This window comes from Micromonospora sp. NPDC093277, from assembly GCF_044765245.1.
In the GTDB taxonomy this organism is placed as follows: Bacteria; Actinomycetota; Actinomycetes; order Mycobacteriales; family Micromonosporaceae; genus Micromonospora.
In genome coordinates, this window is sequence record NZ_JBIWJO010000006.1 from 112,535 (window position 1) to 168,567 (window position 56,033).

A 56,033-nucleotide genomic window follows, 5' to 3' on the forward strand; every position below is an offset into this window, starting at 1 on the left:
ACCGTGCGGGACAGCACCGCCGCCCCGGCCAGGACCGGCCGGTGACCGCCGCGACGGTCTGTTCCCGGCGAGGGGTCAGAGGTTGTCGGGCTGGGTGAGGGCCGGGTGGCGCTCGCCCGGGGCGGCGTACCAGGCGGCCCGGTCGTCGCGCAGCGCGGTGGAGATCCGCAGCCGGGACCAGTCGTCCAGCTCGGGCAGGTCGTCCGGGCCGAACCAGTCGACGGCGAGGGACTCGTCGCCGTCGGCGGTGGGCGTGCCGCCGACGGCCCGGCAGTGGAACCAGACGTTGAGGTACTCGCAGGCGTCGCCGTTGGGGTAGACGACCCGGTGGGTGGCGACCCCGCCGATCCGGTCGATCTCCACCGTGACGCCGGTCTCCTCGTACACCTCGCGCAGCAGCGCGTCGGCCGGCTGCTCGCCTGGGTCGATCATGCCGGCCGGGATGGCCCAGCGGCCGTTGTCGCTCCGGCGGGCCAGCAGCAGCCGCCCCGCGTCGTCGGTCACCACGCCGCTCACGCCGTAGAGCATGAGCAGGTCGGGTCCGATATGCCGGCGTATCCGGGCGACGTAGGGCGACAGCGGCATGCCGGCACCCTACCGGCCGGGCTCCCGGTGCCGACGTACCATGCCGGCGGCCAGCGACGCGTCGTCCAGGTCGCCGCCGACGGCACGGCGCACCAGGCCCTCGCCGTGCTGCCGCGGCGCCGCTACGCCGTGGCTCACGCCGACCCGGAGTCGGGCCACTAGACTTCGCCCCCGATGGACGCCCACCCCGCCCCCGAGACCCGCCCCTGCGCCCACTGTGGACGGGAGGTGGCGCAGCGCGTCGGCGCCGGCCGGCCCTTCCGCTACTGCCGGGACAACGATGGGGCCTGCCAGCGGGCCTCCCGCAACTCGCGGATGCGGCACCGCAACGCCCCCGGCCTGCCCGGCCAGGTGGCCCGCGCGTGGGAGGCGGTGGACCGGCTCGACCAGATCGTCGAGACGCTCACCGAGGCGCTGCACGCCGAACTGTCCCCCGCCGGCGTGGAGCGGCAGCTCGCGCAGGTCCGCGCCGAGGTGGCCACGCAGGCCGCGACCGCGCACACCGAACGGGACGAGGCCCGCCGCGACGCCGAGGACGCCGCCGCGACCGCCGCGCGGGCCCGGCAGGAGGCGCAGGCGGCGCTGGCCGAGCGGGACGCGGCCCGGGAACGCACCGGACGGGCCGAGGCCGAGGCCGCCCACGCCGCCGAACGGGCCGAGCGCGCCGAGGCGGCCCGGGACGAGGCACGCGGGGAGGCCAGCGCCGCGCAGGCGTTGCGGGTACAGGCCGAGCGGGACCGCGACGCCGCTCGCCAGGAGTTGCGTACCGTGCGCGCGGAAATCGACGCCGAGCGGCGGCGGGCGGCCGACCTGACCGCCGAGCGGGACGCCGCCCGCGGCGACGCGGCGCGGGCCGCCCAGTCGGCCGGCGAGGCGGTGGAGCGGGCCGAGCGGCTGCGGGCCGAGGCCGACCGGGCGCGGACCGAAGCCGAGGCGGCCCACACGCAGGCCCAACAGGCCCGCGTGGAGAGCGAGGCCGCCCAGGCGCGCACCGAGCGGGCCCGGGCGGAGGCCGCCGCCGCGCGGCGGGCCGGGCAGGAGGCGCGGGCCGCCGCCGAGCGGGCCGAGACGGCCCGGGCGGAGGCCGCCGCGGCGACCGCGGCGGCTCGGGACGAACTGGCGGCCCGGGCCGGCGAGCGGGACGCCGTCGCCGCCGACCTGGCGGCCGCGCGGGAGGCCGGCGGGGCCGCCGAGGCCCGGCTGGCCGAGCTGACCGCGCGGCTGGCCGCCGCCGAGGCCGACCGCGACGCGGCCCAGCGCCGCGCGGGGCAGCTCGCCGACCAGGTCAGCGACCTGGCCAGCGCACTGGCCCGGCTCGGCTCCCGCGGCACCTGACCGTCCCCGGGCCGCCCGACGCGGCCATGGGGGCTGGAAACCAACCGGAGCCGGCGGCGATGATGCAAGGTGTGGGAAAAACGTACCAGCGCATCGACGGTCGGCTCCGGGCGTTCATCGAGGCGCAGCCGATGTTCTTCACCGCCACCGCGCCACTCTCCGGCGACGGCACGGTCAACCTCTCCCCCAAGGGCCTGCGCGGCTCCTTCGCGGTGCTCGACGAGCACACGATCGCCTACCTCGACTTCGCCGGCAGCAACGCCGAGACCATCGCCCACCTGCGGGAGAACAGCCGCATCACGCTGATGTGGTGCGCGTTCTCCGGCCCGCCGAGCATCGTGCGGGTACACGGGCACGGCGAGCCGGTGTTCCGCGACGATCCCCGGTGGGCGGAGCTGCGGCGCCACTTCCCCGACATCGACGCCACCCGGCACGGGCTGCGGGCGATCATCGTGGTCCGCGCCGGGCTGATCCGTGACACCTGCGGGTACGGCGTGCCGCTGATGACCTACGACGCCGACCGTGACCTGCACGGCAGGCGGTTCGCCCGGGAGGACGACGCCTCGCTCAGCGCGTACTTCGCCGGCAAGGAACACGTGGCGACCAGCATCGACGGGCTGCCCGGCCTGCCGCTGCCGCTGCCGCCCAACCCGGCGACGTGACCCCGGCGCCGGTCAGTGGATGCCGGCCATCAGCGCCCGGATGTGTCGGGCGAACATCACCGCGCTCAGCCCCAGCACCACCGACGCCAACCCGAAGGTGAGGAAGTAGGTCGCCTCCGACCAGGTCCCGGCCAGCCGGGCCACCTGGCCGCCGATCGCGTCCCCGACGGCGGTGGCGAGGAACCACAGGCCCATCATCTGGCTGGCGTACTTGACCGGGGCCAGCTTCGTGGTGGCCGACAGGCCCACCGGGCTCAGCGACAGCTCGCCGGCGACCTGGATGGCGTACACCGCGACCAGCCACCACGGCGAGACCAGCCCGCCGCCGACGGCGGCCTGCGCGGCGGCGGCCATCAGCACGAACGACAGGCCGTTGAGGACCAGGCCGACGGCGAACTTCATCGGTGTGGACACCCGGTGACCGAGTTTCAGCCACACCACGGCGGCCAGCGGCGCCCCGACGATGATCAGGATCGGGTTGACCGACTGCAGCCAGGACGCCGGGAAGGTGAAGCCGAACACGGCCCGGTCGGTCTTGTCGGCGGCGAAGATGTTCAACACCGACCCGGCCTGGTCGTAGATCAGCCAGAACGCGGCGGCGAACACGAACAACCACAGGTACGCCTTCATCCGGCTGCGCTCGGTGGTGCTGATCTCCCGATCGGTGAGGATCCGGGCGAAGTACCCGACGGCGACCAGGACGGTGACCACGGTGAGCAGGTTGACCACCGTGTTGACGGTGAACAGCCCGGTCAGGGCGAGCGCGGCGAGGACCGCCAACGCCACCACGACGGCCACGCCGATGCGGGTCAGCGCCCGCCGCCGGTCCGCCCCGAGCAGCGGGTCGACGGGCCGCGCGCCGGCCTCGCCCAGGTTGCGCCGGCCGAGGACGTACTGGATCACACCGAAGGTCATGCCGATCGCGGCGGCGCCGAACCCCAGATGCCAGTTGATCTTTTCGCCGAGGAAGCCGGTGACCAGCGGGGCGATGAACCCGCCCAGGTTGATGCCCATGTAGAAGATCGAGAAGCCGGCGTCGCGGCGCGGGGAGTCCCGGTCGTACAGGTCACCGACCATGGTGGAGATGTTGGGTTTGAGCAGCCCGGTGCCGACCACGATCAGGGCCATGCCGGCGAACACGCTCCACCGCGCCGGCACCGCCATCACGTAGTGGCCGGCGGCGATGACCACACCGCCCCACAGCACGCTGCGCCGGGCGCCGAGCAGCCGGTCGGCGACCCATCCGCCGGGCAACGCCATCAGGTACACCATCGCGTTGTAGGTGCCGTAGACGGCGTTGGCGGTCGACTGCCCGATGGCCAACCCGTCGTCGGCGACCGCCGCGGTCAGATAGAGGACCAGGATGGCCCGCATGCCGTAGAAGCTGAACCGCTCCCACATCTCGGTGAGAAACAGGGTCGACAACGCCCGCGGATGACCGAAGAAGGTCCTCCCGCCAGCTGATCGGCCCCTGACCGGCATGTCACTGGTCATCGTCACCTCCGGCACGCCGTGGGCGGTTAACATCCCCAGTGACAGCCGAAACACTCCACCCACTCGACCCGGCCGGGGAAGACCCCGCCGGGCGGCTGGCATGGCCCGCTACCCTTGCAGGGTTCCGACCCGCGCGGATCCTGCCGGCATGGGCGGGAATGGCCCGGCGGGGACGGACCGTTACACCGAGAAGACCAGCACCACCAACGAGGGGAAGTCGATCATGGGCGAGCGCATGCTGCGCGGAAGCCGCCTGGGCGCGGTCAGCTACGAATCCGACCGCAACACGGAGCTCGCGCCGCGCCAGACCCGCGAGTACCTCTGCGCCAAGGGACACCAGTTCGAGGTGCCGTTCGCCGTCGACGCCGAGGTCCCGACGACCTGGGAGTGCAAGTTCGACGGCAGCGTCGCCCGGCTGGTCGACGGCAACGAGCCGGAGCAGAAGAAGGCCAAGCCGCCGCGTACCCACTGGGACATGCTGCTGGAGCGGCGCTCCATCGCCGAGCTGGAGGACATCCTCGCCGAGCGGCTCCAGGAGGTCCGCACCCGCCGCGGCCGCGCCTGAACACACCAAAAACGACCGAAGCGCCCCCGGGATCACCCCGGGGGCGCTTCGTCACGTTTCAGGGCCGCCGCGGTTCGACGATCTCGCCCTCGATGGCCTGGCCCGGCTCCCCGGCCGGCTGCGGAGCCGCTGGTGGCGGTGACGGCTGCTGCGGCGTCCCCCGGTACACCCTGACCTGGCGGGGCCCGAACAGGTCACCGGCGACCATCGACGACACCCGCCGCTCGGTGGCACGTTGCGCGCCGGCGCGGGCCAGCCGCCGCACGGGCGGCACCAGCAACAGCAGCCCCACCACGCCGGTGACCAGGCCGGGCAACGCCAGCAGCAGCGCACCCGCCAGCCCGACCAGGCCGTCGGTGACCTGCCGCCCCGGCGGCTGCCCGGACGCCGCGGCGGCGCGGAAGCCCCGCCACGCCCGCATCCCCTCGCGGCGCAGCAGCGCCAGGCCGAGCAGGGACGCCGCGAACACCAGCAGCAGGGCGACGCCGAATCCGACGCCCCGACCCACCAGGACGAAAACGGTCAGCTCCAGCACCGCGAGCAGCAGCAGAGCCGGCGGTACGTACCTCATTCCTCGGCGCATCTCACCTCATCAGCCACGGGCGTCATCACGCTCCTCCAGCATGACACGCCGGAGCTCACGGCCACCGGGCCAACTCGTCGGGCCGGCCCCGCCGGGCCGCCGCACGCCGGTCCCGCAGCCCCCAACTGGTGATCCGCCACAGCGCCTCGGCCACGATCAGCGGGCTCATCTTGCTGTCGCCGTGCTCCCGCTCGGCAAAGGTGATCGGCACCTCCACGATCCGCACCCCGGCCCGGTGCGCCAGCCGGGACAGCTCCACCTGGAACGCGTACCCCTGCGAGCGCACCGAGTCCAGATCGATGGCGTCCAACGCGGTCGACCGGTACACCCGGTAGCCGCCGGTGGCGTCGGAGACCGGCATGCCCAGCGCCAGCCGCGCGTACAGGTTGCCGCAGCGCGACAGCAGCAGCCGCCGCAGCGGCCAGTTCAGCACCCGCGCCCCGCTGGTCCACCGGGACCCGATCACCACGTCGGCGTCACGGGCGGCGGCCAGCAACGCCGGCAGGTCCTGCGGGGCGTGCGAGCCGTCGGCGTCCATCTCCACCACGGCGTCGTAGCCACGGTCCCGGGCCCACGCGAAACCGGCCAGGTAGGCCGCACCGAGGCCTTCCTTGCCCTTGCGGTGCAGCACGTGCACGCGCGGGTCGGTACGGGCCAGCGCGTCGGCGATCGCGCCGGTGCCGTCGGGGCTGTTGTCGTCGGCGACCAGGATGTCCACCGCCGGCGCGGCCTCGCGGACCCCCGCGACGGTCCGGCGGACGTTGTCGGCCTCGTTGTAGGTGGGGATCACCACGAGCACCCGTCCCACCCCGGGATGCCCGGATGTCCGCCGCTCGGCTGCCACGCGCACCGTCGTACCGCCCTCCCGCCGGCGTACCGGCGCTCGTCCTACCCGGGCGTACCTCCCCGGCGGCGACGCAGCACCGCCGCGCCGGCCAGGGCCGCGACGGCGAGCGCCGCGAGGGCCGCCTCCGGCCACACCCCCAACCGGGTGGCCGGGGTACGCCCGTCCCCGAGCTGCATCTGCCGGACCACTACCGCCGCGGTGTTGAACCCGGTGGCCCCGTCTACCCGCCCGTCGGGGGTAACGAACCCGGACACCCCGACCGTGGACGCCATCAGCGCCGCCCGGCCATGCTCGACGGCCCGCAGCCGCACCATGGCCAGCTGCTGACGGGCCTCCGCCACGTCGAAGGTGGCGTTGTTGGTCTGCACCACCAGCAGCTCCCCGCCGCCGGTGACGGTGTCCCGGACGAGGCCGTCGTAGGCGACCTCGAAGCAGATCACGTCGCCGACCGTGACCGCCCCGGCGTCGATCACCCCGGGCGCGGTGCCCGACACGAAGTCGGCGCGGACCCGGTCGACCTCGGCGCTGACCATCCGGGCGATCTTGCGCAGCGGCACGTACTCGGCGAACGGCACCGGGTGCCGCTTGACGTACATCTGGTCGAGGTCGACGCCGCTGCCGGGCCGCCACAGCAGGCCGGCGTTACGGACCTGCCCGGAGTCGGGGCCGAGCAGCACCGCGCCGACCAGGATCGGCGCGCCGATCGCCTCGACGGCCTGGGAGATCCGGTACCCGGCCTCCGGGTTGCGCAGCGGGTCGATGTCGCTGGAGTTCTCCGGCCACACCACCAGGTCGGGGCGGCGCTGCGCGTCGGCGGTGACCTGCTCGGCCAGTTTCAGGGTGGCGTCGACGTGGTTGTCGAGCACCGCCTCCCGTTGGGCGTTGAAGTCCAGCCCGAGGCGGGGCACGTTGCCCTGCACGATGGCGACGGTGACGGTGTCCCCGCCGCCGCGTACGCCCGCCGGAACGGCGCCCCCGGCGGCGAGCAGGGCGGCCAGCGCGGCCGCCAGCCCCGCCACCGGCCGCCAGTGCCCGGCGGGTCGACGCCAGTCCCGCCAGACGGCGGTGACCAGGATGCCGCCGGCCACCGCGACCGCGCAGGTGACCAGCGGGGCGCCGCCGAACGCGGCCAGCCGCAGCAGCGGGGAGGTGTCCTGGCTGAACGCCAGCCGACCCCACGGGAACCCACCGAACGGGGTCCGGTCGCGCAGCGCCTCCTGCCCCACCCACAGCACCCCGGTCACCAGCGGCCACGTCCACCGCCACCGGTCCACCAGCGGCGACACCCAGGCGGCGGCGGCGCCGAGCAGCGCGAGATACCCGGCCTGCAGCAGGGACAGCAGGATCCACGGCAGGACACCGGTGTGCAGGTTGGTCCACTCCAGCAGCGGCGCGAACAGCGTCACCCCGGTGAGGAAGCCCAGCCCGGCGCCGGCCCGTAGCCGCCGCCGGTGCGCCGCCGCGGCCAGCAGCGCCACCCCGACCGGGGCCAGCGGCCACCACCCGTACGGGGGGAACGCGCCCAGCAGCGCCAGCCCCGCCAGCACGGCCAGCGGCACGGCCACCCGCAGCGGCAACGGCCCCGCTTCCACCCCGTCGCGTGCCCCGTCGGTGGCACGCGCCTCTTCCTGGTCGAGCATCGTCACCGGCGCCTCATCACGATCACGCGCCGAAGGCTACCCGCCCGGGACGCCTGCCGGCCCGCGCCCCGGCTCACTCGGGCAGCGTAATCACCGGCAGGTCCCGTCACCGTGACGCGGCTGCCCGCCCGATGAACGGGACGACGTGTGTGCGGCACGCCAGCACGGTGGCGGCCAGGTCGCCGTGGCGGTGAACCCCCGCCCGGGCCGCCCCCCGCCGACGGCCAGCACCGCCGTCGGCGTTGCGGCCCACTCGCCTGCCGTGTTCTGCGGCTTTCCCGCTCGGCGGCAGGGCGGGCTGCCAGACTCGGCAGGGTGAGCGCTGACCGGTGGCGGAATCGGATCGTGCCCGCCGCGCCGGGGTCGCGCGTCACCCCCGTCGAACTCTTCTACGACCTGGTGTTCGTGCTCGCATTCCTCAGCGTCACCAGCCTGATCGCCGAGAACCTGAACGTGTTCGCGCTGCTGGCCGGGCTGGTGGTGCTGGCGTTGCTGTGGTGGTGCTGGGTCAGCTTCGTCGCCTTGGGCAACGTGGTGCGCGCCGACCAGGGGGTGGTGCCGCTGGTCGGCGCGGTGACGGTGGCCGCGCTGTTCGTGCTCACCTTGACCCTGCCGGAGGCGTTCACCGACCGTCCCGGCGGCCCGCACGGTCCGTTCGTCGTCGCCTTCTGCTATCTGGTCATCCGGGCGGTGCCGGTGCTGGTGCTGCTGACCCGAAGCGGCGAACCGCCCCGCCGGGCGGCGCTGCGGTTCGGCCTGCCGCGGCTGGCCAGCGTGGCGCTGCTCCTGGTCGCCGCGGCCGTACCCGACCCGCCCGGGGACCGGCAGCCGTGGCTGCGGCTGGCATTGTGGGCGGCCGCCGTGGGGATCGAGTTCACCGCCGGGGGCCGAGTCCGCAGCCTCGGCTTCACCGTCGTCTCCGCCGGCCACTGGGCGGAGCGATACTCGCTGATCCTGCTCATCGCCCTCGGCGAGTCCATCATCTCGCTGGGTCTCGGGCCGAGAACGATCCCCGGCCTGGCCGTCAGCTGGCCGGTGATCCTGGCGTCGGTGCTCGGCGTCGCCGTCATTGCGGCGCTGTGGTGGATGTACTTCGACACCCTGGCGCCCGGGCTGGAGCAGAAGCTGCACCGCACCCGCGACCCCGACCAACGGGCGGCCCTCGCCCGGGACCTCTACACCTACCTGCACCTGCCGCTGATCGCCGGGATCATCCTGTTCGCTCTCGGCCTCAAGAAGTACCTCAACGCCATCGCCGAGGCCGTCGGCGACCCGTGGCTGGTTCGCGCCCACGGACTGGACAACCGGGTGCTGTTCGCCGGAGTGGTCATCTACATGGTGGGCCTGCTGGCCCTGGGGGTGCGGGCCAGCCGCCGAGTCCGTCTGGCACCGACCGTGATCACGCTGGCACTGGCCATCGGGCTGCCCTTCGCCGGTCGGCTACCGGCCGTCGCCGGCCTGGCGGTGCTCGCCGTGGCCAGCGTCGCCCTCGTGCTGGCCGGACTGCGGGCCGGCGATCCGCTGCGCCGCCAGGTCCGGCAGACCGCGCTCAGGGAACATGTCGCCGCCGAGCAGGAACAGTCCGAGTGGCGTCGCCGCAACCTGTGAACGACCGGACCGGAGCCAGTCGGCAGGGGCAAACGAAAATCGGGGCGCGGCTCACGCCGCGCCCCGATGCTCCCAGGCCCTTCCCGGCCGGTGGGGCGGGAATGACCGACGCCGACCTTCGGACCGACCGGACGTGGACTGGCTGCCCCCGCCTGGCCGTTGTCTACTGGCCGTGCCTCTCACCCTGCCCGTACACCGGTAACCGCGGCCGGTTCGCGCCGCCCCGCCGACCCCCGCCCGCTGGACCTGGCCGCCGCAACCTCATCGGGTCGCTCGGCCAGCGGACGAAGGGACGAAGCGAACAACAGCCGCTTCCCGTGGTAGGACTCAAAGACGGTACGGTGCGCACCCCCGCCGTTGTCAACCCACCCCGGCCTGTCGTGTGTTGCGCCACGGCGTGTCGCGTCGGCGCGTCTCGATCCGTGCCGGCGCGGACCGCCCCAGCCGGGCGTTACCGGTCGAGCCGACGCAGCCGCCGTGTCAGTCCGCGCCGAGGTGACGGCGCAGCAGCCTCGCCGCCGCAGCCGGATGGTCGGCGGCGAGCAGCCCACCGGCCGCGAGGACGTAGTCGACGTCGACGACCGCACGGGCGGCCCGGGGCAGCGGCCACCCGCCGGCGTGGTCACCGAGCACCGCGGCGAGCACCCCGGCCGCGTCGGCGGCGGGCGCGTGCCGCAACACCCCGCCCGAGCCCACCAGCAGCCGCACGTCGCGCAGGTCCCGGCCGGCCCGTTCCCCGGTGGCCGCGCCACGGGCGTGCCGGCGCAACGCCACCGTCGCCGCGAGCGCGGCGATCCGCCGGTCGGCGGCCCGGTCCCCGTCACCGGCCGGCAGGAAACCCGGATCGGTCGCCCGCGCCGCCGCCGCGGCGGCCAACTCGTCGGACTCCCCGGGGGCGAGGAGACGCTCCTCGGCGGCGGCACGGACCACACCAGGGGCGCTCCACCGCATGCCCAGGTCCCCCTCGACGGTACGGGCCCGCCACAGCGTGCCGGCGACCTCCCGGCCCGGCCCGCTGTCCCGCTCGTCCGGGGTGAGCACCGAGTACACGTCGGTGGTCGCACCGCCCACGTCGACCACGACCAGGTCCCCGCCGAGGGCGTCGGCGAGCACCTCCACCCCGGTGAGCACCGCGTCCGGGGTGGCCGCCCGCACCAGCCGGGCGAACCGGCCACCCCGGGACAGCTTCTTGCCCCCGATGACGTGGCGCAGGAACACCTCCCGGATCGCCGCCCGCGCCGACGCGGGCGCCAGCACCCCGATCCGGGGCAGCACGTTGTCGGCGGCGATGACCGGCACCTTCGCGGCGTCGAGCAGCCCGTGCAGGTCGCCGCGGACGTCGGCGTTGCCGGCGAGCACCACCGGCACCCGCCAGCGGGCCTTCGCCAGCCGCGTCGCGTTGTGCGACAACACCTCCGCGTCACCGCCGTCGGTGCCGCCGACCAGCAGCACCACGTCGGGACGGGCGGCACGCAACGCCGCCAGGTCGGCCCCACCGAGCCGCCCGGCGGCCACGTGCACCACGTTCGCCCCGGCGGACAACCCCACCCGCCGGCCGGCCTGCGCGGTCACCAGAGGCTCATAGCCGATCACCGCCAGCCGCAACCCACCGCCGGCCGACGAACACACATACCAGGGCGGCTCGCCGGGCACCCCCGCGTCGGCGGTGGCGGCGCCGACGGCCGCGTCCAGGCCGTGCAGCACGTCCGTGCCGACCGTGGTCGGCGCCGCCGCCGCCGCGACCAGCCGGCCGCCGTCCAGGTCGACCACCGCCGCCTTGGTGTACGTCGACCCGACGTCGGCGCAGACCGCGACGTTCACGCCGACGCGGGCACGACCACCGTGCCGGTCGCGGTGACCGCCACGATCGGCGGGTCGAGCACCTCGGCGGCCGACTCGCCCCGCTCGGGGCGCCCCCGGCACACCACCCGGGCCGCGAAGTCGATGGTGCGGCTGCGGGTCCCCACCCGGGTCACCGTGGCCACCACCTCAAGCACGTCCCCGGCCTTCATCGGCGCCCTGAACTGCACATCCGAGTACGAGGCGAACAGCCCCTCGTCGCCGTCGGTGCGGATACACACCTCGGTCGCGACGTCCCCGAACAGACCCAGCGCGTACGCCCCGTCGACCAGGTTCCCGGCGTAGTGGGCGTGCGCGTACGGCACGTACCGCCGATGCGTCACCGTCAAACCGAGCCGTGCCTCACTCATACTCCCGCCTTCTTGTCGGTGATCAGGGCGTGGACCAGATAGCTGGCCACCTCACCGGGGGTGGTGCCGCGGCCGAAGATCCGGTCCACGCCCAACTCCCCGGTCATCGTCTCGTCGAAGCGGGGGCCACCGACGATCAGCAGCGGCCGCTTCCCCGCCGGCATCGCCTCCCGGAACGCCGCGGACATCTCCCGGGTGTTGTGCAGGTGCGCGTCACGCTGCGTCACCACCTGTGACACCAGCACCGCGTCGGCCTTCTCCCGCCGGGCCGCCTCCACCAACTCCGGCACGCTCACCTGCGCGCCCAGGTTGGAGACCTTCAACTCCCGGTAGTACTCCAGGCCCTTCTCCCCGGCGATGCCCTTGACGTTGAGGATCGCGTCGATACCGACGGTGTGCGCGTCCGTGCCGATGCACGCCCCCACCACCGACAGCTTGCGCCGCAACCGCCGCTTCACCACCGCGTTGACCTCCTTGGCCGACAGCAGCGGGAAGTCCCGTTCCACCACCTGCACCTGCGACACGTCCACCAGATGGTTCACCCGCCCGTACACCACGAAGAAGGTGAACCCGTCACCCATCGGCTTCGCGTGCACCAGCATCGCCGGGTCGATGCCCATCTTGTTCGCCAACTGCACCGCCGCGCCCTCGGCCCGCTTGTCGTGCGGCACCGGCAGGGTGAACGACACCTGCACCATGCCGTCACCGGTGGTGTCCCCGTACGGACGGACGATCTTCTTCTCCGGGGCCGTCACGCCGCCGCCTCCAGGATCTCCGTGGCCGGGTTGAAGTAGTCGGCCTCGTGCTTCGCGACCCCGTCCAGGCCCTTACCGCGGTCCGCCGGCCGCTTCATGATCCCGAAGGTGCCCTCGGCGATCGCCGTCAACAGCGACTGCTCACCGATCCGGTCCAACAGGTCGACGGCCTCGCCCAGCACCCGGTGGGCGCGCTGCTGGATGAACCCGCCCGGGGCAGGCACGAAATCCTCGTGCAGCCCGCCGGCCGCGCCCAGCACGTACCGCACGTTCTGCAGGGCGATGTCCCGGTCGGACAGCCACGGCGTCACCACCGCCTCGGTCATCATGCCCACCAGCAGGATGCCCTGCCCGGTCATGGCGCCGACCAGGTTGAAGAACCCGTCGAGCAGGTTCCCGCGGAACACGTCCCCGGTCATGTGCTTCGTCGGCGGCATCCACTTCAGCGGCGCGTCCGGGAACAACTCCCGGGCCAGCAACGCATGCGCCAACTCCAGCCGGAACGACTCCGGCAGGTCCGGGTTGATCTCGAACGCGTGCCCCAACCCCAACTGCCAGTCGGCCAGCCCCGCCTCGTGCGCGAAAAACTCGTTGAGCAGCTGCGACACCGTCACCGTGTGCGCCTCGTCGACGGCATCGGCCGTGGTCAGGTAGTTGTCCTCGCCGGTGTTGATGATGATCCCGGCGCGGGCGTGCACCTGCCGGGAGAACCGCTGGTCGACGAACGTGCGGATCGGGTTGATGTCACGGAACAGGATCCCGTACATCGAGTCGTTGAGCATCATGTCCAGCCGCTCCAGGCCGGCCAGCGTCGCCATCTCCGGCATGCACAGACCCGACGCGTAGTTCGTCAACCGCACATAGCGGCCCAGTTCCTTCGACGACTCGTCCAACGCCGCCCGCATCAACCGGAAGTTCTCCTGCGTCGCGTACGTGCCGGCGAAACCCTCCCGGGTCGCCCCCTCCGGCACGTAGTCCAACAGCGACTGACCGGTGGAGCGAATCACCGCGATGACGTCCGCCCCGGCCCGCGCCGCCGCCTGCGCCTGCGGAATGTCCTCGTAGATGTCCCCGGTCGCCACAATCAGATAGATCCACGGCCGCTGCTGCGGATCCCCGTACCGCCCCACCAGCCGGTCCCGCTCGGCCCGCCGCCGATCGATCTGCCGGATCCCGGCCGCCACCGCCCGACGCGCGGCCTTACGCGCCGCCGTCGCGGCCCGACCCGCCGGCTCCGCGAACCGCACCGACCCGGCCGCCGCCTTCTGCGCCAGCAACGTCACATCGGTGATCTGCTCCCGGGCCAACGCGTCGAACACCGGCGCCGCCACCCCGTGCCCCAACCCCACGTCCGCGACGACCGCGTCCACCAGCCGGTTCACCCACGGAATCCCGTCCGGGTCCGCACCGGTCACCCCGGCCAACCGCAGCACCGCCCGCTCCACCGACACCGTCGTGTGGCTGCGGGCCAGATCCACCACCGGCTGCCCGGCCCGACGCGCCAACTCCCGCGCCCGCGCCACCAGCACCGGGTCCAGCCCAAGCTTTCCGGTCACGAACTACCTTCCTCATAGATCAGCTCACCACGCAGCACCGTGGCCCGGCACACCGGCAGCGGCGTCGGATCGTCCGCCCCCCGCAACTCCGGATCCTCGGCCTGCAACACCGGCAGCCCCCGCTGCGCCCCGGCCGGCGTCGACCACACCGCGAACGTCGCCGGCGCCCCCAACGCCAGCAGACCCTCGTTGTCCAGGTGCACCGCACGCCACCCGCCGCGGGTGTGCGCGGCGAACGCCGCCCGCACACTCATCCGCTGCGTCGGATTGTGATGCGCCGCCGCCGCCCGCACCGAACCCCACGGGTCCAGCGGAGTCACCGGCGAATCCGAACCGAACGCCAACGCCACCCCGACCGAGTGCATCGCGCCCATCGGGTTCGACTCCAGCGACCGGGACAGCCCCAACCGCGACTCGTACATCCGACCCGAGCCGCCCCACAACCGGTCGAACGCCGGCTGCATCGACGCCACGATCCCGTACTCCACGAAGCCGGCGATCAACCGCTTGTTCATGATCTCCGCGTGTTCGACCCGGTGCCGGGCCGCCCGCAACCGATCCACACCCAGCTTCTCCGCCGCACCCGCGAACCCCGCCAACACCGTCGAGATCGCCGCGTCCCCGATCGCGTGGAAACCGCCCTGCACACCATGCGCCGCACAGTCCAACAAATGGTCACGCACCTGCTCGACCGTCAGATACCCGTGCCCGCACCCCGCCGGCTCCCCGTCCAGGTACGCCGCCGACACGTGCGCCGTCCGCGACCCCAACGCCCCATCGGCGAACAGGTCACCACCGGCCCCGACCGCACCCAACTCCCGGGCCCGCGCCGCACCCAGCAGCTCACCCCAGTAGCCGTACACCTCCGGCAGCCCGTCACCCGAGACAGCCAACAGACCGGTGAAATCCTCCTCGTCCGAGATCTCCGGACCACCACACTCGTGCACCGACGCGATACCCAACGACGCCGCGTGTTCCAGTGCCCGCCGCTGCGCCGCCACCCGCTGCGCCCGGGTCACCGACGCGAACGCCGCCGCCCGCACCACGTGGTGCGCGTCCCGCCGCAACCACCCCGACGCGTCGTACCCCGGCGCGGCCGGCACCTGCGGGCAGGCCGCCAGCAGCGCCTTCGACACCAACGCCGAATGGATCGACGCCTGCGACAGATACACCCGCCGGCCCCCGGCCGCCCGGTCCAGCGCCGCCGCGTCCGGCAGCGCCCGCTCCGCCCAGTTCGACTCGTCCCAGCCGTGCCCCAGCACCACCGCGTCCCCCGGCAGGCCCGCCGCGAACGCCGACACCGCGTCCAGGAGCTCACCGGCCGAACGCACCCCGGACAGGTCCAACCCCGACAACGCCAACCCGGTGTCCGTGGCGTGCACGTGCGCGTCCACGAACGCCGGAGTCACCAGCGCCCCGCCCAGATCCACCACCCGGTCCGCCCACGGGGCGTCCGCGTCCACGCCCAACCAGGCGATCCGCCCGTCCCGCACCAGCAACGCCGTCGCGCTCGGGTCGGCCGGACAGTGCAGCATGCCGCCGAGATACAGAGTCGAGGGGTTCGTCATGATGTCAGTCTGCCGCGAGGCGGGCCTCAAACAGACGGCGCACCCCCGGCTCCCCACGCAGCAACTCCAGCGCCAACTCCGCGTGCCCCGGCACGTAGCCGTTACCGACCAGCATCGTCACGTCCGCCGCCAGGCCCTCCGCGCCCAACGCCGCCCCCGCGAAGCTCGTCGCCATCGAGAAGAAAATCACCGCGCCGCCGTCCTCGGTGGCCAGGATCGCCCCGTGCTCGCAGCCCGGCACGTCCACGCAGACCACCGTCACGTCCGCCGGCGCGCCCAACGCGGTCGTCACCGCCGTCGACAGCCCCACCGGATCCCGCGCGTCGGCCAACGCGACCACGTCGGCCAGACCGGCCGCGACCAGCGCGTCCCGCTCCGCCGGCACCGGCACCACCCCGACCGTACGGCCCGCGCCCGCCCGCCGCGCCGCGGCCAGCGACAGCGACCCGCTCTTGCCGGCTCCGCCGACCACCGCGACCCGCACCGGCCGGGGGTCCCCGTCACGCCGCCGCCGCTGCACCTGCTCGCCGACCACCCGTGCGGTCAGCGCCGGCGCCCCGCACACATCCAGCACCGCCAAAGACAGCTCCGGATGCAGGTCCGCCGGCAGCACCGCCGCGATCGACCGGGCGAACAGGATCGCGTAGCCGTCACACGGCACCTGCTCGCTGCGCCCGTCCCACCGGGCCAGCCCGTCCAGGATCATCAGCGGCGTCAACGTCAGCGACACCAGCGTGGCCACCCGGTCGCCCGGCCGCAGCCCCAGCGGGGACCGCCTCCCGGCCTCCTCCACCGTGCCGATCAGCATGCCGCCCGACCCGGTCACCGGGTTCTGCATCTTCCCCCGGGTCGAGATGATCTCCAGCACCTCGGCGCGGACCTTTTCCCCGTCCCCGCCGTGCTTCTCCGACAGCTGCCGGAAGCTGGCCGCGTCCAGGTTCAGCCGCTGCACCCGGATCCGCACCTCGTTGGAGGCGATCCGCGGATCGGCGTCGAGGCGCCAGGCCGCCTGCGGCAGCACCCCCGCAGGTTCCACGACGCGGTGCAGACCCACCGGTGACGTCATGCCAGCCTCCTCCATCCAGCCGCTCGAACCCCCGACCAGGGCTCGCCTGGCGGGAAAACTTCCGGCAGACTAATTTCTTCACCGGATATTTTCCAGTAGCCTTCGGGGCTATTGATCAAACCGCACCGCCAACGAGGAGGGGCCGTGACCCAGACCCAACCGGTGGAGACCATCCCAGCGCCCCGCTCCACGCCGGTCGCGGTCCCCACCGCCGGACAGCCGTACGAATACCGCCGCAACCCGCTGGTCGAACCCGACTGGACCCGCTTCCCCGGCTGGCGCCACGTCACCCGCGAGCAGTGGGAGAACGCCCAGTGGCAGCGGGTCAACTGCGTCAAGAACATCAAGCAGCTGCGCACCGTCCTCGGCGACCTCGTCGACGAGACCTTCTACGCCGACCTCGAGGCGGACCAGAAGGCCCTCGCCACCATGTCGATGCTGGTACCGCCGCAGATGCTCAACACCATGGTGCCGTTCGAGCCGATGACCACCGATGCGCTCCTCGCCGACCCGGTCCGCCGCTACATGATCCCCGTCGCCTCCGACCGGCGCACCGACTGGCCCTCCCACCCGTACGCCAGCCGCGACAGCCTCCACGAGCACGACATGTGGGTCGCCGAGGGCCTCACCCACCGCTACCCGACCAAGGTCCTCGCCGAGCTGCTCTCCACCTGCCCGCAGTACTGCGGCCACTGCACCCGGATGGACCTCGTCGGCAACTCCACCCCCACCGTCGACAAGCTCAAGCTGACCCTCAAGCCCGTCGACCGCTACGACGCCCACATCGCCTACCTCAAGGCCCACCCCGGCGTCCGCGACGTCGTCGTCTCCGGTGGCGACGTGGCCAACGTGCCGTGGAAGAACCTCGAGTCCTACCTGATGCGGCTGCTCGAGATCGAAACCATCCGCGACATCCGCCTCGCCACCAAGGCCCTCATGGGCCTGCCCCAGCACTGGCTCCAGCCCGACGTCGTCGAGGGCCTCGAACGGGTCGCCCGCACCGCCGCCCGCCGCGGTGTCAACCTGGCCATCCACACCCACGTCAACCACCGGCAGTCCATCACCCCGCTGGTCGCCAAGGCTGCCCAGACCGCCCTCGACGTCGGCGTCCGCGACGTCCGCAACCAGGGCGTCCTCATGCGCGGCGTCAACGCCACCGCCGGCGACCTGCTCGACCTCTGCTTCGCCCTGCAGGGCGAAGCGGGCATCCTGCCGTACTACTTCTACATGTGCGACATGATCCCCAACGCCGAGCACTGGCGGGTCCCCGTCTGGCACGCCCAGCAACTCCAGCACGACATCATGGGCTACCTGCCCGGCTACGCCACCCCGCGCATCGTCTGCGACGTCCCGTTCGTCGGCAAGCGCTGGGTGCACATGCTCACCGAGTACGACCGCGAGCGCGGCATCTCCTACTGGACCAAGAACTACCGCACCTCGATCGAGTCCGCCGACCTGGAGGCGCTCAACAAGCGTTACGCCTACTACGACCCGATCGACACCCTGCCCGAGACCGGCCAGGCCTGGTGGGAAGCCCACCGCGACGACTGACCCGCACCGCCCGTCGCTCGGCACCCCGCACCTGGGTGCCGGGCGACACCGTCAGCTCCCCCGCGGCGCGTACATGATCACGGCAACACCCAGCAGGCAGATCGCCGCGCCCGCCACGTCCCACCGGTCCGGGCGGAAGCCGTCCACCAGCACGCCCCACGCCAACGACCCGGCCACGAACACGCCGCCGTACGCGGCCAGGATCCGGCCGAAGTTCGGGTCCGGCTGGAACGTCGCCACGAACCCGTACGCGCCCAATGCCAGCACCCCGGCCGCCACCCACCACAGCCCTCGGTGCTCCCGCCAGCCCTGCCAGACCAGCCAGGCCCCACCGATCTCGGCGAGTGCGGCCAGCACGAACAGCACCAGGGAACGCAGGGCAATCACCCCGCGACCTTATCCGGCGGCGCACCGTCCACCCCGCCCCACGCGTTCACAGCGTCGGCGGAGGCCGGCTTGATCGACTCCGTGTGCGGCATGTGGTGGTCTCGGCCGGGTCCGGAGACCGCCGTTTGCGGGACACGGAGTCGATCACCGCAGTCATGCGAAGCGGCGGCCCCCCGGGGATCCCCGGGGGGCCGCCGCTTGACGGGTCACTTCTCGAAGGCGTCGCGGACGTCCCGACCGGCCTGCTTGGCGTGCTGGCCGGCCTGTTGGGCCCGGGCCCCGCTCTGCTCGCTGGCGCCCTCCGCCCGCAACCTCTCGTTGTCGGTGACGTCGCCGATCCGCTCCTTGGCCATGCCGCTCATCTCCTGAGCCTTGCTCTTCGCCTTGTCGGTGAAGCCCATGTCGCGTCTCCTCAGCGTCGGCTTGGTTGCGCTTCGCCGTTGTTACGTGCCCGTTGGCGGTCGAGGCAAACGCTGGTGCGGGGGCACACATCGCGTTCGCGCATCCTAGGAAGATGGGAAACAGTCCGTCGATCGTACTGGCCCGGTCCTACCGTGGTTGACTGGACCGGTGAGCGAGATCCTGCTGATCCGGCACGGCGAGACCGCGTGGAGCGCCAGCCACCGGCACACCTCGTACACCGACCTGGAGCTGACACCCGACGGGGAGCGACAGGCCCGCGCACTCGGCGTGCTGCTCGCCGGACGCCGTTTCGTCCGCGTCCTGTCCAGCCCCCGGCAGCGGGCGACCTGCACCGCCCACCTCGCCGGGCTCGACGTCGACACCACCGACCCAGACCTGGCCGAGTGGAACTACGGCGACTACGAGGGCCGCACCACGGCGGACATCCACCACGAGAATCCACACTGGAACATCTGGACCGACGGTGCACCCGGCGGGGAGTCACCGACGCAGGTCGGCGAGCGGGCCGACCAGGTGCTCGCCGCGACCGCTCCCTTGCTCGACCGGGGCAGCGTCGCCCTGGTCGGCCACGCGCACAGCCTGCGGGTGATCGGCGCCCGCTGGATCGGGCTGCCCCCGTCCGCCGGCGGGCTGCTACGGCTGGACACCGCCACCGTCAGCGTGCTCGGTCACGAGCACGGGCGGCGGGTCATCCTGCGGTGGAACCAGCCGGCTCCGTCGACCGGGACCGCCCCCGCTCAGGCAGCTCGGCACTGAGCCGCGGGGGCCGGTTCTCATACGGCGTGGAGAGCACCACCGTGGTGCGGGTGGTGACGTTGGCCGCCGTCCGGATCTCCTGGAGCACCCGCTCCAGGTCCGCCGGGCTGGCCACCCGCACCAGCAGCAGGTAGAAGTCCTCCCCGGCCACCGAGTAGCACGAGTCGATCTCGGACAGGTGGGCCAGCCGCTCCGGCGCGTCGTCCGGCTGCGACGGGTCGAACGGCCGGATCGCCACGAACGCGGTCAACGGCAGGTCCAGCGCCTCGAACGACACCCGCGCGGCGTACCCCTTGATGACGCCGCGCTGCTCCAGCCGGCGGACCCGCTGGTGCACGGCGGACACCGACAGCCCCACTCGTTCGGCGAGGTCGGTGTACGACAGCCGACCGTCCCCGGTCAGCGCGGCGACGATGGCCCGGTCGATCTCCTCCACGCGCTGCAACCTACCCGGAAAACCGCGCGCACGCCGCATCTGGCCCACCGGGCGGGCAGCTCGGTGGGCCGGACGGTCATCCGGAGGGTCAGCTCCTGGCCAGATCCCGGGAGATCACCAGCCGCTGGATCTGGTTGGTGCCCTCGACGATCTGCAGCACCTTCGCCTCCCGCAGGTACCGCTCGACCGGGTGGTCGACGACGTAGCCGGCGCCGCCGAGCACCTGCACCGCGTCGATGGTCACCCGCATCGCCGCGTCGGTGGCGAAGAGCTTCGCCTTCGCCGCCTCGATCGAGTACGGCCGGCCGGCGTCGCGCAGCCGGGCGGCGGCCAGCATCAGCGCGCGGGCCGCGGAGATCTGGGTGGCGTGGTCGGCGAGGGTGAAGCCGAGCCCCTGGAAGTCGATGATCGACCGGCCGAACTGTTGGCGCTCCTTCGCGTAGCCGACCGCGTAGTCGAGGGCGGCCTGTGCCAGGCCGACCGCGCAGGCGGCAATACCCAGACGGCCGGAGTCCAGTGCGGACATGGCGATGGTGAAGCCCGCCCCCTCACCCCCGATCAGCCGCTCGGCCGGCACCCGGGCCTCGTCGAAGGCGATCTGGGCCACCGGGGAGGAGTGCAGGCCCATGGTCCGCTCGGCGGCCTGCGGGTGGATCCCGGGGGTGTTCCGGTCCGCCAGGAGACAGGAGATGCCCTTCGGGCCGGGGCTGCCGGTGCGGCAGAAGATGTTGTAGAAGTCGGCGACCTGGGCGTGGGTGATCCACGCCTTGGTGCCGGAGACCACGTAGTCGTCGCCGTCGCGGACCGCCTTCGTGGTCAGGGACGCGGCGTCGGAGCCACCCTGCGGCTCGGAGAGGCAGTACGCGCCGAGCAGTTCCCCGCCGATCATGTCGGGCAGCAACTTGCGCTGCTCGTCGGTGCCGAACTGGGCGAGCGGGTAGCAGGACAGCGTGTGCACGCTGACCGCCTCGGCGACGGCGAGCCAACGGCTGGCGAGGATCTCCAGCACCTGGAGGTAGACCTCGTACGGCTGCGCGGCCCCGCCGTGTTCCTCGGCGTACGGCAGGCCCAGCAGTCCGGCCCGACCCAGGGTGCGCAGCACCTCGCGGGGGAACTCGGCACGCTCCTCGAAGCCGGCGGCCTTCGGAGCGAGCTCCCGGTCGGCGAGTTCGGTGGCGAGGGCCAGCAGGTCGTGGGCCTCGTCGGTGGGGAGGATGCGGTCGACAGTCATAGCGCGATGAGCTCCGTGGGGGTCGTGTTGAGCCGTTGCCCGCCGTCCGTCGTGCAGACGACGATGTCCTCGATCCGGGCGCCGTGCCGCCCGGCGAGGTAGATTCCGGGTTCGACCGAGAAGGCCATCCCGGCTTCGATGGGCCGGGAATTGCCGGCGACGACGTACGGCTCCTCGTGGGTGTCGAGACCGATGCCGTGGCCGGTGCGGTGCAGGAAGGCGTCCCCGTGGCCGGCGGCGGCGATGACGTCCCGGGCCACCGCGTCGACCGCCTCGGCGCTCACCCCGGGCCGGACCGCCGCCACCGCCGCCCGCTGGGCCTCGTAGAGGACCGTGTAGTAGTCGGTGAACTCGGCCGGGGCGGAGCCGCCGACGACGTAGGTGCGGGTGCAGTCGGAGCGGTAGCCCGACGGCATGGTGCCGCCGATGTCGACCACCACGGGCTCGCCGGCACGGATCGGCCGGTCGGAGGTGCCGTGGTGCGGGCTGGCGCCGTTCGGCCCGGCGGCGACGATGACGAAGTCGACGGTCACGTGGCCGGCGGCCCGGATGGCGGTGGCGATGTCGGCCGCCACCGCCACCTCGGTCCGGCCGGGGCGCAGCCACTCCCCCATCCGCCGGTGCACCGCGTCGATCGCGGCGCCCGCCTCGGCGAGGGCGGCCACCTCGGCGGGCGACTTGCGGATCCGCAGCTCGCGCAGCACCTCGGAGGCGAGGCGCTGGGTGGCGTCGGGCAGCGTGGCGCGCAGGGCGAGAACCTGCTCGGCCCACATCCGGTCGGCCAGCCCGACGGCGGCCGCTGGTCCGGGCAGCGCCGCCCGGACCAGCGGGTACGGGTCGGTGCCGTCGGCGTGGTCGACGATCCGGAAGCCGGTGCCGGGGGCGGCTTCCGCCCCGGGGCGCTCCAGGACCGGCACGATCAGGGTGGGTTCGCCCTCCGCCGGGAGCACCAGGCAGGTCAGCCGCTCCCCCACGTGGGCGTCGTAGCCGGTCAGGTAGCGCAGGTCGGAGCCGGGGGTGAGCAGCAGCGCGTCCAGCCCCGCCGCGGCGGTGGCGCGCTGCGCGGCGGCCAGCCGCTCGGCCGGGTACAGCTCGTTGGTTCCCACCCCCTGAGCTTAACGGTCGTTTGGGCGATGGTGGGGGCCGGTCACGCGTCCCGGCGGCGCATCGCGACGTACCCGGCGAGCAACGCCGCCGCCGTCCACAGCGCCATGATCCCCACCCCGGTCCACGGACCGTAGGGGCGGGCGAAGCGCGGGTCGTCCGCCGGCCCGACAATGTGCATGATCACCATGCCCGCCTGGTCCGGCAGGTACTGCGCGACGGTCTTCACCCTCGGCACGTTGCCCAGCCCCTGCGAGCCGAGAAAGAGGACCGGAAGCAGGACACCCAGGGCGGGGATGGCGCTGCGCGCCAGCGCCGCCAGCCCGGTCGCGAACAGGTAGATGAGCACCAGGTAGAGGCACGCGCCGGCCACCGCGACGGAAACCCCGTCCGCGCCCAGGGAGGTGCCGTGCGGGCCGAGGCCGGCCTGCGCGGCGGCGAAGGTGGCGAGCACGGTCACCACGGCGGCCACTCCGGCCAGCAGCGCCCCGGTGAGGACCTTGGCGGCGTAGAACCGTCCGCGCCGTGGCACCGCGGCGAGGGACACCCGGATCATCCCGGTGGAGTGCTCGCTGGTGACCACGAAGACCGCGAGCACCACCAGCGCGAGCTGGCCGATGGTGAGGCTGTAGAAGGTGGCGAAGAGCGGATCGAAACGGTCCTGCTGATTCGGGGGCAGGTGCGCGAAACCGGTCCGGAAGTTACGCCCGAACAGATATCCGAGGCCGACGCTGAGCGCGACCGCCAGCGAGAGGCACCAGATCGTCGACCGTACCGAGCGGATCTTGGTCCACTCGGCCGAGAGCAGCGCGGTCATCGCCACCCACCCTCCGCCAGGTGCTCGGCCACGCCCTCGGTCAGCCGCAGGTACGCCTCCTCCAGCGAGGCCGACCCGGCGCCCGTGACGAGTTCACCGACCGTCGTGTCGGCGATCAGCCGGCCCCGGCCGATGACGATCAGCCGGTCGGCGGTCAGCTCCATCTCGCTCATCAGATGGCTGGAGACCAGCACCGTCCGGCCCTCGGCAGCCAGCGCCCGCATCAGCTCGCGGATCCACCGCACGCCCTGCGGGTCCAGCCCGTTCACCGGCTCGTCGAGGATCAGGACGCCCGGATCCCCGAGCAGCGCCGCCGCGATGCCCAACCGCTGCCGCATGCCGAGCGAGAAATCGCCGACCCGGCTACGGGCCACCCCGGCCAGGCCGACCTGTGCCAGCACCGACGACGTCCGGGCGGCGCCGATGCCGTTGGTCTTCGCCAGCCACCGCAGGTGGTCGACCGCCGACCGCCCCGGGTGCACGGCGTTCGCGTCGAGCAGGGCACCCACCTCACGCAGCGGATGGCGCATCGACGCGTACGCCCGGCCGCCGACCAGCGCCTCGCCGGAGGTCGGCGCGGCCAGCCCGAGCAGCACCCGCATGGTGGTGGTCTTGCCGGCACCGTTCGGGCCGAGGAAGCCGGTGACCACGCCCGGCCGGACGGTGAAGGAGAGCCCGTCGACGGCCACCCCGCGCCGGTACCTCTTGGTCAGCTCGTTGACTTCGATCACGGCAGCCACCGTGCCCGAGGGCGGGCGCCGGGCGCATCGGAGCACGGGATGACCTACCCAGGGGGGAGGCAGCGGCCGGCCCCCGCCGATACCGTGAGCGGGGTGGATCGGAGCAGACGGCTCAGCCGCCGCCAGTTGATCGCCCTCGACGGCCTGGCCGCGATCGGATACCTGCTGCTGTTCGCGCCGTCCGCCGTCGTCCGCGCCGACGTGCCGGCCTGGGTCTCGATACCGCTCATGGTGGTGGTCGGCGCGCCGGTGGCGGTACGGCGGCGGTGGCCGGGACCGGTGTTCCTGGTCGTGTTCGCCGCGTCGGTCGCGGCGACGGCCGCCGGCGTACTGGCGGATCCGTTCGTCGTCGCCGCGTTCGCGCTGTATCCGGTCGCCCGCGACGGCCGGTGCGCCTGGGTGCCCACTCCGGTGGTCGGCGCGGTGGCCGCGACCGTGCTCCTCGGCGGCTCCGTGGCCGGCACCCCGTACCACTCGTGGCAGCGACTCGGCGTCGTCGTGCTCGGCGCCGGCTTCCTGGCCGGGGCGTGGACCACCGGCCGCCTCGTACGAGCGCGCCGCGCCGATGCCGCCCGCTCCGCCGCCGAGCTGGCCGGCCGCGCGGTGGCCGAGGAGCGCCTGCGCATCGCCCGGGAACTGCACGACGTGGTCGCGCACGGCATGAGCCTCATCGCGGTCAAGGCCGGCACGGCCAACCACGTCTTCTCGGTGCGGCCCGACGAGGCACAGCAGGCGCTGCGGGTCATCGAGTCGACAAGCCGCTCCGCGCTCGCCGAGATGCGCCACCTGCTCGGCGTGTTGCGCTCCGACACGGACGGCGCCGAGCTGGCCCCCGCCCCCGGGCTGGCCGCGCTGCCCACGCTGGTCGAGCGGGCGGAGCAGGCCGGCGTGCCGGTCGAGCTCGACGTCCGGGACGCGCACGAGCTGCCCGAGGGCGTGGCGCTGTCGGTGTACCGGATCGTGCAGGAGGCGCTGACGAACGTGGTCCGCCACGCCGCGCCGGCCCGCTGCCGGGTGTCGATCGTGGCCAGGGACGGCGAGGTCCGCGTCGAGGTGACCGACGACGGGCCGGGGACGCGGATGCCGCCGCCGAACCGGCACGCCGGGCACGGGCTGATCGGCATGCGGGAGCGGGTCCTGATGTACGGCGGCTCGTTCCACGCCGGGCCCCGGCCGGAGGGCGGGTTCGGCGTCGCCGCGCGCCTACCCTGTGAGCCGTGACCGATCCGATCCGGGTGCTCGTCGCCGACGACCAGGCCCTGGTGCGGGGCAGCTTCCGCCTGCTCGTGGACACCGCGCCCGGGCTCACCGCGATCGGCGAGGCGGGCACCGGCGCCGAGGCGGTGTCGCTCGCCCGCGCCGCCCGACCCGACGTGGTCCTCATGGACATCCGGATGCCGGAGATGGACGGCATCGAGGCGACCCGGCGAATCTGCGCCGGGCCCGGCCCGGGGCCGCGGGTGCTCGTGCTGACCACGTTCGACCTCGACGAGTACGTGTACGCGGCGCTGCGCGCGGGCGCGAGCGGATTCCTGCTCAAGGACGTGCCGCCGGCCGACCTGCTGGACGGCATCCGGGTCGTCGCGGCGGGCGACGGGCTGCTCGCGCCGACCGTGACCCGGCGGCTGATCGCCGAATTCGCCCGGCGTACGCCCCCGCCCCGCCCGGTCGCGGACGACCTCGACCGGATCACCGGCCGGGAGCGGGAGGTGCTCACGCTCATCGCCCGCGGCCTGTCCAACCCGGAGATCGCCGGGCACCTGCACCTCAGCCCGGCCACCGTCAAGACCCACATCGGGCACCTGCTCGCCAAGCTCGACGCCCGGGACCGGGCCCAGCTCGTGATCGTGGCATACGAGTCGGGCCTGGTGACGCCGGTGCGGACGCGCCACCTTTGACATGCAAGCAGGTACTTGCCTAACCTTGCGTACAGGCGCCGGCATCCGGTCGGTCGAGGACCGGGAGTCCGGCAATGACCGACAGGGACACCACACTCACCCCGTTCCTGATGTTCGAAGGGGCCGCCACCGAGGCCATGAACTTCTACGTCTCGCTCTTCGACGACGGCGAGATCCTCTCCGTCACACGACGGGAGGACGACGACCCCGGCGGCGCCGGCACCGTGCACCTCGCCGAGTTCCGCGTGGCCGGGCAACGACTGTTGTGCAGTGACAGCAGTGTGCGTCACGGATTCTCCTTCACCCCCTCGCTGTCACTGTTCGTGCGATGCCGAGACGACGCCGAGCTCGCCCGCCTGCACCAGGCGCTCGCCGAGGGCGGACGGGAACTCATGCCGCCCGGCAACTACGGCTTCAGCACCCGCTTCGCCTGGGTCAACGACCGCTTCGGGGTGTCCTGGCAGCTCAACCTGCCGTGACCGACGTCTTCACCGCGATCGCCGACCCCACCCGCCGGGCGATCCTCGACGAGCTGGCCGAACGCAACGGCCAGACCCTCTTCGAGATCTGCGCGCGGCTGACGACCCGGTACGGCATCGGATCCTCCCGCCAGGCGATCTCGCAGCACCTCGACACCCTCTCGGCAGCCGGACTCGTGCGCTTCGAGCGAAGCGGCCGCTACAAGTTCCACCACGCCGACTTCGGGCCGCTGCGCGCGGTCGTCGATCGGTGGCCGATCCCTGAGGAGGGACCTTGATCCGCGTCAACCTGGCCAGCGTCTTCGTCGACGACCAAGAGAAGGCGCTCGCCTTCTACACGGAGGTGTTGGGCTTCGAGCCGAAGACCGACATCCCGCTCGGCGAACACCGCTGGCTCACCGTCGTCTCCCCCGCCGATCCCGACGGCGTCGAGCTCGTGCTCGAACCGGCCGGCCACCCGGCGGTCGGCCCGTTCCGGCAGGCGCTCGTCGCCGACGGCATCCCGTTCACCTCGTTCGCCGTCGACGACGTACGCGCGGAGTTCGACCGGCTGCGGGCGCGCGGTGTCGAGTTCACCCAGCCGCCGGTGGCGATGGGCGCGGTGACGACCGCGGTGCTCGACGACACGTGCGGGAACCTGATCCAGCTGGCGAGCGCCGCCTGAGCCGGACCGAGCCTCGGGCAAGATCAGGGAGCCGGGCCCCGGCTTCCTGATCGTTGCGCGGTCCGGCCAGGATGGAACGCGTGATCCGCTTCATATTGAACCTGTTGTGGCTCGTCTTCGGTGGCGGCTTCGTCCTCGCCCTCGGCTACGGCCTGGCCGCGCTGATCTGCTTCGTGCTGGTGGTCACCATCCCGTTCGGCGTGGCCTCGCTCCGCCTCGCCTCGTACGCGCTCTGGCCGTTCGGCCGCACTCTCGTCCCCAAGCCGGGCGCCGGGATCGCCTCCGGCCTCGCCAACGTGCTGTGGGTGCTGCTGGCCGGCTGGTGGCTCGCGCTGTCCCACATCGTCGCCGGGGTCTCCCTCTGCGTCACCATCATCGGCATCCCGTTCGGGGTGGCGAACTTCAAGCTCGTGCCGGCGGCGCTCTGGCCGCTCGGTCAGGAGGTTGTCGACACCCCCTGACCGCCCTCGACCACGCCCCGATCGGGTGAACGGCGGCATCCCTGGGGGATGCCGCCGTTCACGTCGCGGCGGGTTACCATCCCTACGGCATCCTAGGAGGCTGGGTTCATTGCCCCGGCACCGGTCGCCTGAATCACCCTCGGGTTTCCGGCGGCGTAGCTACGGTCGGAGCAGTGGGTGGTCATATCGGGGTGATCGAGGCACTCAAGGCGGATCCCGCCATGTCGGGCCTGCGCCGGTCGCTGGAGGCGTACTACGGGGACCCGGCCCGGGAGGCGGCGATGGACGCCTTCTACGCGCGTTTCGTCCGCCCCGGCGACCTGGTGTTCGACGTCGGGGCGCACGTCGGCGACCGGCTCGGCAGCTTCCGCCGGCTCGGTGCCCGGGTGGTGGCCGTCGAGCCCCAGCCGCTCTGCGTCCGGGCGCTTCGCGCGCTCTACGGCGAGGACGACCGGGTGACGGTGATCGAGGCCGCCTGCGGGGCGCGAGAGGACCGCGTCCGGCTGCACGTCAACTCCGCCAACCCAACGATCTCCACCGCCTCCCCCCACTTCGTGCGGGCCGCGGCCGGCGCCGACGGCTGGGCGGACGAAACCTGGGACGCCGAGATCGACGTCGCCGCCACCACGCTCGACCGGCTCATCGCCGCGCACGGCGTACCGGCCTTCGTCAAGATCGACGTGGAGGGGTTCGAGGACGCCGTGCTGGCCGGGTTGAGCCGGCCGCTGCCGGCGGTGTCGTTCGAGTTCACCACGATCGCCCGGGAGCTGGCCCCACGCTGCCTCGACCGGCTCACCGGGCTCGGATTCACCCGGTTCAGCGTCGCGCTCGGCGACGAGATGGGCCTCGCGCTGCCGGACTGGCTGCCGGCGGTGGAGGTGGCGGCGTACCTGCGGGCGTTGCCGCACGAGGCCAACTCCGGCGACGTGTACTGCGTGTCAGAGGAGCACCCGCGGCGGCCGGCAACGTCATAGGCCTGGCAACCGGGCGACCGGGACGGCATCGAAGCTGCACAGCGGGCAGGTCCGCGATCCACTTCGGGGCCCGGCGCCGTGGCCACTTTTTTAAGCTTTTGAACTTAGCCGTGTTTTGTTACCTGGCCGTGATTGACGTGACCGGCACCACTTCGATTCACTGCGATGGAACCGGTTCCGCAACCGGTTCCGAAACACCCGCCTCACCGCTACGACTCGGGAGGTTCACGTGCCGATCACCATCGCCGACGTCGCCGCCCGAGCCGGGGTGAGCAAGACGACGGTCTCCCGGGTACTCAACGGCAAGGGCGAGGTGCACGTCCGCACCGCCGACCGGGTGCGCGCCGTCATCAGCGACCTGGGGTACGTGCCGAGCGCCCGCGCGGTCGGCCTCGCCAGCGGCCGGACCGGGATGGTCGGGATGCTGGTGCCGGCGCTGACCTGGCCCTGGATGGGCGAGGTACTGCAGGGCGCCGTCGACATGGTGGAAAGCGCCGGGTACGGGCTGTTGCTCTTCACCTGCAACCGCGGTGAGGAGTCGCTGCGGCAGTTCGCCTCACAGGTGTCGGCGAAGTCGTTCGACGGGCTGCTGGTCATCGAGCCCGAGGGCAGCCTCGACTACATCGCCGAACTGCACGGCCGCGGCCTGCCGGTGGTCCTCATCGACGACCGCGCTCACCAGCGGCCGTTCCCGTCCGTGGCCACCACCAACCGCAGGGGCGGCGAGTCGGCCGCCCACCATCTGCTCGACCTGGGTCGGCGTCGGCCACTGGTGATAAAGGGCTGCGAGGAGTTCGGCTGCACCCAGGAGCGGCTGGCCGGATTCGTCGAGGCGTACGACGCCGCCGGCCTGCCGCTGGATCCGCGGCGCGTGGTCGGCGGCGATTTCACCTTCGGCTGCGGCAGCCGCGCCGTCAGAGGGCTGACCGAGGCCGGCATCGACTTCGACGCGGTCTTCGCCCACAACGACCTTTCGGCCGGCGGTGCCCTGCAGGCGATCCGCGAGACGGGTCGCCGGGTCCCGGATGATGTCGCGGTCGTCGGTTTCGACGACGTCCCGTACGCGGCGCACACCGAACCACCACTGACCACGGTGCACCAACCGATGCGCGAAATGGGAGAGGCCGCGGCCCGGATGCTCCTGTCGCACTTCGCCGGTGTGCCGCTGCCCGACACCCCCAGCATCATTCCCACCACCCTGATCGTCCGCGGCTCGACCGGAGCGTCGCTACCAGGCGACCGCCGAGCCGTCGGACCGCGCCGGCCTGAGCCGGAGCCGTTCCAGCAACAGATCCGCTGACCCGGCGGGGCGTCCCCACGTCCCGTCGCGGTGACTCACACCCCGTTTCCGCCATCGAACCCACCGAACCCACCACGACCGGGAGGAACACATGCGCGTCAGACGCAGCCTCGCTCTCGCCCTGGCGAGCGTGACGGCGTTGGCCACGCTCGCCGCCTGCGGCGACAGTCCGAACGCCAACAAGAACAAGGCCCAGGCGGCCACCGTGCTGAATGCCGGCATGCCGAACGGCTCACAGACCGAGAACCACAACCCGTTCCTCACCACCTCGGCCGGCGCGAAGCTGGGCTACCGGTGGCAGATCTACGAGCCGCTGATGATGTGGAACCCGGTCAAGCCGGCCGACCCGATGAAGCCGTGGCTGGCCACCAAGGCCGAGTGGTCGCCGGACTACACCTCGGTCAAGGTCACCATTCGCGACAACGCCACCTGGTCGGACGGCCAGAAGCTCACCGCCGAGGACGTGGCGTTCACCTACAACCTGATCAAGCAGTACCCGGCGCTGAACGACCAGGGCGTGCCGTACACGGACGCGACGGCGAGCGGCAACGAGGTCACCATCAAGATCGCCGGCTCGCAGTTCGTCAACCAGCAGAAGGTCCTGTTCCGGGTGCCGATCGTCCCCAAGCACATCTGGGAGAAGATCAGCGACCCGACGACCGACATCAACAAGCAGCCCGTCGGCAGCGGCCCGTACACGCTGAAGTCCTTCACCCCGGCCACCACGACCCTCACCGTGCGGGACAGCGGCTACTGGCAGGACCTGCCGAAGGTCAAGGAGCTGCGCTTCACGTCGTACACCGACAACAGCGCGCAGACCACCGCCCTCGCCAACGGCGAGTCGGAGTGGAGCTTCGTCTTCATCCCCAACTACAAGGCCGTCTTCGTCGACAAGGACCCGGCCCACCACAAGGTCTGGGCGCCGCCGGTCCTGGGCATCCACGGTCTGTACATCAACACCACGAAGAAGCCGTTCGACGACCCGGTGCTGCGCCGGGCGATGAACATGGTCATCGACCGTGAGGACATCTTCAACACCGCCGAGGCCGGATACTTCCACCCGCTGGTGAAGAGCGTGACCGGTCTGCCCAGCCCCGCCGGTGACTCGTTCATCGCTCCGGAGTTCCAGGGCCAGGAGCAGAAGGTCGACGTCGAGGGCGCCAAGGCGCTACTCACCGGTGCCGGCTACAAGCTCGACGGCAACACCCTCAAGGACAAGACCGGCAAGCCCGTCAAGCTGACCCTGACCGACCCGTCCGGTTGGTCCGACTACCAGACTAGCCTCGAGATCGTGAAGGGCAACCTGTCCCAGATCGGCATTGCCGCCACCATCGACAAGGCCAACGAGGGCGCCTGGTTCGCGAACATGGAGCAGGGGCACTTCGACGCCGCCTTCCGGTGGACCGAGGGCGGCGCCACTCCCTACGACATCTACCGCACCATCATGGACGGCGCGCAGCTCAAGCCGATCGGTACCGCCTCCCCGGCGGGTAACTTCGGCCGCTTCAACAGTCAGGAGGCGACCGATGCCCTGAAGGCCTACGCGAACGCGACGGACGAGGCCGCCCGTACCGCCGCGATGAGCAGCCTGCAGAAGATCTTCGTCGAGCAGATGCCGATGATCCCGGTCGGCGCGGATCAGGTCGGCGGCGCGTACAGCACGAAGAACTGGGTCGGCTGGCCGGACGAGTCGAACCCGTACGGCGCGTTGCAGCCCACCCAGCCCAACGCGCTGGACGTGGTCCTGCACCTCAAGCCCGCCGGTAGCTGATCCGCGGCACCGCCTCCCCGGCCGGCCGCGGCCGGCCGGGGAGGCGGATCCCCTGTTCCCCACCCATCACGGGTAACCCCACGGTGACGAAGACACCCCCGAAGACAGGATCTCGGCATGACGTTGAGCGAAAGCCCGGCGGCGCCGGTCAACGAGGTGGTGCTGGAGGCCGTCAGCCTGACCAAGCACTTCCCCGTCCGCAAACGGCTGCGTGACCTCGTGTCCCGGACGCCGGCAGCCGTCCACGCCGTCGACGACGTATCGTTCGCGCTACGCCGCGGCCAGGTGACCGCGCTGGTCGGTGAGTCAGGCTCCGGCAAGTCCACGGTGGCCCGGCTGCTGGCCCAGCTCTACCGCCGCACCGCCGGCGACATCCGGCTGCACGGCGGGTCGAGCAGGGTCCGCGGCGGCCGGGCGTTCCGATCGTACGTGCGACGCGTCCAGCTGATCCTGCAGGACCCGTTCGCGTCGCTCAACCCGGTGCACACGGTCCGCTACCACCTCACCCGGTCGCTGCGGATCCACGGCAACGCCGGCCGCACCGCCGAGGACCTGGACAAGGCCCTCGCCGATCTGCTCACCCGGGTCAGTCTCACGCCACCCGAGCGTTACCTGGACGCGTTCCCGCACGAGCTCTCCGGTGGTCAGCGGCAGCGCGTCGCGATCGCCCGGGCGCTCGGCGCCGACCCGGAGGTGCTGCTCGCCGACGAGCCCGTCTCCATGCTCGACGTCTCGATCCGCCTCGGCGTGCTCAACCTGCTGCGGGACCTCAAGGAACGGCTCAACCTCGCCGTCCTCTACATCACCCACGACATCGCCTCTGCCCGCTACTTCGCCGACGAGACGATCGTGATGTACGCCGGTCGCCTCGTCGAGGGCGGGGACAGCGAGACGGTCACCCAGCACCCCGCGCACCCGTACACCCGCCTGCTCATCGACTCGGCGCCCGACCCCGACAGCATCACCGGTGCCGCGGACGCGACCACGCGGGACCGCGGCGACGGGGAGCCGCCCAGCCTCATCCGGCCGCCGGCCGGCTGCCGTTTCCACCCGCGCTGCCCGCACGCCATGCCCCGCTGCACGGTCGACCTGCCGCCCCGACTGGAGATCGCCGACCGGCCCGGCCACTGGGCGGCGTGCTGGCTCTACGACCCGGCCGCCGTCGCCGCCGAAGGCCCGTCGGGGGAGGCCCGATGAAGTTCCTGCTGCAACGCGTCGCCTTCTACCTGTTCACCGCGTGGGCGGCGATCACGCTCAACTTCTTCATCCCGCGCATGATCCCGGGCGACCCGGTCCAGGCGCTCATCTCGCGCAACCAGGGCCGGATCAGCGCGGACGCCGTCCAGTCGCTCCGCGTGCTGTTCGGGCTGGACAAGAACCAGGGCCTCTGGGGACAGTACGTCGAATACTGGAAGCAGCTCCTGCACGGCGACCTCGGGTTGTCGTTCACGTTCTTCCCGACGCCGGTGTCGACGGTCATCAGCGACGGCCTGCCGTGGACGGTTGGCCTGGTCGGCATCACCACGATCGTCAGCTTCTTCGTCGGCACAGCGCTCGGCGTCGGCGCCGGCTGGCGGCGCGGCTCGTGGATCGACGCCCTGCTGCCGGCCACGACGTTCCTGTCCTCGATTCCGTACTTCTGGCTGGGGCTCGTCGCGATCGCCCTGTTCGCCGGCCCGGGCAGCTTCTTCCCGTCGTCGGGCGGCTACGAGCCGGGCCTCGTGCCGGCGTTCGACCAGTACTTCATCCCGAGCGCGATCCAGCACAGCATCCTGCCGGCCGCCACCATCCTGATCTCCTCGATGGCCGGGTGGCTGCTCAGTATGCGCAACATGATGGTCACGGTGTCGTCCGAGGACTACATCACGGTCGCCCACGCGAAGGGCCTGCCGGAGCGCCGGGTGGCCCTGAGCTACGCGGCCCGCAACGCGCTGCTGCCCAACGTCTCGGGGTTCGCCCTGTCGCTCGGGTTCATCGTCGGCGGCACCCTGCTGGTGGAGATCGTCTTCTCCTATCCGGGTCTCGGCTTCCAGCTCTTCCAGGCGGTCGGCGCCAAGGACTACCCACTGATGCAGGGGATCTTCCTGATCATCACGATCTCGGTGCTGGTGGCGAACCTGCTCGCTGACGTCGCATACCTGCTTCTCGACCCGCGGACCCGAAAGAGTGGCTGAGCGATGACGATCTCACCGTCGAGTATCGAACAGGTCATTCCCGGCCAGGGCGCGATGGCCCAGCCATCGGCCGCACCGGGCGGGGTGAAGCGGCGCCGGTTCCGGTTCGTGGCCAACGCCAAGGCCGCATCCGGTCTGGTCATCCTGGCCGTCTACGGCCTCTTCGCGATCATCGGCCCATGGGTGGCGCCGTACGACCCGGACGGTCGCAGCGGCGACGTCCTGCAGGCGCCGTCGGCCGAGCACTGGTTCGGCACCACCCATCTGGGTCAGGACATCTTCAGCCAAATCCTGGTCGGCACCCGCAGCGTCGTCCTCGTGGGCCTGATCGCCGGGGTCCTGGCGACGATCCTGTCCATCGTCATCGGCGTGACCTCCGGCTACCTCGGCGGGATGGCCGACGAGGCCGGCTCGGCGCTGTCCAACGTGTTCCTGGTCATCCCGGCGTTGCCGCTGATCATCATCGTGACCTCCATCGTGGATCAGGCCAGCGACACCTTGGTCGCGCTCATCATCGGGTGCACGTCGTGGGCGTGGGGCGCCCGCGTGCTGCGCGCACAGACGCTGTCCCTGCGTAAGCGTGACTACGTCGAGGCGGCGCGGGCCACCGGCGAGCGGACCTGGCGCATCATCGGGTTCGAGATCCTGCCCAACCTCACCGCGATCATCGCGTCCGGCTTCGTCGGTACGGTGATCTTCGCGGTCATGTCGGAGATCACTCTCGCGTTCATCGGCATCTCTTCGGTCTCCTCGTGGAACTGGGGCACGATCCTGTTCTGGGCGCAGGGCCAGCAGGCTCTCTCCCAGGGCGCCTGGTGGTGGTTCGTCCCCGCCGGCCTGGCCATCGCGCTGCTGGGCACCGCCCTCGCCCTGATCAACTTCGGCATCGACGAGTTCGTCAGCCCCCGGCTGCGCAGCGGCGGCCGGGCCCGGATCCGCACCGCCGACGGGCGCACCGCACGGATGCGGATCGGTTTCACCCCCGTCGTGGCGCCGCCGGCGGCCGTCCCGTCTCCACGCCGGCCGGCCACCGGAGAAGAGGCCGGGCAGTGAGCGCGAGGAGTGCGGCGGGGCGCGGCCCCGCAGCCGCGAACGTTGGAGGACACCCTGTGAGCGAGCCGGTCCTGGAGATCCGTGGGCTCTGCGTCGACTACGGGCTCGGCGACGACGCGGTGCACGCGGTCCGCGACGTCGACCTGACCCTGCACCGTGGCGAGGTGCTGGGGCTGGCCGGAGAGAGCGGCAGCGGCAAGTCCACCCTGGCGTACGGGCTGACCCGGCTACTGCCGCCGCCTGGCGTGGTCAGCGGCGGGCAGGTGATCTACCGCCCGGTCGACGGACCGCCGGTGGACGTGCTGACCCTGACCCCGGCGAAGCTGCGGCAGTTCCGCTGGGCGGAGACATCCATCGTGTTCCAGGGGGCGATGAACTCGCTCAACCCGGTGCACCGGATCTCCACCCAGCTGCTCGACGTGATCAAGGCACACGAGCCGAAGAGCACGGCGGCGGGCCGACGGGCTCGGGCCAAGGACCTGCTGCGCCTGGTCGGCATCTCCGCCGACCGACTGGACAGCTACCCGCACCAGCTCTCCGGCGGGATGCGGCAGCGCGTCATGATCGCCATGGCGCTGGCGCTGGAGCCGCAGCTGGTCATCATGGACGAGCCGACCACCGCGCTGGACGTGGTGATGCAGCGGCAGATCCTCGGGCAGCTCGCCGAGCTGCGCCAGCGGCTGGGCTTCGCGGTGCTGTTCATCACGCACGACCTGTCGCTGCTGGTGGAGTTCTCCGACCGCATCGCCATCATGTACGGCGGCCGGATCGTCGAGCAGGCGCCCGCCGTCGAGCTGTACCGACGGCCGCTGCACCCGTACACCGAGGGGTTGTTGCACTCCTTTCCGGCGCTGCGCGGCCCTCGCCGCGAACTGACCGGGGTGCCCGGCTCGCCACCCGACCTGCGCGCCATGCCGAGCGGGTGCGCGTTCCACCCGCGCTGTCCGAAAGCGTTCGGTCCGTGCGACAAGGAGTTGCCGCCGCTCGGCCCACCCGTCGACGACCATCCGGGGCGGGCCCTCGCCTGCTGGCTGCACCCCACCGCCGCGCCGGCCCCCCGCTGAGCCACCACCACCGAAAGAGCATGTTCGCGACCGCGAGGAGAACCATGGACACCCCTCTCACCCAGCCGACCACCGACGGCTCCAGGTCGCAGCGCGGCGTCAGACGCGCCGAGCTGGAGCCGTCGCACGGGCAGGCCGACCCGATCGACAGCCTTCCGCCGACCTTCCGGTGGGGGGTGGCGACCTCGTCGTACCAGATCGAGGGCGCGGTGGCCGAGGACGGCCGCACGCCGTCCATCTGGGACACCTTCTGCCGCGTCCCCGGGGCGGTGGCCAACGGCGAGAACGGTGACGTGGCCTGCGACCACTACCACCGGATGCCGGAGGACGTGGCGCTCATCGCCGGGCTGGGCCTGGACACGTACCGCTTCTCGGTGGCCTGGCCGCGGGTGCAGCCGGGCGGGCGCGGGCCGGCCAACCCGGCCGGCCTGGCGTTCTACGACCGCCTGGTGGACGAACTGCTCGGCCGGGGCATCGACCCGTGGGTGACGCTCTACCACTGGGACCTGCCGCAGGAACTCGAGGACGCGGGCGGCTGGCCGCACCGGGACACCGCCCACCGGTTCGCCGACTACGCCGAGCTGGTCTTCACCGCGCTCGGCGACCGGGTGAAGACCTGGACGACGCTGAACGAGCCGTGGTGCTCGGCGATGCTCGGATACGCGTACGGCGAGCACGCGCCCGGCCGGCGGAACCTGGGCGACGGGATCGCCGCCGCCCACCACCTGCTGCTCGGCCACGGGCTGGCGACGCAGCGCCTGCGTGCGGCGGCGACGACGCCGATCGAGCTGGGCCTCACGGTCAACCTGGCCACCGCCGACCCGGCCACCGACAGCGCGGCCGACCGGGACGCCGCGCGGGCCTCCGACGGCCTGGGCAACCGGCTCTACCTGGATCCCCTGTTCCACGGCCGCTACCCCGAGGACGTGGTGGCCGACCTGGCCGCCGAGGGGATCCGGATCCCGGTCCAGGACGGCGACCTGACGGTCATCGCCACCCCGATCGACGTGCTGGGCGTCAACTACTACTTCGGGCAGGTCTTCTCCGGGGTGGACGAGCAGGGGCGGGAGCGGGACGACGAGGGCCGGCCGGTGCGCCGGGTCGTCCGGCGGGACCTGCCGCGCACCGCGATGGACTGGGAGATCGTCCCGAACTCCTTCACCGACCTGCTGGTCCGGTTGAGCCGGGACTACCCGGGCGTGCCGATGGTGATCACCGAGAACGGGGCGGCGTTCGACGACCGGCCGGACGCCGACGGGTTGGTGGCCGACGACGACCGGGTGGCCTACCTGACCGAACACCTGCGGGCGGTGGCCCGGGCCCGGCAGGCCGGTGCCGACGTGCGCGGCTACTTCGCCTGGTCGCTGCTGGACAACTTCGAGTGGGCATACGGCTACGACAAGCGGTTCGGCATCGTCCGGGTGGACTACGACACCCAGCGGCGGACGCCGAAACGCAGCGCGCAGTGGTACCGGGACACCGTCGGGCGGGTGCGCGGGCAGCGCTGATCCGGCCGTACGGGGCGGCCGTACGGGAGGGCTCCCGGGCGGCCGCCCACCGTGCCCGGGCACCCTTTGGGCACTTCGGCCCGCGACTCAGTGGGTCCGCGCCCGGGTCCGGCGCGCCGGCTGCGCCGTGGTTACCCGGACGACCGGGCCGCGCGGCACACCGCCGTCGCGCAGCAGCCGGGCCATCGGCAGGGTGGCGGCGCCCATCGCGACCGCGTCCGGTCCGAGCCGGCACAGCTCGATCGAGGTCTGGGCGTACGGCTGGCGCAGCGCGTGCCGGGCGGTGGCCGCGCGGATCTGCGGCAGGTAGCGCTCGCCAAGGGCCAGCCCGGCCCAGCCGCCGAGCACCACCCGTTCCGGGTTGAAGAGGTTGACCAGGTTCGCCACCCCGGCGCCGAGGTAGCCGACGGTGTCGTCGAGCACCTTCGCGGCCGTCCGGCTGGTGGACCGTAGCAGCTCGCCGAAGGCGGTCTCCTCGTCGCCGCCGGCCGCCGGGCGGCCCCGGTTGGCCTGCCGGAACCGGTCGAGGACCCCCTCCGCCCCGACGTACGCCTCCAGGCAGCCGAGGTTGCCGCAGCGGCAGCGGCGGCCGCCGTACACGATCGTGGTGTGGCCCCACTCGCCGGCGCTGCTGTGCGCGCCGCGGTAGCCCACGCCGTCGGCCACCACGCAGGCCCCGACGCCGGAGCCGACCAGGGCGATGACGGCGTGCCGGACGCCCCGGCCGGCGCCGAACCACATCTCGGCCTGGCCGAGGGTCTTCGCGCCGTTGTCGAGGTGGACGGGAATCTCGGTGCCCGCGCGCAGCAGTGCCCCGAGCGGCACGCCGTCCCAGCCGAGGGTCTGCGCGTGCACGACGGCGTCGGGGGTCCGCTCGACCGTCCCGGAGACCGCGACGCCGAAGCCGAGCACCGCGGTGGGGTCGACGCCGGCCTGCTCGATCACCGCGTCGAGACCGTGCAGCAGGTGGGTGGCCACGTCGCGCGGGTCGGGGCCGGTGGCGGCGATCGGGTACTCGGCCTTGGCGAGGGCGGTCATCGCCAGGTCGAAGAGCTCGACCTGGACCCGGGTCTCGCCGACGTCGGCGCCGACCAGGTAGCCGTAGCCGGGGGCGACGCGCAGCAGCACCCGGGGGCGGCCACCGTCGGACTCGACGGAGCCGGCCTCCTCGACGAGCCCCTCGGCGATCATCTCGCCGACCAGGTTGCTCACGCTGGCCAGGCTCAGCGCCGTGGTCTGGCCGAGTTCATGGCGGCTGAGCGGCCCGTCCAGCCAGATTCGGGTGAGCAGCACCGATCGGTTGGCACGGCGCATGTCGCGCACGGTGGTGCGTCTGGCGTCCACGTCCGCCGCCGTCCTCTCCCCGGGCGCCGCCCGGCGGCGGCCCCCGTTCACCCCATGAAACAAGTGGTGACAGCGTACTGCGCATTTACATTTAACAAACCTAACTGATAGCCTGCGGCCCATCGATGAGGAGGTATATGTCATGCGACTTCGACGTGGACTGACCGCCCTGCTCGGTGGCGTCGCGCTGCTCGCCGTCACCGCCGCCCTGCCCGCCGCCGTCGGCCTCGCCGCCGCCGACGCCCACACCGCGCTGGTCGCGTGTAGCGCCCCGGCCTGGGCCGAGGGCGTCACCTGGACCGCGGGCAGCAAGGCCACCTACGCCGGCCGCCTCTACCAGGCGCTGCAGACCCACACCCCGCCGGTCGGCGCCGGCTGGACCCCGCCCGCCGTCCCGGCCCTCTGGACCGACCTCGGCGCCTGCGACGGGGCCCCGTCCCCGACCCCCACCACGACCAGGTCCCCCTCCCCCACACCGACGCCCACCCCGTCGCCCACCCGCACGCCGACGCCCACCCCGACCACATCGAGCCCCCCGCCGGGCGGTGACACCTGCACGCTGAAGTCGCGACCGGCCGGCAAGGTGCTCCAGGGCTACTGGGAGAGCTGGGACGGCGCGGCCAACGGCGTGCACCCCGGGCTCGGCTGGATCCCGCTCACCGACTCGCGCATCCGGACGCACGGCTACAACGTGGTCACCGCCGCCTTCCCGGTGATCCGCGCCGACGGTACCGTGCTCTGGGAGAACGGCATGGACGCCGGCGTCACGGTGCCCACCCCGGCCGAGGTGTGCCAGGCCAAGGCCGCCGGCCTGACCGTCCTGCTGTCCATCGGCGGGGCCACCGCCGGCATCGACCTCGGTTCGGCCACGGTCGCCGACCGGTTCGTCGCCACCGTGGTGCCGATCCTCAAGCGGTACAACTTCGACGGCATCGACATCGACATCGAGACCGGGCTCACCGGCAGCGGGAACATCAACCAGCTCTCCACCTCGCAGGCCAACCTGGTCCGCATCATCGACGGGGTGCTCGCGCAGATGCCCGCCGGGTTCGGCCTCACCATGGCCCCGGAGACCGCGTACGTCACCGGCGGCAGCGTCACCTACGGATCCATCTGGGGGGCGTACCTGCCGATCATCAAGCGGTACGTGGACAACGGCCGGCTCTGGTGGCTGAACATGCAGTACTACAACGGCAGCATGTACGGCTGCTCCGGCGACTCGTACCCGGCCGGCACCGTGCAGGGCTTCGTCGCGCAGACCAACTGCCTCAACACCGGCCTGGTGGTGCAGGGCGTCACCATCCGTGTCCCGTACGACCGGCAGGTCCCCGGCCTGCCCGCGCAGACCGGTGCCGGCGGCGGGTACCTGGCGCCGTCGCTGGTGACGCAGGCGTGGAACACCTACCAGGGTGGCCTGAAGGGGCTGATGACCTGGTCGATCAACTGGGACGGGTCGAAGGGCTGGACCTTCGGCGACAACGTCAAGGCCCTGCAGGGCCGGTGATGCCGGTGGGGCCCGCAGGCGCGTGGCCCCACCGGACCACGGCGCGCCGGGCCGTCCGTGGACGGCCCGGCGGGGCCGGGGTCAGGCCTGCTTCTGCTGACACGGTACGCAGAAGCGGGCGTGCGGCAGCACCTCGAGCCGCTCGGTCGGGATCGGCGTCTCGCAGCGCGCGCAGGTGCCGTAGCTGCCCTCGGCCATCCGGCGCAGCGCGTCGCCGATCTGCGCCAGGCTCTGTCGGGTCGCGGCGATCAGCGCGGACCGGGTGTGCGCCTCGCCGGGGTCGCCGGTGTCGGCCGTGAGTTCGGTGAGGCGGGCGGTCTGCGCCTCGAAATCGGTGGTCAGCGTGGCCCGCAGCCGCGTGATCCGCTCCTGGCCGGCGGCGTCTCGGAGGTCGGTGCTCAATGTCGGATCCCTTCCGGAAAAAGAAAAAGGGCCGAAGCCGAATGGCTCCGCCCTGGTGGCGTACTCACGGGGTGCGAATTTCCCGGAGGGCCACGGCCGGTGGGGATCGGGCTCGGCAGGCCGTGAATGGGCGCAACCGCATGCCGCGGGCAGGGCACGACAGCAGACGTCACCGTGGTGACGTTGATCGGCTGCCGGACCGGATACATCTGTTCACCATAGGCGGCCCGGGCCAGGACGCCAACCGCATTGCCACTTCCCGGGACCACCGGCCAACGCGGCGGCCCGGTCCGGGTTGCCGGGCTCGCCGTCCGCTCCGCCCACCGGTCGGCGGCCTGCGTCACGGCTGCTCCGGGAACAGCTCACCGAACCACCGGCGGCCCACCTCGAACACGTCCCGCACGGCCAGCCCGGCGGCGCGGGCGGTGTCGTGCACCGCCACCGTGTCCAGCCGCGCCCAGCGGAAGGCGTCGCTGCGGCGTACGTCGCCCGCCGGGGAGCGGGAGGTCAGCCGGGCGTGTCCGCGCCACAGCCCCGGACCCGGAGGTTCCAGCTCGACGAGGACGGTGCCGCCGGCCCGGATCAGCGCCCGGCACCGCCGGAGCAGTGCGTACGGGTCACCGCCGATACCGATGTTGCCGTCGACGAGCAGGACGTGCGCCCAGCGACCCTCGCCGGGCAGGGCGGCGAAGACGTCGCGGTGGACGGCGACCGCCCCACGCGCCCGGGTGAGCCGCACCGCGTACGGGGAGATGTCGACGCCGACCGCGGTGCGCCCGGCCCGGGCCAGCGCGAGCGTGAGCCGGCCCGGGCCGCAGCCGACGTCCAGGGTCGGGCCGGCGCACCGGGCGACGACGGCGGCGGTCGCCGGCTCGGGCGGACCGTGCCAGCGCCGTACCGGCAGCCGACGACCTCGGCCGTCGGCCTGCGTGAGCCAGTGCACGCCCGGCTGCGGGCGCAGGGCCGGCGCGAAGACGTCCTCGATCTCGTCGGGATCCGGCCGGCGATCCGGTCGCCCCGCCGCTCCGACCGCGTCGACGGTCACGGCCGGCCGCCCGGGACCGGGGTGGGACGAAGCCGCGCGACCTGGCGGGCGAAGCGGCTCGCCGGCGCCTCGGCGGCCACCGCGAGCGCGTCGGGCCACTCGTCGACGTCGCGCAGCACCGGCAGGGGCAGCGTGCGCAGCCCCCGCCTCGCGAGGGCCAGCCAGGTGCGCTGGCCGGTCCACGCGGTAGACATCGGCACCGCCCGCAACGCGGCGGCCTGCCTAGGGTCGCGCAAACCCAGCGCCCACCATCCGCCGTCCACCGCCGGACCGAGCACGGCGTCGGCCAGGTCGAGACACCGCGCCGCCGCGAGCAGTCGCCCCGGGGTCAGTTGCGGCGTGTCCATACCGATCTGCAGCACCGGCCGGCCCGGCCAGGCCGCCGCCACGTCGGCATGGGCGTTGGCGAGCCGGTCGGCCAGGTCGCCACCCCGCTGGGCCAGCACCGACCAGCCGGCGAGGGCGGCCGCCAGTTCGGCGCCGTCCTCGGCGTCGGCGACGCATCCCCGTACGGCAAGCACGGGCGTCACCCCGGGTACCGCGCGGACGGCGTCGAGAGTGTCGCGCAGCGCCGCTGCGGCGATCCGGGCCGCCTCACCGGGAGTGGCCGGCGGGCAGAGCCGGGTCTTGACGGCACCCGGCACGGGCGCCTTGGCCATCACCAGCAGCACGGTCATCGGGATCGGCCCACGGTGCGCAGGACGCCGGCGAAGTCGCGGGTGGCGCGCAGCGTGCCGCGTACCGAGCCGGAGACCTTGGACCGGGTGCCGGCGGCCCGAGGGGCGTAGCTGACGTCCAGCTCCCGGATCCGCCAACCGGAGGCGGCGGCGCGGATCAGCAGTTCGAGGGGATAGCCGAAGGCCCGGTCGCTGACGCCGAGGGCGAGCAGGGCGTCGCGGCGGGCCACCCGGATCGGGCTGAGGTCCCGCAGCGGCACGCCCCGCTGTCGCAGCAGCGCCGCGACGAGAGCCGTGCCGGCGCGGGCGTGCCAGGGCCAGGCGCCGGCGCGGACGGGTCGTCGCCGGCCCACCGCCAGGTCGGCGGCGCCACGGGCGACCGGGTCGACCAGGGCGGGCAGTTCCGCCGGGTCGAACGAGCCGTCGGCGTCGAGAACGCAGACCAGTTCCGCGTCGGCGGCCAGCAGGCCGGCGTGCACGGCCGCGCCGTACCCCCGGCGGGGCTCCTGCACCACCCGGGCGCCGTGCCGCGCGGCCACCTCCGCCGAGCCGTCCCGGGAGCCGTTGTCCACCACGATCGCCTGGTATCCGTGCGGCAGTGCGGCGAGGACGCCGGGCAGGGCGGCGGCCTCGTCGAGGCACGGCAGGACCACGTCGATCGGTGTCGGCATACCGCCGACGCTAAGCCGCGACCAGGGCTGCGGCAGCCAGATCGGGCCTTACGGATCTGTTACCGACGCATCGTTTCTTACCGGACGGAGACGTTCCGGCCGTTCACCTGTCGCCGCTGCCGGGAAGGTCGTACGGTCCGGTCGGCATGGGAACGACCACGAGATCGGCTGTCGCGCCCCGGCGCGCGTCGACCCGCCAGCGGCACGCCGACCTGACGGTGCTGGGCGTCGAGGTCGCGCTGTTGGCGCTCGCCGTGGCGGTCGGCGCGGTCCTCAACGCCCGTGGCGTGGGTCTGCACGCGGACGCCGCCCCGCTGTACGCGACCTGGCGGCCGCACCTCGGCTGGGGCACTCCGGCAGCGGTGCTGGTCGCGGCGGCCGTGATCGGCGTCGGGGTGCGCTGGGCCCGCGCGGCACGGTGGGGGCCGATGCTCGGCGTGGCCTACCTGGCCTCGGTGGCGTGGACGCTGTCGCTGGCCCTGGTCGACGGCTGGTCAGCCGGGTTCGCCGAGCGGCTCACGCCGCAGGCCGAGTACCTGCACGAGGTGCCCGGGGTCACCGACGTCCGGGCCATGCTCGCCGGCTTCACCGGCCGGATCCTCGACTTCCAGCCGGACTCCTGGTCCACCCACACCGCAGGGCACCCGCCCGGGGCCCTGCTGGTGTTCGTGTTCCTGGACCGGGTCGGGCCGGGCGGGGGCACCACCGCCGCGCTGGTGTGCGTCCTGGTCGGCGCGACCGTCACCGTCTCCGTCCCGGTGGCGCTGCGGGCGCTCGGCGCCGCCGCCGACGCCCGGGCCGTGCTGCCGTTCCTGGTGCTGCTGCCCGGCGCCGTCTGGGTGGGCGCCTCCGCCGACGGCCTGTTCACCGGCGTGGTCGCGGCGGGTCTGGCCCTGCTGGCGGTACGCGGACGGATGGCACCCGCCGCCGGTGGCCTGCTGCTGGGCTGTGCCCTGTACCTGTCGTACGGCTTCGTGCTGGTCGGCCTGCTTGCGCTGGCGGTGCTGGTGCTGCGCCCGACGGATCGGATCGGCGCCCTGCTGGCGGGGGTTTCCGGGGTCGCGGTGGTGGTGGCCGCGTTCACGGCGGCCGGCTTCTGGTGGTGGGACGGCTACCAGCGGGTGGTGGAGCGGTACTACCAGGGCTGGGCGGCCGACCGCCCGTACGGCTACTGGGTGTGGGCGGACCTGGCGGCCCTGGTGTGCTGCGCCGGGCCGGCGGTCGGGCCGGCGCTGCGCCGGGCGACAGGCCGGGGTCTTCGGCGGCCGGGACCGGCACTGCGACGCTGGTCGCCGCTGGCCGCGGCGTCCGCCGCCGGGCCGGCGGTGCTGCTGCCGCTGGCCGCGGCGCTGGTGGTGCTGGCCGGCGACCTGTCCGGGCTGAGCAAGGCCGAGGTGGAGCGGATCTGGCTGCCGTTCGCGGTCTGGCTGCTGGTGGCCACCGCCCACCTGCCGGAGCCCACCCGTCGCTGGTGGCTGCTCGGGCAGGCGGGCACCGCGCTCGCGGTCAACCACCTGCTCTGGACGGTCTCCTGACCACCGTCGCACGCGGCCGGACCAGGTGCTCGGCGGCGTTGCGGCGGTCGGTCAGGCCGGCAGGGCCGCCGGTTCGCGCAGCGGGTCGGTGGCGAAGGCGGCGATTCCGTCGGCGAACCCGACCCGGGCGGTGTAGCCGAGCAGTTCGGCCGCTCGGCGCGGGTCGGCGACGACGTGCCGGACGTCGGCGACGCGGGCGCCGCCGACCACCAGGGGCGCCGGGCCGGCCATCGCAGCAGCCAGGGCGGCAGCCAGGTCACCGACGGTGTGCGGCTCGCCGGAGCAGACGTTGACCGGCACCAGGGGCTCCGGCGGCGGCGTGGTCAGCGCCAGCAGGTTGGCGCGCGCCACGTCGGTGACGTGGACGAAGTCCCGCCGCTGCCGGCCGTCCTCGAGCACCCGGGGCGGCCGGCCCGCCGCCAGCGCGGACCGGAAGATCGAGGCCACTCCGGCGTACGGGGTGTCGCGAGGCATCCGAGGACCGTAGACGTTGTGGTAGCGCAACGCCCACGCCGTGCCACCGGTCTGGCGCGCCCAGGCGGCAGCCAGGTGTTCCTGGGCGAGCTTGCTGGCGGCGTACGTGCTGCGCGGCTCCAGCGGGGCATGCTCGGGCACCAGCGCCGGGGTGAGGCTGCCCGAGCAGCGCGGGCAGGTCGGGTCGTAGCGGCCGGCGGCCAGATCGGCGGGACTGCGCGGGGCAGGTCGCACGGTGCCGTGCCGGCCACACTCGTAGCGCCCTTCGCCGTAGACGACCATCGAGCTGGCCAGCACCAGCCGGCGCACCCCGGCGCGGTGCATGGCCGCCAGCAGCACGGCGGTGCCGTAGTCGTTGTGGCTGGCGTAGCCGGGCGCGTCCGACGGGTCGAGTCCATGTCCGACCATCGCCGCCTGGTGGCACACCGCGTCGATGCCGGGCAGCAGCCGATCGAGCAGGTCAGGATCGCGGACGTCACCAACCACCGGGGCATGCCGCCGGGCCCACTGCGGCAGTTCCCCGCCGTGCGCCTGGGGCAGCAGCGCGTCCATCGCCACCACCTGGTGCCCCTCGCCGGCGAGCAGGTCGGCGACCTGGGACCCGATGAAGCCGGCCGCGCCGGTGACCAGTACCCGCATGTCGGGCAGCGTAGGTCGGCGCCGGGCCGTCCCGGGCCGGGTCGGCCCGGCCGTAAGGATCCCGAAACATGACGGTCATCGTGCCGCCGGCCCGCCTTCGGTGATCCGGCAAACCGGATCGCCCGGCCGGCGCCGCGCATAACCTGCCCGAGTGGAACCCGGATCGGCCCTCCGGCCGGACCCGGGGTCCCGGCGTCGCGACGGGAGCAGCGCCGACTGGCATGAGGAGGATCGGTGAACGCGGACAGCACCTCTGCCGCCGGGGGTGGCCCGGCCGGGCCGGGCCGCGATCACCGGCCCGACCGGCCGGGCTACGGCTTCCCCCGGCGATGGTGGGCGTTCCTGGCCGAGCATCCCCTGCCCGGCGTCGCGACCGTGCACCGGCGGTGGCGCAGCCCGTGGCTCACCGCCGTGTACGGCGCGGTTCTGCTCGTCGGGCTGCCGCTGGTGTTCCTCACCGGGCTGCTGGACTACCTCGCCTACTCCCCGCAGTTCGGTCAGGCGTTCCCGCACGACGTCGGATGGCTGCGGCTGCCGCCGTTCGACTGGCCGACCCGTCCGTCCTGGCTGTTCCGCCTCACCCAGGGCCTGCACGTGGGGCTCGGGATCACGCTGGTCCCGGTCGTGCTGGCCAAGCTCTGGTCGGTGTTGCCGAAGCTGTTCGTCTGGCCGCCGGCGCGCTCGCTGGCGCAACTGTTGGAGCGGCTGTCCCTGCTCCTGCTGGTCGGCGGGATCCTCTTCGAGATCGCCACCGGCCTGCTCGACATCCAGTACGCGTACCTGTTCGGGTTCGACTTCTACACCGCCCACTACTTCGGGGCGTGGGTGTTCGCCGCCGCGTTGGTCACGCACGTGGCACTCAGGTTCCGGCGGATGCTCACCGCGCTGCGGTCCCGGTCGCTGCCCGAGGAGCTGACCACCGTCCGCGCGGCCACCCGGTCCGAGCCGCCGGACCCGGACGACCTGGTGACCGCCCGGCCCGGGCCGGCGACGATGAGCCGGCGCGGCGCGCTCGCCCTGGTCGGTGGCCTGTCGCTGCTGCTCGCCGCAGTCACCGTGGGGCAGCACTTCAACGGGCCGTGGCGGCGTACCGCGCTGCTGCTGCCCCGGGGCCGGCAGCCCGGCGCCGGACCGACCGGGTTCCCGGTCAACCGGACCGCGGACGCCGCCGGTGTCGGCGCCGCCGACACCGGGCCGGGATGGCGGCTCACCCTGCACACCGACGGGCGGCGCGTCGCCCTGGACCGCGCCGGCCTGCTGGCCATGGCCCAGCACACCGTCACGCTGCCCATCGGCTGCGTGGAGGGCTGGTCGACGGTGCAGACCTGGACCGGGGTACGGCTGCGTGACCTCGCCGCCCTGGCCGGCGCGGCCGGGATCACCGCCGCGCACGTACGCTCCCTGGAGAAGACCGGGCTGTTCCGGCAGGCGACGCTGCAGGCCAACCAGGTCCTCGACCCGGACTCCCTGCTCGCGCTGCGGGTCAACGGCGTCGACCTCTCCCTCGACCACGGGTACCCGGCACGGGTCATCGTCCCGGCCCTGCCCGGGGTGCACTGCACGAAATGGGTGGCGGCGATCGAGTTCCGCGGGAGTACCGGTGGGTGACCTCGGGGCCCGGTTCCGGGCGGCGTACGGTGCGCCGCTCGGGCAGCTGCTGCTTCTCGCCGGCAGCTTCGCCGTCACCGGGTGGGTGGTGCTGCGGCTCGCCGGGGAACCGGCCGCCGGCCGGATGCTGATCTGGTTCGTGGGCGCGGCGATCGCCCACGACCTGGTGCTGTTTCCGATCTACGGGCTGACCGACCGCGCGGCGCGGCGGGTGCTGGGCTCCCGCGCGGTGCCGGCGTCGGGGCCCGCGCCGTTGAACCATGTCCGCGTGCCGGCGCTGGCCTCGGGCCTGCTGTTCCTGGTCTACCTGCCGGGCATCCTCCGGTTGGGTCGGCCGGCCTATCTGGCCGCGTCGGGGCAGGACCAGCGGCCGTTCCTCACCCGGTGGCTGCTCGCCACGGCCGTCCTGTTCCTGATCAGCGGCGCTGGCTACGCGTTGCGCCGGTGGTGGGCACGACGCCGGTGAATCGGCCGCGTTGCCGACAACTATTCGTGGTAGCTCTCGGTCGTCGGCTCGCACGCCAGCTCGATCGACCGGTCGCACGTGGCCGGACGCCCGATCGGTGGACCGGTCAGTCGGCCAGCCAGGCGCGGATCTCCGCGCCGTGCTCGTCCAGCCCCGGCGGCGGCAGGTCGTGGCGGGGCGGGGTGGCGGAGAGGCCGATCGGGTTGCGTACCCCGGGCACGCCTTCGACCGTTACCACCGGTTCGAGGCCCAGATCCCCGGCCAGGGTGATCCCGCCGTCGACCGTGTTGATCGGGCTGCACGGCACGCCCGCCGCGCGCAGGTCGCGGAACCATTCGTCGCTGGTCCGTTCGCGCAGCCGCGCGACCAGGAGCGGTCGTAACAGCTCGCGGTTGGCGGTGCGGTCCTGGTTACGCCGGAAGCGCTGATCGTCGGGCAGCGCCGGCAGGCCGAGCACCCGGCACAGGGTACGGAACTGGCCGTCGTTGCCGGCGATCACCACGAGTTCGCCGTCGGCGGTGGGCAGCGGCTCGTACGGGAAGATGCTCGGATGCGCGTTGCCCATCCGGAACGGCACCGTGCCGGCGGCGACGTGGGCGCTGCTGTGGTTGACCAGGCCGGACAGGGCCGAGGAGAGCAGGTTGACCTCGACGTGCTGCCCGGCGCCGCACCGCTGCCGGTGGTGCAGGGCGGCGAGGATCCCGACGGCCGCGTGCAGCCCCGCCATCACGTCGAACACGGCGACCCCGGCCTTGTACGCCGGGCCGTCCGGATCCCCGGTCAAACTCATCAGCCCCGAGGCTGCCTGGACCATGAGGTCGTACCCGGGCAGGTCCGCGCCCGCCGCCGTGCCGAAGCCGCTGATCGAGGCGTAGACGATCCCGGCGTTGGTGGCGGCGACGCTGTCGTAGTCGAGGCCGAAGCGGCGCAGCGCGCCGGGCCGAAAGTTCTGCACCACGACGTCGGCGCGCCCGGCGAGGCGGTGGGCCAACGCCAGGTCGCCAGGATCGGTGAGGTCCAGGGCGACCGAGCGCTTGTTGCGGTTGACGCCGAGGTAGTAGGTGGCGACTGCGTCGCGGACCGGCGGCATCCAGGTGCGGGTGTCATCGCCGCCGGGTCCCTCCACCTTGACGACGTCAGCGCCGAGGTCGGCGAGAAGCATCGTCGCGTAGGGGCCGGCCAGGATCCGGGAGAAGTCCGCGACGAGGACGCCACGCAACGGACCGGACCCGTGCTCCCCCATCGCCGCTCCCGTCCCTGCCGCCACCACGTTCGGCACCACCGTACCGGCGGATCCGGACGGTGGTCGGATCAGCGCGGTCGCGCCGCCCCCACCCCGGGAGGCCGTCACCTCGCTACCTCCGCACCACCGTCGTGCTCACGCGGCGCGGGTGAGCTGGTCGAGTCGCTGGAGTCGGCCGTCCTGGGCCAGCTCGCCGAAGAGGAAGATCTCGGTCGTGATCGAATCGCCTCTACGCATGACCGCGGTCAGGGTGTAGCGGGCGGCGACCCGGTCGCCGGCGATCAGCGCGTCGTGAATCTCGGTGTGCACGCTCACGGCGCGCTTGCGGGCCGGGCGAACGTGTGCGAGCAGCCGCTCACGATCGAGCACCACGCCGTCGTTGTACAGGACGAACCCGGGTGCGTGGTACCGGTCGAACACCGCCTCCGGATCCTCCTCGCCGAACGCGACGTCGTGTGGGTACCGAGCCAGGTACTCGCGCAGGTCCATCGGAGTCCTCCCCGCCCGACAGCTCTGACAATGCCGTCCAATATACCGGCCACGGTTATCCTGGCAACCGTGTCAGAGTTACCGGCCCGGCGGCGCCAGCGCGCGGACGCCAGGCGCAGCAGCGCGACGGTTCTGAACGCGGCGATCGAGTTGCTCGGCCGCCGGCCGGAGGCGAGCATGGACGACATCGCCTCAGCTGCCGGGGTGGCCCGGCAGACGGTCTACGCGCACTACCCGTCCCGGAAGGCACTGATCACCGCCATCGTCGACCGACTCACCACCGAGACCGCCGAGGCACTCGCCGGCATCGATGCCAATGCCGGCTCGGCAACTGACGCGTTGCGGGCATGGCTGGAGGAGAGCTGGCGGCTGATGCACCGGTACCCGGTGCTGCTGACCCCTGCCATCGCCGCCGTCGAGGGCGGCGACTCGTACGAGCGGCACATACCGATCATGGATACGCTGCTGCCGATCCTGGAGCGCGGGCGCCGCGACGGAGAGTTCGACGCCGCGCAGCCGGTCCACTGGTACGTCAGCGCGATCGTCGCGCTGGGCCACGCCGCCGGCCAGGAGGTGATCGCCGAGCGGATGAGCGTGACCGCCGCCGGCCTGGCCTTCCGTGCGGCGGCGCTTCGGGTCGGTACCGGCCGGCAGCGATGCGACCACGCGACCGGCAACTGACGGGCACGGCGCAGCGGTGATCAGGTAACCGGGAGGCGGGGGATGTCGTGTCCGCTCCGCGTGTCCTTCCCGGACAGTGGCCGTTGTACGAGATGTGCAGGCGAAACGCTCCGCCGTCGCAGCGAACCTCCCGGCATCCCGGTGGCTGGCCGAGCGGGCCCGGCGCGGCGGCGACCAGCGGCAGCGGGCGCACGACGCGCTGATCGAGACCTGGCGATGGCAGGAGGAACATCTCGTCCGGCTGCGGATCGAGGCCGCCGGCTTCCTCGGGTGCACGGAGCCACGGACCGGACTGCCCACCGAACTCGACCACGACGAGGTCGTCTACCGCGTACTGCCGACTGTGGAACTGATCGAGGCCGAGGCACGGCACCTCACCGGGCTGCCCGCGCCGGGACTGACCGTCGCGGCGGCCACCGTCGACGAGCCCGAGCGCGCGCTGCCGGCGGGCCTGCGGGTGGTCGACGCCGGCATGGCGGTCGTCACCGACCGCCGGATCGTCTTCGCCGGGCGCGACGGCCGACGCGAGTGGACGTACCGGAGCATGCTGGGCCCGGGGCACCACCCCGACGTCCCGATCACCCTGCTGCACACCGCAGACGGCCGCCGCCCGGCCGGGTTGCGGATCCCGGCCGCCGCCGCCGTGAACACCCGCTTCTACCTCACCCTCGCCTTCGCCACCGCCACCGGAGCACGCGCGGCCGTCGTCGGGCAGGTCGACGCGCTGCTGGCGGCCCACCGCGACGCCCGGCCGGCGCCGCCGGCGGCGCCACACGCTCCGTTCCCCGTGCCGCACCCCGAGCGGATGTCGGCGGCCGGGGCCGCCGTTGTCGCGGTGACGCTCGCGGCGCTGGTCACCGGCACCCTCCGCGCCGAGCCGGCGGAACCGCCGTACGGAACCGGGGCGGGCGCGGGCGGCGCCGCCGTCACCCCGGAGGCGGGCGGGATCACCGGCGACCCGGTCCCGAGCCCGCTCTCCGACCCCGCGCCGACCGTCCGCCCGCCGGCGACCGCTCCCGGAGGCCGGACGGCGGGTGATGCCGCCACCGGGGGCCGGCCGGTCGCCGAACCCGTGACGCGTCGCAGCACCGTTCCGGCGGCACGCGCCACGACGAGCGCGCCGGCACCGACCGCCCGGCCCACGCCGACCGCCGCGCCCGCGACGCGTACCCCGGGCCCCGCTCCGGCCACCGCCCCTGCCCCGACAGCGGTACCGTCCCCGACGGCGTCGGCCGGCTCCGCGGTGCGCGCCGACTGCCCCGGCCTCCTCCGGCTGCCGCTGGTGGAATCGCTGCTGTGTCGGTGAAGCAGCTCATGAGCGTGCCGGCGACCATCGGGACGCCGCAGCGGGGACGACGCCGGGCGCCGGCCCGGTCGGCGACGCCGGCCCGGTCGTCACCCCGGGACGGCGCCGGTCAGGACCGCGGGGTGAGCCGGTAGTCGTCGGCGTCCGGGCTCCACCGCAGTTCCACCACGCCGCTGGTGGCCGCCGCCTTACAGAACTGCAGGAAGCTGCGATAGCCGAGCTTCTTCTCACTGAAGTCGGGTCGCGCCCGGCGCAGCTGGTCCTTCAGCCCGGAGAGCGCGACCTCGCCGCCACCGGCCAGATCCGCGACCACGGAGCGCAGCAGCGCGAAGGCGGCCTCCTGGTCACCGCGTTCGGGCAGCGACACCTCGGGGTCGCCCTTGGCGGGCCCCTCGGCCAGCTCGACCACGTTGTGTTCGGCGAGGTAGCGCAGGAGTTCGCCGAAGGTACGGAAGCCGTAGTCGGACTCGCTGAACGTCGGGTCCTTGCGCAGCAGGGTCCGCTTCAACCCGGAGGCCGTCACCTCACCGCTGGTGCCGCCCTGGAGGCCGGCCACCGTCTGCGCCACGAGGACGGTGAGCGTGTCGACGTCACGGGCGGGTTCCTCCGTCACCGGCTGGGGCTCCGGCGGCTGGGGTGCCTCGGGGGCGGGCGTCCGCCCGTTACGGCCACGCCGACCGGCGGTGGTGGGCACCTCGACCCCCTCCAGCCGGTCGTAGTAGAGGAACTCGTCGCAGGCTGGTGGGAGCAGGGCCGAGGTGGACCTCTCCACACCGACCCCGATGACCCGCTTGTTGAGCTCGCGAAGCTTGTAGACCAACGGGGTGAAGTCGCTGTCGCCGGTGCAGATCACGAACGTGGACAGGTAGTCGCGTTCGAAGGCCAGCTCCACGGCGTCGACGGCCATCTTGATGTCGGCGGCGTTCTTCCGGGTGGCGCCCATCCGCTGGGGGATCTCGATGAGTTCGACGTGCGAGCGGGTGAGCATCCGCCGGTCCTCGTCGAAGTACGACCAGTCGGCGTACGCTCGGCGCACCACCACCCGGCCCCGCTCCGCCAGGGCGTCGGCGATCGGGCGGAAGTCGAAGGCCCGACCACCGTGATGGTCGCGTACGCCCAGCGCCAGGTTCTCGTAGTCGAGGAACAGCGCGATCCGGTCTTCGGCATCCACGCCGGCCAGCCTACGCCCGGCGGGACGCCCGTCCGCGCCGACCGCGCCCGGGGCGGCGGACGCGACCGGCCGGTCCCGGGCGATCCGGAGGCCACGGGTCAGTGGCGGCGCCAGGCCAGGACGCCGACCGCCGCGCCGGTGAGGCCGGCGGCGGTGACCAGGCGGTGCCGGGACAACCAGGCCTGCGGGCTGTGGCGGTGTGACCGGCCGCCGAAGCTGCCCCGTGCGCCGTAGTCCCGGCCCCGCGGGCCGTCCGCCGGCTGCCACAGGTTGACCGGCCGGTCCCGGTCGGCCGGCCGCTCGGCCTGCTGCGAGTCGTAGCCGGTACGGGCGAGGTACCGGTCGAGCAGGCCGGGTGCGATCCGGTTGCCGAGGATGGTCAGGGCGGTGGAGATGCCCACCCAGTACTCCCGGCGGCCGGGCCGGTCGGCGGCCCCGACGATGGCCCGGGCGGCGACCGCCGGTTCGTAGATCGGCGGCACCGGTTGGGCGTGCCGGGGCAGCCGGGACAGCAGCCAGTCGAACTGCGGGGTGTTCAGCGCGGGCAGCTGCACCATGGTCACCTTGACGTTGCTCCGGTCGTGCATCAGCTCGCAGCGCAGCGCCTCGGTGAACCCGACGATCGCGTGCTTGGCCCCGCAGTACGTGGCCTGCAACGGGATGCCCCGGTAGGCCAGCGCCGATCCGACCTGGACGATGGTCCCCCGGTCCCGGGGCGCCATGTGGTGCAGGGCCACCCGGGTGCCGTGCACGTAGCCGAGATAGGTGACCTCCATGGCCCGGCGGAACTCCTCCGGCCGGGTCTGCTGGAACGGGGCGAAGACGGAGCTGAACGCGTCGTTGATCCAGAGGTCGATCGGCCCTAGTTCGGCCTCGATCCGCTGGCCGGCGGCCACCACCTGGTCGTACTCGGCCATGTCCACCTCGACGGGCAGGGCCCGGCTACCGGCTGCCCTTACCTCCTCGGCGGCGGCGTCCAGGCCGGTGCGTCCCCGCGCCAGCAGGGCGATGGCGATGCCGCGTCGGGCGAGCAGCCGGGCGGTGGCCCGCCCGACCCCGGCGCTGGCCCCCGTGATCACCGCCACCCGCGCGTGCTCCCGGTTTCGGCCCATCACACTCCCCTGACGTCGTCCGTCCTGTCCCGTGCTGTACCCCGGCATCGGCCGGGTACTCCGGTCGGACCCGGGATCCGCGGCAGGTGTGCGCCGGCCCGCGCCGGGTAGGGGCTGCGGGAGGTGGTGCCGGTGGGACGGGACGAGCGGCCCGGCGCGCCGGCGACGGACGCCCGCGGGCCGAGCGTGTTACGCGAGTACGCGCTGCTCGCCGACGGCCACCGGGGCGCCCTCGTCGGGCCGGACGGGAACGTGACCTGGCTCTGCGCGCCCGGGTGGGCGGACCCACCGGTGCTCAGCGGCCTGCTCGGCGGCCGGGGCGACTACCTGGTGACACCGGCGAACCGCCGGTACGTCTGGGGTGGCCACTACGAGCCGGGCTCGCTGGTGTGGGTGAGCCGGTGGGTGACCACGGACGGGATCATCGAGTCCCGCGAGGCCCTGCTGTTTCCCGGCGAGGATCGGCGGGTGGTGCTGCTGCGGCAGATCCACGCGCTGGACCGGGACGCACTCGTCCACGTCCGGCTCGATCCGCGCGCCGACTTCGGCCGGGAACCGGTGCGCGAGGCACGCCGCGACGGGCCGCTCTGGCTGGCCCGTACGGGCGGCCTGTACCTGCGGTACAGCGGCGGGGAACGGCTCCGACCCACCGGTGACGGCCCGCTCTGCGGCGAGCTGGCGATCCCGGCCGGCGGGCGGCACGATCTGGTGCTGGAGATCGCGACGGAGCCGTTCGACACCGAGCCGCCCCGGCCCGACGAGTCGTGGCGGACCACCGAGCAGACCTGGGCGGGGTCCATGCCGCCGCTCACCGGCGGGCCCGCGCAGCGGGACGCGGTCTTCGCGTACGCCGTGCTGCGCGGCCTGACCAGGCCGGGCGGCGGCACGGTGGCGGCGGCGACCATGGCGCTGCCCGAGCGGGCCCTCGCCGGCCACAACTACGACTACCGCTACGCCTGGCTGCGGGACCAGTCCTTCGTGGGCCAGGCCGCCGCCCTGGTCGGCCGGTACGACCTGCTGGACGACGCGGTCGCCTTCCTCACCGAACGGGTGCTCGCCGACGGTGACCGCCTCGCCCCCGCGTACACGGTCGACGGCGAACCGGTGCCGCCGCAGCACGGGCTGGATTTCCTGCCGGGCTATCCGGGTGGGTCGCCCCGGGTCGGCAACTGGGTCCGGGAGCAGTGCCAGCTCGACGTGTTCGGCGAGATCGTGCTGCTGCTCGCCGCCGCCGGACGGGACGACCGGTTGGACGACGCCTCGTGGCGGGCGATGGAGCTGGCCGTGCGGACCATCAGGGAGCGCTGGCACCAGCCCGACTCGGGCGTCTGGGAGCTGCCGGCCCGGCAGTGGACGCACTCGAAGCTGATCTGCGTGGCCGGGTTGCGGGCGGCCGCCCGGATCGCACCACGGGGGTTGGCCGGGCGGTGGGCGGCGCTCGCCGACACGATCCTCGCCGACGCCGCGGCACACGGCCTGCACCCGTCCGGGCGGTGGCAGCGGGCGTACGACGACGGGCGGGTCGACGGGGCCCTGCTGTTTCCCGGCATTCGGGGAGCGCTGCCGACGGGGGATCCGCGTACCGAGGTGACCCGGCGGGCGGTCCTGGCCGAATTGGAGTGCGAGGGCTATTTGTACCGGTTCCGCCCGGACAGCCGCCCGCTCGGCGACGCGGAGGGCGCCTTCCTGCTCTGCGGGTTCGCCGCGGCGCTCGCCGCCTGGCAGGCCGGCGACGTGGTGGGGGCCAACCGGTGGTTCGAGCGCAACCGGGCCGCGTGCGGAGCACCGGGACTCTTCACCGAGGAGTACGACGTGCAGCAGCGGCAGCTGCGCGGAAACTTTCCGCAGGCGTTCGTGCACGCGCTGATGCTGGAGACCGCGGTGATCCTCGGCCAGGCCGAACCCTGCCCCGGCCCGCACTGACCAGACCCCGACGGCGCACACCCCGGTCACGCCACCCGGTAGGTCTCCGCGTCGGCGGTCCGTAGGTCGAGGCCGTTGCCCGGCCCGTCCAGCGGCACCGCGGCGGCGCCTCCGGTGGCCGGCACCGCCCCGTCGAAGAGCATCGACTCGATCCGGACGTGGTCGTGGAACCATTCGAGGTGGCGCAGGTTCGGCACCGCGGCGGCGACCGGCAGGTGCTGGTGCGGCGCGCAGTGCGCCGACACCTGCAGGCCGGCGGCGGCGGCCACCGCCGCCGCGCGCAGGAACTCGGTGATGCCACCGCAGCGGGTGACGTCGATCTGGAGGCAGTCGACGTACGGGGCCATCCGGTGGAAGTAGACCAGGTCGAAGCCGTACTCGCCGGCCGCCACGTCGGGCCGGACCTGGTCGCGGACCAGCCCGAGGCCGGCCAGGTCGTCGGAGCTGACCGGCTCCTCGTACCAGCGCACGTCCAGGT

General features: G+C 73.2%; 58 protein-coding genes (2 of these 58 running past the window's edge). 29 read left to right on the top strand and 29 right to left on the bottom strand.

The genetic code is table 11. The features are described 5' to 3' along the window. Positions 1–45 carry the 3' end of a LacI family DNA-binding transcriptional regulator gene (locus ACIRG9_RS15010; protein ID WP_402855214.1) on the top strand. 1,005 nt of this gene lie to the left of the window's left edge, so only the last 45 of its 1,050 coding nucleotides appear in the window; its start codon lies off the left edge, out of view; it ends in the stop codon at positions 43–45. 30 nt (positions 46–75) lie between these two features. Here ACIRG9_RS15010 and ACIRG9_RS15015 read toward each other — a convergent pair whose 3' ends face one another. Then, positions 76–585 carry an NUDIX hydrolase gene (locus tag ACIRG9_RS15015; RefSeq protein WP_402855217.1) on the bottom strand — a complete coding sequence of 170 codons (510 nt, stop codon included), beginning with the start codon at positions 583–585 and terminating at the stop codon, positions 76–78. A 27-nt stretch (positions 586–612) separates the two neighbouring features. Between ACIRG9_RS15015 and ACIRG9_RS15020 the strand changes: the two genes are divergently transcribed. From ACIRG9_RS15020 to ACIRG9_RS15030, 3 genes are all read left to right on the top strand, one after another. Beyond that, complete coding sequence (locus tag ACIRG9_RS15020; protein WP_402855220.1) at positions 613–747, top strand: hypothetical protein; 135 nt, start codon at positions 613–615, stop codon at positions 745–747. 12 nt (positions 748–759) lie between these two features. Then, positions 760–1,920 carry a hypothetical protein gene (locus ACIRG9_RS15025; RefSeq protein ID WP_402855223.1) on the top strand — a complete coding sequence of 387 codons (1,161 nt, stop codon included), beginning with the start codon at positions 760–762 and terminating at the stop codon, positions 1,918–1,920. A gap of 71 nt (positions 1,921–1,991) precedes the next feature. Beyond that, the gene (locus ACIRG9_RS15030) at positions 1,992–2,582 is read left to right on the top strand and encodes a pyridoxamine 5'-phosphate oxidase family protein (protein WP_402855226.1); all 591 of its coding nucleotides are present in this window, start codon (positions 1,992–1,994) and stop codon (positions 2,580–2,582) included. A 12-nt stretch (positions 2,583–2,594) separates the two neighbouring features. On the opposite strand, the gene ACIRG9_RS15035 is transcribed toward ACIRG9_RS15030, so the two are convergent. Next, on the bottom strand, positions 2,595–4,076 hold the full coding sequence (locus ACIRG9_RS15035; protein ID WP_402855229.1) for a peptide MFS transporter: 1,482 nt from the start codon (positions 4,074–4,076) through the stop codon (positions 2,595–2,597). A 223-nt stretch (positions 4,077–4,299) separates the two neighbouring features. On the opposite strand from ACIRG9_RS15035, the gene ACIRG9_RS15040 reads away from it, so the two are divergent. Further along, positions 4,300–4,641 carry an RNA polymerase-binding protein RbpA gene (locus tag ACIRG9_RS15040; protein WP_007460094.1) on the top strand — a complete coding sequence of 114 codons (342 nt, stop codon included), beginning with the start codon at positions 4,300–4,302 and terminating at the stop codon, positions 4,639–4,641. A 58-nt stretch (positions 4,642–4,699) separates the two neighbouring features. On the opposite strand, the gene ACIRG9_RS15045 is transcribed toward ACIRG9_RS15040, so the two are convergent. Genes ACIRG9_RS15045 through lnt form a run of 3 tightly spaced genes read right to left on the bottom strand, consistent with a single transcriptional unit; the run spans position 4,700 to position 7,717 of the window. Next, a complete protein-coding gene (locus tag ACIRG9_RS15045) occupies positions 4,700–5,224 on the bottom strand; it encodes an FxsA family protein (protein ID WP_402855231.1) in 525 nt (174 codons plus the stop codon). A gap of 55 nt (positions 5,225–5,279) precedes the next feature. After that, on the bottom strand, positions 5,280–6,074 hold the full coding sequence (locus ACIRG9_RS15050; RefSeq protein ID WP_402855234.1) for a polyprenol monophosphomannose synthase: 795 nt from the start codon (positions 6,072–6,074) through the stop codon (positions 5,280–5,282). A gap of 38 nt (positions 6,075–6,112) precedes the next feature. Beyond that, the gene (gene lnt / locus ACIRG9_RS15055) at positions 6,113–7,717 is read right to left on the bottom strand and encodes an apolipoprotein N-acyltransferase (protein WP_402855237.1); all 1,605 of its coding nucleotides are present in this window, start codon (positions 7,715–7,717) and stop codon (positions 6,113–6,115) included. A 309-nt stretch (positions 7,718–8,026) separates the two neighbouring features. Between lnt and ACIRG9_RS15060 the strand changes: the two genes are divergently transcribed. Beyond that, positions 8,027–9,319: a low temperature requirement protein A gene (locus tag ACIRG9_RS15060; RefSeq protein ID WP_402855240.1), complete on the top strand. Its 1,293-nt coding sequence runs from the start codon at positions 8,027–8,029 to the stop codon at positions 9,317–9,319. 480 nt (positions 9,320–9,799) lie between these two features. Here the strand turns inward: ACIRG9_RS15060 and ACIRG9_RS15065 are convergent, their stop codons facing one another. Genes ACIRG9_RS15065 through ACIRG9_RS15090 form a run of 6 tightly spaced genes read right to left on the bottom strand, consistent with a single transcriptional unit; the run spans position 9,800 to position 16,474 of the window. Next, entirely contained in the window at positions 9,800–11,140 is a 1,341-nt protein-coding gene (locus ACIRG9_RS15065; protein WP_402855243.1) for a glutamate mutase L, read from the bottom strand. Further along, complete coding sequence (locus ACIRG9_RS15070) at positions 11,137–11,529, bottom strand: hotdog domain-containing protein (RefSeq protein WP_402855246.1); 393 nt, start codon at positions 11,527–11,529, stop codon at positions 11,137–11,139. Before ACIRG9_RS15070 ends, ACIRG9_RS15065 begins: the two co-directional genes overlap by 4 nt. After that, positions 11,526–12,284: an OAM dimerization domain-containing protein gene (locus ACIRG9_RS15075; protein ID WP_402855249.1), complete on the bottom strand. Its 759-nt coding sequence runs from the start codon at positions 12,282–12,284 to the stop codon at positions 11,526–11,528. Before ACIRG9_RS15075 ends, ACIRG9_RS15070 begins: the two co-directional genes overlap by 4 nt. Beyond that, a complete protein-coding gene (locus ACIRG9_RS15080; protein WP_402855252.1) occupies positions 12,281–13,840 on the bottom strand; it encodes a lysine 5,6-aminomutase subunit alpha in 1,560 nt (519 codons plus the stop codon). The genes ACIRG9_RS15075 and ACIRG9_RS15080 overlap by 4 nt, the downstream gene beginning before the upstream one ends. Further along, positions 13,837–15,408 carry an amidohydrolase gene (locus ACIRG9_RS15085; protein WP_402855255.1) on the bottom strand — a complete coding sequence of 524 codons (1,572 nt, stop codon included), beginning with the start codon at positions 15,406–15,408 and terminating at the stop codon, positions 13,837–13,839. Before ACIRG9_RS15085 ends, ACIRG9_RS15080 begins: the two co-directional genes overlap by 4 nt. Before the next feature lie 4 nt (positions 15,409–15,412). Next, on the bottom strand, positions 15,413–16,474 hold the full coding sequence (locus tag ACIRG9_RS15090) for a zinc-binding alcohol dehydrogenase (protein ID WP_402855258.1): 1,062 nt from the start codon (positions 16,472–16,474) through the stop codon (positions 15,413–15,415). Between the two features lie 144 nt (positions 16,475–16,618). Here ACIRG9_RS15090 and ACIRG9_RS15095 point away from each other — a divergent pair, with 144 nt between their 5' ends. Beyond that, positions 16,619–18,025 (top strand): KamA family radical SAM protein, encoded by a 1,407-nt coding sequence (locus tag ACIRG9_RS15095; protein ID WP_402855261.1) that lies wholly within the window; start codon positions 16,619–16,621, stop codon positions 18,023–18,025. A gap of 51 nt (positions 18,026–18,076) precedes the next feature. On the opposite strand, the gene ACIRG9_RS15100 is transcribed toward ACIRG9_RS15095, so the two are convergent. Both ACIRG9_RS15100 and ACIRG9_RS15105 read right to left on the bottom strand, forming a co-directional pair. Further along, positions 18,077–18,412: a YnfA family protein gene (locus tag ACIRG9_RS15100; protein ID WP_402855264.1), complete on the bottom strand. Its 336-nt coding sequence runs from the start codon at positions 18,410–18,412 to the stop codon at positions 18,077–18,079. 206 nt (positions 18,413–18,618) lie between these two features. Next, positions 18,619–18,813, bottom strand: a complete 195-nt coding sequence (locus ACIRG9_RS15105) for a CsbD family protein (protein ID WP_402855267.1) — start codon at positions 18,811–18,813, stop codon at positions 18,619–18,621. Positions 18,814–18,982: 169 nt separating this feature from the next. Here ACIRG9_RS15105 and ACIRG9_RS15110 point away from each other — a divergent pair, with 169 nt between their 5' ends. Further along, entirely contained in the window at positions 18,983–19,591 is a 609-nt protein-coding gene (locus ACIRG9_RS15110; protein WP_402855270.1) for a histidine phosphatase family protein, read from the top strand. On the opposite strand, the gene ACIRG9_RS15115 is transcribed toward ACIRG9_RS15110, so the two are convergent. From ACIRG9_RS15115 to ACIRG9_RS15135, 5 genes are all read right to left on the bottom strand, one after another. Next, positions 19,524–20,027: an Lrp/AsnC family transcriptional regulator gene (locus ACIRG9_RS15115; protein WP_402855273.1), complete on the bottom strand. Its 504-nt coding sequence runs from the start codon at positions 20,025–20,027 to the stop codon at positions 19,524–19,526. The two genes, ACIRG9_RS15110 and ACIRG9_RS15115, sit on opposite strands and share 68 nt — an antisense overlap. An 88-nt stretch (positions 20,028–20,115) precedes the next feature. Continuing rightward, on the bottom strand, positions 20,116–21,258 hold the full coding sequence (locus ACIRG9_RS15120) for an acyl-CoA dehydrogenase family protein (protein WP_402855276.1): 1,143 nt from the start codon (positions 21,256–21,258) through the stop codon (positions 20,116–20,118). After that, positions 21,255–22,364, bottom strand: a complete 1,110-nt coding sequence (locus ACIRG9_RS15125; RefSeq protein ID WP_402855278.1) for a M24 family metallopeptidase — start codon at positions 22,362–22,364, stop codon at positions 21,255–21,257. Before ACIRG9_RS15125 ends, ACIRG9_RS15120 begins: the two co-directional genes overlap by 4 nt. Positions 22,365–22,405: 41 nt before the next feature. Beyond that, on the bottom strand, positions 22,406–23,179 hold the full coding sequence (locus ACIRG9_RS15130) for an ABC transporter permease (RefSeq protein ID WP_402855281.1): 774 nt from the start codon (positions 23,177–23,179) through the stop codon (positions 22,406–22,408). After that, a complete protein-coding gene (locus ACIRG9_RS15135; protein WP_402855284.1) occupies positions 23,176–23,910 on the bottom strand; it encodes an ABC transporter ATP-binding protein in 735 nt (244 codons plus the stop codon). The genes ACIRG9_RS15130 and ACIRG9_RS15135 overlap by 4 nt, the downstream gene beginning before the upstream one ends. Positions 23,911–24,012: 102 nt before the next feature. Here ACIRG9_RS15135 and ACIRG9_RS15140 point away from each other — a divergent pair, with 102 nt between their 5' ends. The 14 genes from ACIRG9_RS15140 (at position 24,013) to ACIRG9_RS15205 (ending at position 37,265) form a co-directional block, all read left to right on the top strand. Next, the gene (locus ACIRG9_RS15140; RefSeq protein ID WP_402855287.1) at positions 24,013–25,140 is read left to right on the top strand and encodes a sensor histidine kinase; all 1,128 of its coding nucleotides are present in this window, start codon (positions 24,013–24,015) and stop codon (positions 25,138–25,140) included. After that, positions 25,137–25,817: a response regulator gene (locus tag ACIRG9_RS15145; RefSeq protein WP_402855290.1), complete on the top strand. Its 681-nt coding sequence runs from the start codon at positions 25,137–25,139 to the stop codon at positions 25,815–25,817. The genes ACIRG9_RS15140 and ACIRG9_RS15145 overlap by 4 nt, the downstream gene beginning before the upstream one ends. Before the next feature lie 74 nt (positions 25,818–25,891). Further along, a complete protein-coding gene (locus ACIRG9_RS15150) occupies positions 25,892–26,296 on the top strand; it encodes a VOC family protein (RefSeq protein WP_402855293.1) in 405 nt (134 codons plus the stop codon). Continuing rightward, positions 26,293–26,574: an ArsR/SmtB family transcription factor gene (locus tag ACIRG9_RS15155; RefSeq protein WP_402855296.1), complete on the top strand. Its 282-nt coding sequence runs from the start codon at positions 26,293–26,295 to the stop codon at positions 26,572–26,574. The genes ACIRG9_RS15150 and ACIRG9_RS15155 overlap by 4 nt, the downstream gene beginning before the upstream one ends. Next, positions 26,574–26,960 carry a VOC family protein gene (locus ACIRG9_RS15160; RefSeq protein ID WP_402856054.1) on the top strand — a complete coding sequence of 129 codons (387 nt, stop codon included), beginning with the start codon at positions 26,574–26,576 and terminating at the stop codon, positions 26,958–26,960. Before ACIRG9_RS15155 ends, ACIRG9_RS15160 begins: the two co-directional genes overlap by 1 nt. Before the next feature lie 80 nt (positions 26,961–27,040). Further along, a complete protein-coding gene (locus tag ACIRG9_RS15165) occupies positions 27,041–27,421 on the top strand; it encodes a YccF domain-containing protein (RefSeq protein WP_402855299.1) in 381 nt (126 codons plus the stop codon). A 221-nt stretch (positions 27,422–27,642) separates the two neighbouring features. Further along, a complete protein-coding gene (locus ACIRG9_RS15170; protein ID WP_402856057.1) occupies positions 27,643–28,395 on the top strand; it encodes an FkbM family methyltransferase in 753 nt (250 codons plus the stop codon). Positions 28,396–28,624: 229 nt separating this feature from the next. Beyond that, a complete protein-coding gene (locus tag ACIRG9_RS15175; protein WP_402855302.1) occupies positions 28,625–29,695 on the top strand; it encodes a LacI family DNA-binding transcriptional regulator in 1,071 nt (356 codons plus the stop codon). Between the two features lie 91 nt (positions 29,696–29,786). Further along, a complete protein-coding gene (locus tag ACIRG9_RS15180; protein ID WP_402855305.1) occupies positions 29,787–31,466 on the top strand; it encodes an ABC transporter substrate-binding protein in 1,680 nt (559 codons plus the stop codon). Between the two features lie 117 nt (positions 31,467–31,583). Next, positions 31,584–32,663: an ABC transporter ATP-binding protein gene (locus ACIRG9_RS15185; RefSeq protein WP_402855308.1), complete on the top strand. Its 1,080-nt coding sequence runs from the start codon at positions 31,584–31,586 to the stop codon at positions 32,661–32,663. Then, positions 32,660–33,640: an ABC transporter permease gene (locus tag ACIRG9_RS15190; RefSeq protein ID WP_402855311.1), complete on the top strand. Its 981-nt coding sequence runs from the start codon at positions 32,660–32,662 to the stop codon at positions 33,638–33,640. Before ACIRG9_RS15185 ends, ACIRG9_RS15190 begins: the two co-directional genes overlap by 4 nt. Positions 33,641–33,643: 3 nt before the next feature. Beyond that, positions 33,644–34,693: an ABC transporter permease gene (locus ACIRG9_RS15195; protein ID WP_402855314.1), complete on the top strand. Its 1,050-nt coding sequence runs from the start codon at positions 33,644–33,646 to the stop codon at positions 34,691–34,693. A 56-nt stretch (positions 34,694–34,749) separates the two neighbouring features. Beyond that, positions 34,750–35,757, top strand: a complete 1,008-nt coding sequence (locus ACIRG9_RS15200) for an ABC transporter ATP-binding protein (protein WP_402855317.1) — start codon at positions 34,750–34,752, stop codon at positions 35,755–35,757. 44 nt (positions 35,758–35,801) lie between these two features. Further along, positions 35,802–37,265, top strand: a complete 1,464-nt coding sequence (locus ACIRG9_RS15205) for a GH1 family beta-glucosidase (RefSeq protein ID WP_402855320.1) — start codon at positions 35,802–35,804, stop codon at positions 37,263–37,265. 87 nt (positions 37,266–37,352) lie between these two features. Here the strand turns inward: ACIRG9_RS15205 and ACIRG9_RS15210 are convergent, their stop codons facing one another. Further along, positions 37,353–38,609 carry an ROK family protein gene (locus ACIRG9_RS15210; protein ID WP_402855323.1) on the bottom strand — a complete coding sequence of 419 codons (1,257 nt, stop codon included), beginning with the start codon at positions 38,607–38,609 and terminating at the stop codon, positions 37,353–37,355. Positions 38,610–38,751: 142 nt separating this feature from the next. Here ACIRG9_RS15210 and ACIRG9_RS15215 point away from each other — a divergent pair, with 142 nt between their 5' ends. Continuing rightward, positions 38,752–40,113, top strand: a complete 1,362-nt coding sequence (locus ACIRG9_RS15215; protein WP_402855326.1) for a glycosyl hydrolase family 18 protein — start codon at positions 38,752–38,754, stop codon at positions 40,111–40,113. 81 nt (positions 40,114–40,194) lie between these two features. Here ACIRG9_RS15215 and ACIRG9_RS15220 read toward each other — a convergent pair whose 3' ends face one another. From ACIRG9_RS15220 to ACIRG9_RS15235, 4 genes are all read right to left on the bottom strand, one after another. Further along, positions 40,195–40,515 (bottom strand): TraR/DksA family transcriptional regulator, encoded by a 321-nt coding sequence (locus ACIRG9_RS15220; protein WP_402855329.1) that lies wholly within the window; start codon positions 40,513–40,515, stop codon positions 40,195–40,197. Between the two features lie 340 nt (positions 40,516–40,855). Then, positions 40,856–41,500 (bottom strand): class I SAM-dependent methyltransferase, encoded by a 645-nt coding sequence (locus ACIRG9_RS15225; protein ID WP_402856060.1) that lies wholly within the window; start codon positions 41,498–41,500, stop codon positions 40,856–40,858. A 56-nt stretch (positions 41,501–41,556) separates the two neighbouring features. Further along, complete coding sequence (locus ACIRG9_RS15230) at positions 41,557–42,237, bottom strand: DUF2064 domain-containing protein (RefSeq protein WP_402855332.1); 681 nt, start codon at positions 42,235–42,237, stop codon at positions 41,557–41,559. Beyond that, a complete protein-coding gene (locus tag ACIRG9_RS15235) occupies positions 42,234–42,908 on the bottom strand; it encodes a glycosyltransferase family 2 protein (RefSeq protein WP_402855335.1) in 675 nt (224 codons plus the stop codon). Before ACIRG9_RS15235 ends, ACIRG9_RS15230 begins: the two co-directional genes overlap by 4 nt. 146 nt (positions 42,909–43,054) lie before the next feature. Between ACIRG9_RS15235 and ACIRG9_RS15240 the strand changes: the two genes are divergently transcribed. Then, a complete protein-coding gene (locus ACIRG9_RS15240; protein WP_402855338.1) occupies positions 43,055–44,443 on the top strand; it encodes a hypothetical protein in 1,389 nt (462 codons plus the stop codon). 51 nt (positions 44,444–44,494) lie between these two features. On the opposite strand, the gene ACIRG9_RS15245 is transcribed toward ACIRG9_RS15240, so the two are convergent. After that, positions 44,495–45,556 carry an NAD-dependent epimerase/dehydratase family protein gene (locus tag ACIRG9_RS15245; RefSeq protein WP_402855341.1) on the bottom strand — a complete coding sequence of 354 codons (1,062 nt, stop codon included), beginning with the start codon at positions 45,554–45,556 and terminating at the stop codon, positions 44,495–44,497. A 234-nt stretch (positions 45,557–45,790) separates the two neighbouring features. Here ACIRG9_RS15245 and ACIRG9_RS15250 point away from each other — a divergent pair, with 234 nt between their 5' ends. Continuing rightward, positions 45,791–47,164: a molybdopterin-dependent oxidoreductase gene (locus ACIRG9_RS15250; protein WP_402855344.1), complete on the top strand. Its 1,374-nt coding sequence runs from the start codon at positions 45,791–45,793 to the stop codon at positions 47,162–47,164. After that, positions 47,157–47,630 (top strand): hypothetical protein, encoded by a 474-nt coding sequence (locus ACIRG9_RS15255; RefSeq protein WP_402855347.1) that lies wholly within the window; start codon positions 47,157–47,159, stop codon positions 47,628–47,630. Before ACIRG9_RS15250 ends, ACIRG9_RS15255 begins: the two co-directional genes overlap by 8 nt. A 106-nt stretch (positions 47,631–47,736) precedes the next feature. Here the strand turns inward: ACIRG9_RS15255 and ACIRG9_RS15260 are convergent, their stop codons facing one another. Beyond that, positions 47,737–48,873: a CaiB/BaiF CoA transferase family protein gene (locus tag ACIRG9_RS15260; RefSeq protein WP_402856063.1), complete on the bottom strand. Its 1,137-nt coding sequence runs from the start codon at positions 48,871–48,873 to the stop codon at positions 47,737–47,739. Positions 48,874–49,008: 135 nt separating this feature from the next. Next, positions 49,009–49,362: a nuclear transport factor 2 family protein gene (locus ACIRG9_RS15265; protein ID WP_402855350.1), complete on the bottom strand. Its 354-nt coding sequence runs from the start codon at positions 49,360–49,362 to the stop codon at positions 49,009–49,011. Positions 49,363–49,431: 69 nt separating this feature from the next. On the opposite strand from ACIRG9_RS15265, the gene ACIRG9_RS15270 reads away from it, so the two are divergent. Continuing rightward, the gene (locus ACIRG9_RS15270; protein ID WP_402855353.1) at positions 49,432–50,043 is read left to right on the top strand and encodes a TetR/AcrR family transcriptional regulator; all 612 of its coding nucleotides are present in this window, start codon (positions 49,432–49,434) and stop codon (positions 50,041–50,043) included. A 76-nt stretch (positions 50,044–50,119) separates the two neighbouring features. Further along, entirely contained in the window at positions 50,120–51,349 is a 1,230-nt protein-coding gene (locus ACIRG9_RS15275; protein ID WP_402855356.1) for a hypothetical protein, read from the top strand. A gap of 109 nt (positions 51,350–51,458) precedes the next feature. Here ACIRG9_RS15275 and ACIRG9_RS15280 read toward each other — a convergent pair whose 3' ends face one another. After that, a complete protein-coding gene (locus tag ACIRG9_RS15280; RefSeq protein WP_402855359.1) occupies positions 51,459–52,520 on the bottom strand; it encodes an NYN domain-containing protein in 1,062 nt (353 codons plus the stop codon). Positions 52,521–52,618: 98 nt separating this feature from the next. After that, entirely contained in the window at positions 52,619–53,632 is a 1,014-nt protein-coding gene (locus tag ACIRG9_RS15285) for an SDR family oxidoreductase (protein WP_402855362.1), read from the bottom strand. Positions 53,633–53,764: 132 nt separating this feature from the next. On the opposite strand from ACIRG9_RS15285, the gene ACIRG9_RS15290 reads away from it, so the two are divergent. Further along, positions 53,765–55,555 carry a glycoside hydrolase family 15 protein gene (locus ACIRG9_RS15290; protein WP_402855365.1) on the top strand — a complete coding sequence of 597 codons (1,791 nt, stop codon included), beginning with the start codon at positions 53,765–53,767 and terminating at the stop codon, positions 55,553–55,555. A 26-nt stretch (positions 55,556–55,581) separates the two neighbouring features. Here the strand turns inward: ACIRG9_RS15290 and ACIRG9_RS15295 are convergent, their stop codons facing one another. Continuing rightward, on the bottom strand, positions 55,582–56,033 hold the final stretch of the coding sequence (locus tag ACIRG9_RS15295; RefSeq protein WP_402855368.1) for an enolase C-terminal domain-like protein. It continues 628 nt past the right edge of the window; 452 of the gene's 1,080 nt are visible here — the last part of the coding sequence; its start codon lies off the right edge, out of view; the stop codon is at positions 55,582–55,584.

What these genes read in the sequence shown, in the direction of transcription:
- ACIRG9_RS15120 (WP_402855276.1), bottom strand. Translation starts at nt 21,258, where the DNA reads ATGACTGTCGACCGCATCCTCCCCACCGACGAGGCCCACGACCTGCTG.
- ACIRG9_RS15040 (WP_007460094.1), top strand. Translation starts at nt 4,300, where the DNA reads ATGGGCGAGCGCATGCTGCGCGGAAGCCGCCTGGGCGCGGTCAGCTAC.
- ACIRG9_RS15285 (WP_402855362.1), bottom strand. Translation starts at nt 53,632, where the DNA reads ATGGGCCGAAACCGGGAGCACGCGCGGGTGGCGGTGATCACGGGGGCC.
- ACIRG9_RS15185 (WP_402855308.1), top strand. Translation starts at nt 31,584, where the DNA reads ATGACGTTGAGCGAAAGCCCGGCGGCGCCGGTCAACGAGGTGGTGCTG.
- ACIRG9_RS15090 (WP_402855258.1), bottom strand. Translation starts at nt 16,474, where the DNA reads ATGACGTCACCGGTGGGTCTGCACCGCGTCGTGGAACCTGCGGGGGTG.
- ACIRG9_RS15230 (WP_402855332.1), bottom strand. Translation starts at nt 42,237, where the DNA reads ATGACCGTGCTGCTGGTGATGGCCAAGGCGCCCGTGCCGGGTGCCGTC.
- ACIRG9_RS15195 (WP_402855314.1), top strand. Translation starts at nt 33,644, where the DNA reads ATGACGATCTCACCGTCGAGTATCGAACAGGTCATTCCCGGCCAGGGC.
- ACIRG9_RS15260 (WP_402856063.1), bottom strand. Translation starts at nt 48,873, where the DNA reads ATGGGGGAGCACGGGTCCGGTCCGTTGCGTGGCGTCCTCGTCGCGGAC.
- ACIRG9_RS15170 (WP_402856057.1), top strand. Translation starts at nt 27,643, where the DNA reads ATGTCGGGCCTGCGCCGGTCGCTGGAGGCGTACTACGGGGACCCGGCC.
- ACIRG9_RS15190 (WP_402855311.1), top strand. Translation starts at nt 32,660, where the DNA reads ATGAAGTTCCTGCTGCAACGCGTCGCCTTCTACCTGTTCACCGCGTGG.
- ACIRG9_RS15085 (WP_402855255.1), bottom strand. Translation starts at nt 15,408, where the DNA reads ATGACGAACCCCTCGACTCTGTATCTCGGCGGCATGCTGCACTGTCCG.
- ACIRG9_RS15180 (WP_402855305.1), top strand. Translation starts at nt 29,787, where the DNA reads ATGCGCGTCAGACGCAGCCTCGCTCTCGCCCTGGCGAGCGTGACGGCG.
- ACIRG9_RS15240 (WP_402855338.1), top strand. Translation starts at nt 43,055, where the DNA reads ATGGGAACGACCACGAGATCGGCTGTCGCGCCCCGGCGCGCGTCGACC.
- ACIRG9_RS15045 (WP_402855231.1), bottom strand. Translation starts at nt 5,224, where the DNA reads ATGCGCCGAGGAATGAGGTACGTACCGCCGGCTCTGCTGCTGCTCGCG.
- ACIRG9_RS15150 (WP_402855293.1), top strand. Translation starts at nt 25,892, where the DNA reads ATGACCGACAGGGACACCACACTCACCCCGTTCCTGATGTTCGAAGGG.
- ACIRG9_RS15245 (WP_402855341.1), bottom strand. Translation starts at nt 45,556, where the DNA reads ATGCGGGTACTGGTCACCGGCGCGGCCGGCTTCATCGGGTCCCAGGTC.
- ACIRG9_RS15265 (WP_402855350.1), bottom strand. Translation starts at nt 49,362, where the DNA reads ATGGACCTGCGCGAGTACCTGGCTCGGTACCCACACGACGTCGCGTTC.
- ACIRG9_RS15015 (WP_402855217.1), bottom strand. Translation starts at nt 585, where the DNA reads ATGCCGCTGTCGCCCTACGTCGCCCGGATACGCCGGCATATCGGACCC.
- ACIRG9_RS15205 (WP_402855320.1), top strand. Translation starts at nt 35,802, where the DNA reads ATGGACACCCCTCTCACCCAGCCGACCACCGACGGCTCCAGGTCGCAG.
- ACIRG9_RS15215 (WP_402855326.1), top strand. Translation starts at nt 38,752, where the DNA reads ATGCGACTTCGACGTGGACTGACCGCCCTGCTCGGTGGCGTCGCGCTG.
- ACIRG9_RS15035 (WP_402855229.1), bottom strand. Translation starts at nt 4,076, where the DNA reads ATGACCAGTGACATGCCGGTCAGGGGCCGATCAGCTGGCGGGAGGACC.
- ACIRG9_RS15105 (WP_402855267.1), bottom strand. Translation starts at nt 18,813, where the DNA reads ATGGGCTTCACCGACAAGGCGAAGAGCAAGGCTCAGGAGATGAGCGGC.
- ACIRG9_RS15130 (WP_402855281.1), bottom strand. Translation starts at nt 23,179, where the DNA reads ATGACCGCGCTGCTCTCGGCCGAGTGGACCAAGATCCGCTCGGTACGG.
- ACIRG9_RS15235 (WP_402855335.1), bottom strand. Translation starts at nt 42,908, where the DNA reads ATGCCGACACCGATCGACGTGGTCCTGCCGTGCCTCGACGAGGCCGCC.
- ACIRG9_RS15070 (WP_402855246.1), bottom strand. Translation starts at nt 11,529, where the DNA reads ATGAGTGAGGCACGGCTCGGTTTGACGGTGACGCATCGGCGGTACGTG.
- ACIRG9_RS15025 (WP_402855223.1), top strand. Translation starts at nt 760, where the DNA reads ATGGACGCCCACCCCGCCCCCGAGACCCGCCCCTGCGCCCACTGTGGA.